The sequence below is a fragment of the Butyricicoccus pullicaecorum genome (assembly GCF_002160355.1).
In the GTDB taxonomy this organism is placed as follows: Bacteria; Bacillota; Clostridia; order Oscillospirales; family Butyricicoccaceae; genus Butyricicoccus; species Butyricicoccus pullicaecorum.
On sequence record NZ_NFKK01000006.1, the window covers coordinates 1 to 57,671 of the forward strand.

At 55.4% G+C, this 57,671-nt stretch carries 47 protein-coding genes; 26 read left to right on the top strand and 21 right to left on the bottom strand.

The genetic code is table 11. From position 1 onward, the window contains the following. Positions 1 to 148: 148 nt before the first annotated feature. The 5 genes from B5F17_RS14680 to B5F17_RS06635 all read left to right on the top strand — a co-directional run bounded on the left by B5F17_RS14680 (position 149) and on the right by B5F17_RS06635 (position 3,616). The gene (locus B5F17_RS14680; RefSeq protein WP_143287698.1) at positions 149 to 382 is read left to right on the top strand and encodes a hypothetical protein; all 234 of its coding nucleotides are present in this window, start codon (positions 149 to 151) and stop codon (positions 380 to 382) included. Between the two features lie 286 nt (positions 383 to 668). Then, on the top strand, positions 669 to 1,811 hold the full coding sequence (locus B5F17_RS06620) for a phage/plasmid replication protein (protein ID WP_087372162.1): 1,143 nt from the start codon (positions 669 to 671) through the stop codon (positions 1,809 to 1,811). 145 nt (positions 1,812 to 1,956) lie between these two features. After that, positions 1,957 to 2,205, top strand: a complete 249-nt coding sequence (locus B5F17_RS06625) for a hypothetical protein (protein WP_087372165.1) — start codon at positions 1,957 to 1,959, stop codon at positions 2,203 to 2,205. Next, positions 2,202 to 2,369 (top strand): helix-turn-helix domain-containing protein, encoded by a 168-nt coding sequence (locus tag B5F17_RS06630; RefSeq protein WP_087372168.1) that lies wholly within the window; start codon positions 2,202 to 2,204, stop codon positions 2,367 to 2,369. Before B5F17_RS06625 ends, B5F17_RS06630 begins: the two co-directional genes overlap by 4 nt. A gap of 77 nt (positions 2,370 to 2,446) precedes the next feature. Further along, positions 2,447 to 3,616, top strand: coding sequence for a Fic family protein (locus B5F17_RS06635; RefSeq protein WP_087372171.1), 1,170 nt, complete (start codon positions 2,447 to 2,449; stop codon positions 3,614 to 3,616). A 331-nt stretch (positions 3,617 to 3,947) separates the two neighbouring features. On the opposite strand, the gene B5F17_RS06640 is transcribed toward B5F17_RS06635, so the two are convergent. Together B5F17_RS06640 and B5F17_RS06645 are read right to left on the bottom strand one after the other, a co-directional pair. Next, positions 3,948 to 5,132: a M20 family metallopeptidase gene (locus B5F17_RS06640; protein WP_242968717.1), complete on the bottom strand. Its 1,185-nt coding sequence runs from the start codon at positions 5,130 to 5,132 to the stop codon at positions 3,948 to 3,950. A 111-nt stretch (positions 5,133 to 5,243) separates the two neighbouring features. After that, on the bottom strand, positions 5,244 to 6,098 hold the full coding sequence (locus B5F17_RS06645; protein WP_087372177.1) for an AraC family transcriptional regulator: 855 nt from the start codon (positions 6,096 to 6,098) through the stop codon (positions 5,244 to 5,246). A gap of 138 nt (positions 6,099 to 6,236) precedes the next feature. On the opposite strand from B5F17_RS06645, the gene B5F17_RS06650 reads away from it, so the two are divergent. The 9 genes from B5F17_RS06650 to B5F17_RS06690 all read left to right on the top strand — a co-directional run bounded on the left by B5F17_RS06650 (position 6,237) and on the right by B5F17_RS06690 (position 17,434). Next, positions 6,237 to 7,598, top strand: a complete 1,362-nt coding sequence (locus tag B5F17_RS06650; protein WP_087372180.1) for a glycoside hydrolase family 32 protein — start codon at positions 6,237 to 6,239, stop codon at positions 7,596 to 7,598. A gap of 17 nt (positions 7,599 to 7,615) precedes the next feature. After that, positions 7,616 to 9,016 carry a sucrose-specific PTS transporter subunit IIBC gene (locus B5F17_RS06655; protein ID WP_087372183.1) on the top strand — a complete coding sequence of 467 codons (1,401 nt, stop codon included), beginning with the start codon at positions 7,616 to 7,618 and terminating at the stop codon, positions 9,014 to 9,016. Continuing rightward, positions 9,013 to 11,193, top strand: a complete 2,181-nt coding sequence (locus tag B5F17_RS06660) for an alpha-galactosidase (RefSeq protein ID WP_087372186.1) — start codon at positions 9,013 to 9,015, stop codon at positions 11,191 to 11,193. Before B5F17_RS06655 ends, B5F17_RS06660 begins: the two co-directional genes overlap by 4 nt. Positions 11,194 to 11,203: 10 nt before the next feature. Beyond that, positions 11,204 to 11,968: a Cof-type HAD-IIB family hydrolase gene (locus B5F17_RS06665; protein WP_087372189.1), complete on the top strand. Its 765-nt coding sequence runs from the start codon at positions 11,204 to 11,206 to the stop codon at positions 11,966 to 11,968. A gap of 427 nt (positions 11,969 to 12,395) precedes the next feature. Further along, positions 12,396 to 13,391: a LacI family DNA-binding transcriptional regulator gene (locus tag B5F17_RS06670; RefSeq protein WP_087372191.1), complete on the top strand. Its 996-nt coding sequence runs from the start codon at positions 12,396 to 12,398 to the stop codon at positions 13,389 to 13,391. Between the two features lie 22 nt (positions 13,392 to 13,413). Beyond that, a complete protein-coding gene (locus tag B5F17_RS06675; RefSeq protein ID WP_162608109.1) occupies positions 13,414 to 14,403 on the top strand; it encodes a ComEC/Rec2 family competence protein in 990 nt (329 codons plus the stop codon). A 5-nt stretch (positions 14,404 to 14,408) separates the two neighbouring features. Beyond that, positions 14,409 to 15,395 carry a Bug family tripartite tricarboxylate transporter substrate binding protein gene (locus B5F17_RS06680; RefSeq protein WP_242968718.1) on the top strand — a complete coding sequence of 329 codons (987 nt, stop codon included), beginning with the start codon at positions 14,409 to 14,411 and terminating at the stop codon, positions 15,393 to 15,395. Positions 15,396 to 15,460: 65 nt separating this feature from the next. After that, on the top strand, positions 15,461 to 15,925 hold the full coding sequence (locus B5F17_RS06685; RefSeq protein ID WP_016149085.1) for a tripartite tricarboxylate transporter TctB family protein: 465 nt from the start codon (positions 15,461 to 15,463) through the stop codon (positions 15,923 to 15,925). Between the two features lie 21 nt (positions 15,926 to 15,946). Continuing rightward, positions 15,947 to 17,434, top strand: a complete 1,488-nt coding sequence (locus B5F17_RS06690) for a tripartite tricarboxylate transporter permease (protein WP_016149084.1) — start codon at positions 15,947 to 15,949, stop codon at positions 17,432 to 17,434. 171 nt (positions 17,435 to 17,605) lie between these two features. Here B5F17_RS06690 and B5F17_RS06695 read toward each other — a convergent pair whose 3' ends face one another. The 4 genes from B5F17_RS06695 to B5F17_RS06710 form a co-directional block, all read right to left on the bottom strand. Further along, entirely contained in the window at positions 17,606 to 19,018 is a 1,413-nt protein-coding gene (locus B5F17_RS06695; RefSeq protein ID WP_087372197.1) for a glycosyl hydrolase family 28 protein, read from the bottom strand. A 173-nt stretch (positions 19,019 to 19,191) separates the two neighbouring features. Then, the gene (locus tag B5F17_RS06700) at positions 19,192 to 20,490 is read right to left on the bottom strand and encodes a TRAP transporter large permease (protein WP_087372201.1); all 1,299 of its coding nucleotides are present in this window, start codon (positions 20,488 to 20,490) and stop codon (positions 19,192 to 19,194) included. A gap of 17 nt (positions 20,491 to 20,507) precedes the next feature. Beyond that, positions 20,508 to 20,996 (bottom strand): TRAP transporter small permease, encoded by a 489-nt coding sequence (locus tag B5F17_RS06705; RefSeq protein WP_016149081.1) that lies wholly within the window; start codon positions 20,994 to 20,996, stop codon positions 20,508 to 20,510. Positions 20,997 to 21,009: 13 nt separating this feature from the next. Further along, positions 21,010 to 22,011: a TRAP transporter substrate-binding protein gene (locus tag B5F17_RS06710; RefSeq protein ID WP_087372204.1), complete on the bottom strand. Its 1,002-nt coding sequence runs from the start codon at positions 22,009 to 22,011 to the stop codon at positions 21,010 to 21,012. A gap of 294 nt (positions 22,012 to 22,305) precedes the next feature. Between B5F17_RS06710 and B5F17_RS06715 the strand changes: the two genes are divergently transcribed. Continuing rightward, positions 22,306 to 23,202 carry a helix-turn-helix transcriptional regulator gene (locus tag B5F17_RS06715; protein WP_087372206.1) on the top strand — a complete coding sequence of 299 codons (897 nt, stop codon included), beginning with the start codon at positions 22,306 to 22,308 and terminating at the stop codon, positions 23,200 to 23,202. Here the strand turns inward: B5F17_RS06715 and B5F17_RS06720 are convergent. Genes B5F17_RS06720 through B5F17_RS06730 form a run of 3 tightly spaced genes read right to left on the bottom strand, consistent with a single transcriptional unit; the run spans position 23,194 to position 27,263 of the window. Continuing rightward, entirely contained in the window at positions 23,194 to 25,140 is a 1,947-nt protein-coding gene (locus B5F17_RS06720; RefSeq protein ID WP_087372209.1) for an FAD-dependent oxidoreductase, read from the bottom strand. The genes B5F17_RS06715 and B5F17_RS06720 overlap by 9 nt on opposite strands. Before the next feature lie 12 nt (positions 25,141 to 25,152). Next, positions 25,153 to 25,920 (bottom strand): 3-ketoacyl-ACP reductase, encoded by a 768-nt coding sequence (locus tag B5F17_RS06725; RefSeq protein WP_016149077.1) that lies wholly within the window; start codon positions 25,918 to 25,920, stop codon positions 25,153 to 25,155. Positions 25,921 to 25,934: 14 nt separating this feature from the next. Then, a complete protein-coding gene (locus B5F17_RS06730) occupies positions 25,935 to 27,263 on the bottom strand; it encodes an oxidoreductase (RefSeq protein WP_087372212.1) in 1,329 nt (442 codons plus the stop codon). Between the two features lie 180 nt (positions 27,264 to 27,443). Between B5F17_RS06730 and B5F17_RS06735 the strand changes: the two genes are divergently transcribed. From B5F17_RS06735 to B5F17_RS06745, 3 genes are all read left to right on the top strand, one after another. Then, a complete protein-coding gene (locus B5F17_RS06735) occupies positions 27,444 to 28,253 on the top strand; it encodes an AraC family transcriptional regulator (RefSeq protein WP_087372215.1) in 810 nt (269 codons plus the stop codon). Positions 28,254 to 28,378: 125 nt separating this feature from the next. After that, positions 28,379 to 29,620 (top strand): Gfo/Idh/MocA family protein, encoded by a 1,242-nt coding sequence (locus B5F17_RS06740; RefSeq protein WP_087372218.1) that lies wholly within the window; start codon positions 28,379 to 28,381, stop codon positions 29,618 to 29,620. Next, complete coding sequence (locus B5F17_RS06745) at positions 29,617 to 30,609, top strand: Gfo/Idh/MocA family protein (RefSeq protein ID WP_087372220.1); 993 nt, start codon at positions 29,617 to 29,619, stop codon at positions 30,607 to 30,609. Before B5F17_RS06740 ends, B5F17_RS06745 begins: the two co-directional genes overlap by 4 nt. Before the next feature lie 4 nt (positions 30,610 to 30,613). On the opposite strand, the gene B5F17_RS06750 is transcribed toward B5F17_RS06745, so the two are convergent. Further along, on the bottom strand, positions 30,614 to 30,955 hold the full coding sequence (locus B5F17_RS06750; protein WP_143287700.1) for a hypothetical protein: 342 nt from the start codon (positions 30,953 to 30,955) through the stop codon (positions 30,614 to 30,616). Positions 30,956 to 31,842: 887 nt separating this feature from the next. Between B5F17_RS06750 and B5F17_RS14830 the strand changes: the two genes are divergently transcribed. From B5F17_RS14830 to B5F17_RS06765, 3 genes are read left to right on the top strand one after another with little or no spacing between them, the layout of a single operon-like run. Further along, positions 31,843 to 32,295, top strand: a complete 453-nt coding sequence (locus tag B5F17_RS14830; RefSeq protein ID WP_016149072.1) for a tripartite tricarboxylate transporter TctB family protein — start codon at positions 31,843 to 31,845, stop codon at positions 32,293 to 32,295. Positions 32,296 to 32,307: 12 nt separating this feature from the next. Beyond that, a complete protein-coding gene (locus tag B5F17_RS06760) occupies positions 32,308 to 33,840 on the top strand; it encodes a tripartite tricarboxylate transporter permease (protein ID WP_087372229.1) in 1,533 nt (510 codons plus the stop codon). A 56-nt stretch (positions 33,841 to 33,896) separates the two neighbouring features. Further along, positions 33,897 to 34,931 (top strand): tripartite tricarboxylate transporter substrate-binding protein, encoded by a 1,035-nt coding sequence (locus tag B5F17_RS06765; protein ID WP_242968719.1) that lies wholly within the window; start codon positions 33,897 to 33,899, stop codon positions 34,929 to 34,931. Between the two features lie 305 nt (positions 34,932 to 35,236). Here the strand turns inward: B5F17_RS06765 and B5F17_RS06770 are convergent, their stop codons facing one another. The 4 genes from B5F17_RS06770 to B5F17_RS06785 form a co-directional block, all read right to left on the bottom strand. Then, positions 35,237 to 36,589 carry a GntP family permease gene (locus tag B5F17_RS06770; RefSeq protein ID WP_242968720.1) on the bottom strand — a complete coding sequence of 451 codons (1,353 nt, stop codon included), beginning with the start codon at positions 36,587 to 36,589 and terminating at the stop codon, positions 35,237 to 35,239. Between the two features lie 457 nt (positions 36,590 to 37,046). Then, positions 37,047 to 38,084, bottom strand: a complete 1,038-nt coding sequence (locus B5F17_RS06775; protein ID WP_016149068.1) for a 4-hydroxythreonine-4-phosphate dehydrogenase PdxA — start codon at positions 38,082 to 38,084, stop codon at positions 37,047 to 37,049. Positions 38,085 to 38,167: 83 nt separating this feature from the next. Further along, on the bottom strand, positions 38,168 to 39,385 hold the full coding sequence (locus B5F17_RS06780; protein ID WP_087372236.1) for an amidohydrolase family protein: 1,218 nt from the start codon (positions 39,383 to 39,385) through the stop codon (positions 38,168 to 38,170). A gap of 43 nt (positions 39,386 to 39,428) precedes the next feature. Next, positions 39,429 to 40,424, bottom strand: coding sequence for a 2-keto-3-deoxygluconate permease (locus B5F17_RS06785; RefSeq protein ID WP_087372238.1), 996 nt, complete (start codon positions 40,422 to 40,424; stop codon positions 39,429 to 39,431). Between the two features lie 715 nt (positions 40,425 to 41,139). Here B5F17_RS06785 and B5F17_RS06790 point away from each other — a divergent pair. Beyond that, on the top strand, positions 41,140 to 41,904 hold the full coding sequence (locus B5F17_RS06790) for an IclR family transcriptional regulator (protein WP_016149065.1): 765 nt from the start codon (positions 41,140 to 41,142) through the stop codon (positions 41,902 to 41,904). Between the two features lie 203 nt (positions 41,905 to 42,107). Here the strand turns inward: B5F17_RS06790 and B5F17_RS06795 are convergent, their stop codons facing one another. Next, positions 42,108 to 42,746 carry a YczE/YyaS/YitT family protein gene (locus B5F17_RS06795; protein ID WP_087372240.1) on the bottom strand — a complete coding sequence of 213 codons (639 nt, stop codon included), beginning with the start codon at positions 42,744 to 42,746 and terminating at the stop codon, positions 42,108 to 42,110. A 158-nt stretch (positions 42,747 to 42,904) separates the two neighbouring features. Between B5F17_RS06795 and B5F17_RS06800 the strand changes: the two genes are divergently transcribed. The 4 genes from B5F17_RS06800 (at position 42,905) to B5F17_RS06815 (ending at position 47,285) form a co-directional block, all read left to right on the top strand. Next, the gene (locus tag B5F17_RS06800) at positions 42,905 to 43,780 is read left to right on the top strand and encodes a helix-turn-helix transcriptional regulator (protein WP_087372242.1); all 876 of its coding nucleotides are present in this window, start codon (positions 42,905 to 42,907) and stop codon (positions 43,778 to 43,780) included. 200 nt (positions 43,781 to 43,980) lie between these two features. Beyond that, a complete protein-coding gene (locus tag B5F17_RS06805) occupies positions 43,981 to 45,171 on the top strand; it encodes an iron-containing alcohol dehydrogenase (protein WP_087372245.1) in 1,191 nt (396 codons plus the stop codon). Positions 45,172 to 45,301: 130 nt separating this feature from the next. Next, on the top strand, positions 45,302 to 45,844 hold the full coding sequence (locus tag B5F17_RS06810; protein WP_087372248.1) for a PadR family transcriptional regulator: 543 nt from the start codon (positions 45,302 to 45,304) through the stop codon (positions 45,842 to 45,844). A gap of 130 nt (positions 45,845 to 45,974) precedes the next feature. Next, on the top strand, positions 45,975 to 47,285 hold the full coding sequence (locus B5F17_RS06815; RefSeq protein WP_087372250.1) for a cytidylate kinase family protein: 1,311 nt from the start codon (positions 45,975 to 45,977) through the stop codon (positions 47,283 to 47,285). Between the two features lie 45 nt (positions 47,286 to 47,330). On the opposite strand, the gene B5F17_RS06820 is transcribed toward B5F17_RS06815, so the two are convergent. From B5F17_RS06820 to B5F17_RS06845, 6 genes are all read right to left on the bottom strand, one after another. Continuing rightward, positions 47,331 to 50,975 carry an S-layer homology domain-containing protein gene (locus B5F17_RS06820; RefSeq protein WP_162608110.1) on the bottom strand — a complete coding sequence of 1,215 codons (3,645 nt, stop codon included), beginning with the start codon at positions 50,973 to 50,975 and terminating at the stop codon, positions 47,331 to 47,333. A 287-nt stretch (positions 50,976 to 51,262) separates the two neighbouring features. After that, a complete protein-coding gene (locus B5F17_RS06825) occupies positions 51,263 to 52,030 on the bottom strand; it encodes an alpha/beta hydrolase (protein ID WP_087372256.1) in 768 nt (255 codons plus the stop codon). 135 nt (positions 52,031 to 52,165) lie between these two features. Further along, on the bottom strand, positions 52,166 to 53,125 hold the full coding sequence (locus B5F17_RS06830) for a tRNA dihydrouridine synthase (RefSeq protein ID WP_087372259.1): 960 nt from the start codon (positions 53,123 to 53,125) through the stop codon (positions 52,166 to 52,168). 363 nt (positions 53,126 to 53,488) lie between these two features. After that, on the bottom strand, positions 53,489 to 55,000 hold the full coding sequence (locus tag B5F17_RS06835) for an ATP-binding protein (RefSeq protein WP_087372261.1): 1,512 nt from the start codon (positions 54,998 to 55,000) through the stop codon (positions 53,489 to 53,491). Next, a complete protein-coding gene (locus B5F17_RS06840; RefSeq protein ID WP_087372263.1) occupies positions 54,997 to 56,289 on the bottom strand; it encodes a vWA domain-containing protein in 1,293 nt (430 codons plus the stop codon). The genes B5F17_RS06835 and B5F17_RS06840 overlap by 4 nt, the downstream gene beginning before the upstream one ends. A 14-nt stretch (positions 56,290 to 56,303) precedes the next feature. Then, entirely contained in the window at positions 56,304 to 57,296 is a 993-nt protein-coding gene (locus tag B5F17_RS06845; RefSeq protein ID WP_087372265.1) for a leucine-rich repeat protein, read from the bottom strand. Positions 57,297 to 57,671 lie beyond the last annotated feature (375 nt).

The following is a 57,671-nucleotide window of genomic DNA, read 5'->3' on the forward strand; positions in this document are numbered from 1 at the left end:
TTCCAGTGTACAGGATTTAGAAGAGCGTCGGTAGTGGCTTTATCTTTTCCGACTAAATTTGGTTGCGAACGCCCGACACTTGAAGGTTAGTTTCGCCCGACCCGAATAGTGTTATGGACCCTCACCTGAAAAGGGGGAGAGAGCAGGCGTGCTGTCATGCCCTAAAAGAATAATTGAAATTTTAAATGATGCTCCAAATCACACGATGACACGTGATGAATTGAGGAGGCAGCTGCTGCAATATGATATTAAAATTGGTACTATCTGCAAAAACTTAAACAAGATGAGTTTGGATGGAAGAATTCTATTGGATGGCAGCAGTTATTCACGCTATCAGAAAGTGATGCTACCCGACGCTTATGAATCTTTGGATAAAGCATAACAATACATGTTGGAGGCTGTACTGAAAGCGTTTCCTAAAGTAGACGACTCATGCGGTTCAAGTCTATTTTATTCTATTGCCTGTAACAATACAGCACAACTTTCTCCATAAACGACCTAGCATTAACTCCCTATTGTATTCCCAACAAATCCACACATAAAAGTACATAAAAATCCTCATATACCTTCTTATTCCTATGTTATAGCACAGAAATAAGGGGGTATTTTTTTACACACAGATCAGACAGTTCAATAAACAATATTTTAGCAGAAAAGGACTGCTTGAAATGAGTAAGATTGTGACAAGAAAAGCACGTTTTGAGTTAGAAGCAGACGGATTTTCCATCCATACCTTTGAGATTTCCAGAAGACTGACAAAGAGTGAATGGAATTACTGTAAAGGAAAACTGTACGATCAAAGCAAGGTTTTTTCCAAGGGCTGTGTTTACAAAGAGTCGAAAGGCGTACATCGGGTATCACGGTATGAAGCAAATGGTCTGCGTATCACATTGGAGCACGCACACGATCAAGAGGACAGCCGCGGTTACTATGTTCGCATGGTAGTCAATCCGCGCAAAGTCATCGATCCGGGCGCGTCTTATATTGGTATTTTCCCATCTGAAAAGTCCAGTATCATCGAGCTGCAAGCGGCGTTTCATACACTTCTGAAGCGATCAGCATTCAATGATCAGTTAGATGACTACTATCTCAGTCGGGTGGATTTATGCGTCAATATCCGCTGTGACCATAAGAAGATATTTCGCGAGGTTGTTCGTGTATTGCGAAAACTACCCACGCCGCCAAAGTACAAGCGCGTGTCCCGCAAAGAAAAGGACAAGAAGAAGGCGAACAAGTACAACAAGCATTACATCAAGTTTCAATGCGGTACCCATAGCTTGGTCATTTACGATAAGACCTATCAGGTAACCGAGCAAGGCTTACAGGTCGATTATGAGGATTTACCCGAGGGTGTGCTGCGATTCGAGGTACAGTATCAGCGTTCTGTGCTGCGTGGGTTGGAAAAGAAGCTGGCTACCGATAATCCGAGTGAATTATTATGGCACTTGATGCAGAAAAGCGAAAAACGTATCTGTAAGCACTTCGAGCAGTGCTTTGCTGATGTTCAGTTCTGTCAGATCGAGGAGATTGAGAAGCGGATTACAGGCTCGAAATATGAGGATGCGATCAAGCAGGCAATGTTGGAGCTTACCCATAGAATGCAGCGCAAGCAGTCGGTCGATCAGGTATTGGAAGAAATGGCATCCGAAGGCTTTACGGTAGACGATCTGCTCCGAAGGGTACATAGACTGGGTTTCAGCCCGATTCCGTTATGGAAGAACTTCTGCGCTCAGCAGATTCCCGGACCGGTATCTTTGCTTCGGATGATTTCTGACGGTGAGGTTGTGATTCCGTACCAGAAAATGAAATAATCGTGCAATCACACTAGGATTTTTGCAGAAATCGCAACAAATTATAAATTCAAATAGATAACAGTGATATAAAGCGACTGCAAATAGCGTGTACTGAGAACACCGCTTTGCAGGATCACAAATCATCTTATCAGGAGGTTTCCTTATGTCAGTACCATACATCAACTACAAACAGTTGGAAGAGTTTTATACCATCAAAGGCACTTGTGAACTCTTTGAGATGAGCAAAAGTGAGCTGAAAGCTGCATGTGAAAAGTACAATGTACAACCCCGTCAAAATGAGATTGGTGCATACGGATTTGTAAAATACGATATCTGCCGCTTGCACAATCTGTTATACCACGAGGGGCGCAATCAGACTGCGAATGCATGGGAGGACGATCCGTGGGCATGAATCGCTTACTCAGCGTCAAGGAAGTTGCCACGCTGCTCCAGACCAGTCGGGTACAGGTGCGGCGTATGATCCAGAGCGGTGAGCTGGCTGCGCTCAAGGTCGGGCGGGAATATCGCATCCCGCTCGCCGCGCTCGAAGCATTCATTCGGGCGGCGCTGGAATAATCATCCCCCTTGCCTATTTCCCCGCTTTGGGATATACTGATATAAACTGATACTGTTTTACATCAGAGGTGATTTGGATGGATGCCGCACTGTTTGCAAAAATGCTTTCCGACCCGATGCTGGTTCATCTGAAAAAGTTAAAATACAAGTATCCGCAAGCCAATCTTTCGGAATTCATTGCGCTCTTGCAAGACGGTTTCTATCGACCGCTGCCGCTGCATGATTTCCACGGTAATCCGGTCGTTTATTTGGAAAATGCTGCACAGTTACGATTATCTGCCGCAAAAATCTTACTCACACCGCAAAACAGTGCACAGCTGTACGGCACACAGGCGATGGAACGTGAAATCTTATCGACCTTTACCATCGAGCAGATTGACACCTCTCGCAGCAGCGTGCGCAGGATTTTATCCGGATATGCGCCGACCAACGAACGGGAACAGCGCATTTATGGTATGAAGCGTGGCTTGGAGTTTATCGCCGATCCCAGCAACAAAATCAATGAAGAGACCATTTACCAGCTCTATCAGATGGTCATCGGTGCATTCTTGCCCAAAGAAGATCAGCTCTTACCCGGACAGCGATACCGTCACGATCATGTCTATATTGTCGGTGACAAGCTGGAACACACCGGCCTGCCTTGGAATAAGCTCGCCGGCTATATGGAGCAGCTGGTTGCGTTCATACAGCAGGACTCTTCGATCAATGACCTTTGGAAGGCCGCTTTGATCCACTTTTACCTCGCCTACCTGCATCCATATTTTGATGGCAACGGGCGCATGGCGCGTCTGCTTCATTTATGGTATCTGGTACAGCAGGGCTACTCCTCTGCCCTGTTTGTTCCGCTCTCCGAATATATCGAGCGCAGCCGCAAGAAATATTATGATGCTTTTTCACTGGTGGAACAAAATGCCCGGATCAGCGGTGTACTGGACGTGACCCCCTTCTTGCTCTACTTCACAGAGGAAGTCTATCACAAGCTCCGCAGCGAACAGCCTGACCGTATCACCACCGACACCTTCCGCCAAGCGCTGCAAAATGGTAAGATCACCGAAAAAGAGCACGCGCTCTGGCAGTTTGTCCTGACCGCCTATGCCGATCAGCCGTTTTCCACCAAGCAGCTGGAAAAGGATTTCGGCAATGCGGCCTATGCCACCATCCGCGGCTTTGTCCTCAAATTTACCGAATTCGGTCTATTACGTGCCACCAAATTTTCTACGCGAACCAAGTATCAAGTGGTCATGTAGGCATCGATTTTTCTTCTAACAGTTTTCTAACAAAGGACGAAAATTTGCTGTAAAAGTGCAGATCGACCGATTCCCCACTTAATTCACAAATGGAACATTTTTCCCAGAAAATCCTGATCAATTCCGGTTAATGGACTGTTTTTCACACATTGATCCGGTATCTTGCCGCAAGCACCAGATGCACCGCGAGAAACTTAAAATCCCTCGCTAGAAATAGTGTGCGGGTTCGATTTTCGCTGGCGGCACCACAAAGAAATCCCCGTATCTGATGATACGGGGATTTTTTTATCCTTTTGACAGGGTTTTCAATTTTAGCGCAACCCGCTTTCGGTCAGTTGCTGTCGTTTGCCAACGCATCCAGCCCTACGATGGCCGAATTTGCGAGCAAAGCCGCTGCCAACGGCAGTGCACTGTCGTCGGTTTCAAAGTGCTCATTGTGCCAGCAGGCATTCTTGCGGCCTTGAAATCCAGAACCCAGCCAGTAGAAGAACGAAGGGATATGCTGACCGAAAACAGCGAAATCTTCAGAGCCCATATCCGGTCTCGGGCTTACAATTTGATCGGCACCGACCAGCTCTTCGGCCGCCTTTCTCGCCAATTCGGTCATATACGCCGAGTTTACCGTGGCAGGGACACCCGGATGGAACTCCACCTCCGCGGTACAGCCGTATGCAGCTGCGACACCGCATGCAATCTCCCTTAACCGGCCTTGTGCGCATGCTTGCGCCGCATCACTGTGTGACCGAATGCTGCCCGTCATGGTCAAAACATCGGGTACAAAATTATCCGGTGTACCGGCATGAATGGAAAGAACAGAGCACACCAAGCTGTCCAGAGGATCAATATTTCTGCTCACGATCGTCTGTACCGCATTGACGATCGCGGCTCCGGTAACGATGACATCGGTACATTTATGCGGAGAACCACCGTGTCCCGAACGGCCATGCAGGGTGATTGTAAAATGGCATTTACCGGCCATAACCGGTCCTTCCATTACCGCAATGGTGCCTACCGGCAGTTCCGGGCGATTGTGCAGGCCAAATAAAAGCTGTGGCTGACTGGGCAGCTGATCGAACAGGCCATGGTCAATCATTGCTTGTGCGCCCTGCGTCACCTCTTCCGCCGGTTGGAACAGAAAGACCATGGTTCCTTTCAATATTTCCCGGTTCTGTGACAGCAATTTTGCCGCACCGTACAGTCCCACCGTGTGAAAATCATGTCCGCAGCCGTGCATTATGCCATCGATGCACGACACGACACCCTCATGCGCGGCTTCCTGCTGTGCAATCGCATCAATATCTGCGCGAAGCGCCACAGTTCCACCGGACAATCCGCCGCGAAACACAGCCACAACACCGGTTTCCATACCCAAATCTATGATTTCCAGTCCGAGGGCTGTGAGTTTTTCTTTCAAAATCGCAGTTGTGCGTCGCTCTTCAAAACTAAGTTCCGGGTGACGATGTATGTCGTCTTTCAGGCTCTTGAGCTCACGTTCTAACGCTTTTGCTTGCTCCATCAATGATTTCATGTTTTCTCACACTTTCCTTCCATATTTTTGCTTAATATAGATTATAAAATCAAATTTGGTATATAGCTGCAACCATGCTGTAAACCAAGTTCACAACCGTTACAACCTATCCAAATCACTTGACCTAGGTTCTTTTTCCTGCCGATAATCGGTTGGTGACACTGCAAAACACTTTTTAAACAGCTTGGAAAAGGCCAGCTGATCTTCAAACCCCATCGACCGCGCAATCACCGAGATGGGCAGATCGGTTGTGCGCAGCAGATAGCATGCCTTTTTGAGCTTCATGCCCTGCAAATACTGTTTTGGTGTCACATGATATTTCTCGTGAAATACGCGTGCAAGATAATTGGGATGCACGCCAAACGTGCGTGCAACCTCCTGCAATCGCAGTTTCTCCGAATAGTTTACATCCAGATAAAACTTGACTTCGTCCGCAATCGAGTTTTTTCCCCAACTGCGCTCGTCAAACTGCGCATCGTCAAACAGTTCGGCAAGCACTTCGAGCAGCAGGCTGTTGGCCTTAAAATAGCGCGTTGTCGCGGCTCCTTCCAACTCCAAAATACGTGCAATCAGCGCACGGTACTTGTCGACATCCAGTCCGTGCAGGATATAATGATCGGGTGCCGAGGCGATGAGCTGATATGTGTACATCTGCGCGTTGATGCCAAGGAAACTAATCCAGGTATAGCACCATGGATCGGTCACAGATGCCGCGTAGCGCGTGATCTTATCCGACGGAATAATGAACGCATCTCCCGCTCCCAGCTGAAACGTGTGTCCATCAATCTCCAGCTCCCCTTTCCCGGACAACACAAAATGAATGAGCTGATAGGAACGGCAGATCGGGCCGTAATGATGCCCCGGCACGCACTGTTCATATCCGGCGCTGTACAGCGAGAGATCGGAAACCGCCTTGCGCTGCAATGTGTGTTTGGTTTCTTTATACTCAATCATATTGACATGATATCACAAAAAGTTTGTTTTTTCCATATCCTTCTTTACTATTTCCATGGTGTGTCCGAGCGAAATATGATTTAATAGAATCATCAAATCACCGATCAAAATTGAACTTCAACAAGGAGGAATGGCATATTGATCCCCTCAAAAAAGCAATATTGGCACATAGAACCCGACCGCGGCCTGCTCAATGACCCGAATGGTCTGAGCTGGTTTCACGGGTTATACTACGCCTTCTTCCAGTGGAATCGGTTTGAAAAAAACCATTCCCACAAAGAGTGGGGATACTGCACCTCACCCGATCTGACGCACTGGACATTTCACGGCAGCGCCCTGCTTCCCGACCAGTCCTATGACGCGCAGGGTGTCTATTCGGGCAGTGCGCTGGTCATCGACGATGCGCTCCATCTGTTCTACACCGGCAACGTCAAGCAGGACGGTCAGCGCCGCAGCAGTCAATGTCTGGCCATCAGCACAGACGGACAGCATTTTCTCAAAACCGGCCCGATGTTCACGACCCCTGACGGCTACACCGAACATTTCCGCGATCCCAAAGTCTTTTATGCCGATGGTAGATACTGGATGGTCATTGGCGCGCAGCAGCGCACCGGCAAGGGTGCAATCGTGCTGTTCTCCTCCTCGGATGCGCAGCACTGGAACCTGGTCGGCCCGCTCGCACAGTCCGAAGCATGCCAGATGATCGAATGCCCCGACCTCTTTCTGATCGACGACACCGCCGTCCTGCTCTACTGTCCGCAATGGCGTGACAACGCGCACGATCTCGCACTGCACTCCTTTGCCGCGTACAAGCTCACTCACTTTGACACGGCTGCGGGAACGCTGGATGACCGAAATCTGGATGACAACCGACACTTGCTCGATCAGGGATTCGACTTTTACGCGCCTCAGACGCTGCAAACGCCGGACGGCCGCCGGGTGATTCTGGGTTGGATGTCTCGCATGGAGGATGCACAGGAAGCCGTATTCTGTCAGGATGAGCCGCGCATTCACTGCTTGACCATGCCGCGTGAACTTTTCATCAAAGACGGCAAACTGTGTCAGCGTCCCGTGCGTGAGCTTTCCGCATTGCTCGGTGCAGCCGTTGCCCCGGAACGTTCGGATTCCGGTCTGCGCTTTGCACCGTCTCACCGCTATTTCCGCCTCATGCTCGAAGCACCGACAGGCTGCTCTGACTTGGAACTCTCATTTGGCAATGGCGAATGGCGTTTTATATACGACGCACAGCAAAAAGTCGGTACCCTGACCCGCCGCAGCTGGGTAGAAGACGGAGAAGAAACCCGCTCGTTTGCTCTGGAAACATGCACGACGCTCGAGCTGTGGAGCGATCAGTCCAGCATCGAACTCTTTGTAAACGGTGGTGCACATGTGTTGTCTGCCCGCGTTTTCCCGACAGCCAGCCAACCCGATCTTCGCATTTCTGGCATCGACGCACGCGCCACGGTTCAAGTCAACGAACTTTGTATGAATGAAAACTGATAAGGAGGAAACCCATCATGTCTGAAAAAGAACTGGCTCAACACATCATCCGGCTTGTTGGCGGCAAGGAAAACATCGCCTCGGTGCAGCACTGTGCCACACGTCTGCGCATCGTCGTGCACGACAAAGACAAAATCAACGTCAAAGAAGTAGAAAACCTGGATAAAGTCAAGGGTTCTTTCTTCAATGCCGGACAGTACCAGATTATCCTCGGCACCGGTCTTGTCAATCGCGTATACGATGAAGCCATGACGCAGCTGAATCTCGCGGCCGAATCCCCTGTCCCCGAAGATACCACCTCCAAACCGGTATACGGCAATAAATTCCAGCGCGCCATCCGCATGTTCTCCGATGTATTCGTCCCCATCATCCCGGTTCTGGTTGCAACCGGTCTATTTATGGGTCTGCGCGGTCTGCTCACACAGGAAGCCGTTCTGGGTGTGTTCGGCATGACGCCCGACGACATTCCCAATCAGCTGCTGCTCTTTACCCAGATTCTGACCGACACCGCATTCGCATTCCTGCCCGCTCTGGTTTGCTGGTCGACCTTTAAGAACTTCGGCGGCAGCCCGGTCATCGGTATCGTCCTCGGCCTGATGCTGGTCAGCAACAGTCTGCCGAGTGCGTACGATGTCGGCTCAGGCGCAGCCGAACCGCTCGTCTTCTTTGGCTTTATCAAAGTGGCCGGATATCAGGGTTCGGTACTGCCTGCATTCGCAACCGGTGTTTTGACCGCCAAATTTGAAAAATGGCTGCGCAAGCGTGTCCCGGATGCCATCGATCTGATTGTCACCCCGTTCGTTACGCTGGTCGTCGGTATCGTTCTGGCGCTGTTCGTCCTTGGCCCCATCCTGCACACGGTAGAAAATGTTGTTCTGTACGCTGTTGAAGGCCTGCTCACGCTGCCCTTTGGCATCGGCGGTCTGCTCTACGGCAGTTTTGGTCAGCTGCTCGGCATCTTCGGCATCCATCACATCCTCAACTTCCTGGAAATCAGCATGCTGGCAAACGATGGCTGGAACTACCTCAACCCGATCGGCACCTGCGGCAACGTCGCACAGGCCGGTGCGGTTCTGGCAGTCGCCATCAAGGCACTCTCTGCCAAGACCAAGCAGGTTGCATACCCCTCCTGCCTGTCCGCTCTGCTCGGCATCACCGAACCCGCTGTCTTCGGTGTCAACCTGCGCTTTGTAAAGCCCTTCATTATGGCCATGATCGGCGGTGGCTGCGGTGGTTTTCTGGCCTCCCTGCTCGGTCTGCGCGCAACCGGTATGTCGATCACCGGTATTCCCGGCACGCTCCTCTATCTCAATGAGCAGCTTCCGTTCTACATTCTGGTCAATGTCGTGGCCTTCGCGGTTGCCTTCGTTCTAACCTATTTCTTTGGCTTCCACTCCAAAATGGAGAATCAGGCATGAGCATTACCTTCCATTCCGATGGCTCCATCGTCCATCTCACCAACGGAACCATCAGCTACGTGATCGAATTGCTCGACCACACCTATCTGCTGCACCGGTATTTCGGCCAGGCCATTCGCGCCTGGCACGGTACCGGGGTCACCATTCCCAGCAAGCGCAGCTATACCACCGAGTATGCCGACGGCACGCAAAACCTGTACTTCGACGCCCTGCCCTTTGAATATCCCACACCCGGCCGCGGCGACTACCGTCTGCCTGCGCTGACCGCAGAAGGACCTTCCGGGGCTGCGGTGGTCGATCTGAAGTTTTGCAGCTGGCAGGTACTGCCGCAAAAGCCCTGCATTCCCGGCTTGCCCATGACCTTCTCAGCACCAGACGAGAGTGAAACGCTGGAAATCGTCTGTTCCGACCCGGTCGCCGGCATCAAAGTATACCTGTATTACACCATTTTCCACGATCTGAACATCATTACCCGGCATCAGCGCATCGAAAATACCGGCAAGACCGCAATCCGGCTGCGCAGTGTACAAAGTCTGTCGCTCGAGCTTCCCGCAAGGGACTATGAACTGCTCACGCTCTACGGCTGCCACGCCAAAGAGGCCAACCAAAGCCGCCCCCTGCTGCATCAGGGTGTACAGCGCATCGGCAGCTGCTATGGTTCCAGCAGTCCGCGTCACCAGCCCTTCTTCGCCCTCTTGCAGCCCGGAACAACCGAGCAAACCGGCGAAGTCTACGGGTTTCAGCTGACTTACAGCGGTAACTTCTCGGCTGCCGTGGAAAAGGACACCTTCGGTCAGGTGCGCGCACAGATTGGACTCAATCCCGATACCTTCACTTGGACACTGGAACCCGGCGAAGCCTTCGACACACCCGAGGCCGTGCTCAATTACAGCGCAAATGGCCTGAACGGTATGCGGCAGGGCTTTCACAAGCTGATACGCAATCACATCATGCCGCCGCGCTGGCGGGACGCACAGCGTCCGGTTTTGCTCAACTCCTGGGAAGCCATGTACTACGATGTCAGCTTGGACAAGATCGAAACTCAGGCACAGCTGGCAAAGGAATTGGGTATCGAGCTGTTTGTTCTGGACGACGGCTGGTTCCGTGCGGGCAATGACAGCCGCTCTTCCATGGGTGACTGGACATGCAATCAAAACAAGCTGCCCGGCGGCATTGATCGGGTTGCCTCCATCGTCCATGCAAAGGGGTTAAAGTTCGGCTTGTGGTTTGAACCCGAAGCCGTCAGCCCAAACAGTCAGCTCTACCGCACCCATCCGGACTGGATTGTGCACGTTCCCGGATACGCGCCGGTTGAAGGTCGCCATGAGTATCTGCTTGACCTTGGACACGCTGAAGTGCGGAAATATCTGCTGGATATGCTGCACGGCTACCTTGCAGGCGGTCAGATCGACTATATCAAGTGGGACATGAACCGTCCCCTGACCGATGTTGCCTCTTCTGCTTTACCGCCCGAGCGGCAGGGCGAAGCTGCACACCGCTATATTTTGGGCTTGTATGCCGTGCTGGACGAGATCACCCGATGCTATCCTGATGTACTATTCGAGGGCTGCTCGAGTGGCGGCGCGCGCTTTGATGCGGGTATGCTGCATTATTTCCCGCAGAACTGGACGAGCGACAACACCGATGCCTGCGACCGCGTCACCATTCAGTCGGGATTCGATCTGCTCTACCCGCAGTCCACTATGGGCGCGCATGTCAGCATCACCCCCAACCATCAGACTGGCCGCTCCACCACGCTCGACACGCGGTATCAGGTATGCCGGCTGTACAATCTGGGTTACGAACTGGATTTGACCCTGTGTACCCCGGAAGAGCGCGACGAGATCGCACGGCAAATTGCAGCATATAAGGCGCAGCGGTCGTGGCTGATGGCGGGAACCTTATTCCACAGCCAAAGTTCCGACCAAAACTGCACGGCCTGGTCTGTGGTCAGTCCAGACCAAACCCAGTGCATGATGATCGTTTTCCAAAAGCTGTACAATCCCCTGTCATCCTGCGCACGCTTTGCACTGTGCGGTCTGGACCCTGCGTCGGACTATCGAGATACTGCCACCGGCAAGGTCTATGGCGGCGATGAACTGATGCAGATTGGTCTGACCGTACCGCTCGTTAAGCACGATTTCACTACATTCTGTTTCCACTTAGTTAAGATATAAGGAGAAAGGCATGGAGATTCAACTTTTTGTCAGCGATCTGGACGGCACGCTCTTAAACGAGCACAGCCAAGTCGCGCCCGAAACCGCACAGGCAATCCAGCGCGCGCAGCAAGCCGGCATTCGATGGCTGACAGCAACCGGACGTTCCTGGAACACCGCCGCACCCTTACTCCAGCAGGCCGGAATCTCCTGCGATTTCGTGCTGCTCAACGGAGCCGAGCTGCGCAATGCCAAGGGCGAGCTGCTGCTCGATGCATCGCTGTCAACTGCCACCGCGCGGCAGGCCGCTGACATTTTAAGCGAACACGGCATTGGATTGGAGATCAACACCGATCAGGGAGACTTTACGACCGATACCCAGTTCTGCAATGCCGCTCCCCTGCCCGAGGACTTCTGGTCTCGGACTTTGACTGTGCGCAAGCTCTTTGGTTTTTGCCGGGATGCAGCAAAACTGGATGCCGCCCGACAGGCATTGGGTACGCTGAACGATGTCTCGATTACATCATCAGCACCGTGGAACATCGAAATCACCGCGCACGAGGCGCGAAAAGCCCGTATGGTCGAACGCGCTGCGCAGCTCTACGGCATCGATCTGGACTACATTGTTGTCTTCGGCGACGGCAGCAATGACGAGAGTCTGTTCCGAACCTTTCCCCATTCCCGCGCGATGGAAAACGCTGTACCACTTCTGCACACATTGGCGGAAAAGGTGATCGAAAGCAACGTCGATTGCGGTGTCGCCAAAGAAGTTCAGCGAATTTTATCCGATATATGATACAAAGCTGCCGCCGCAAGGATTGTCCCACGGCGGCAGCTATTTTGCAATCTGTTTTATAATGGCAAAAGTCATCATCAGAAAATGACCATATCGAAAATCAGGATACATGGGACTTTTTCTGTGCAAATATCGCGGATTTTTTGTAGGAGATCGTTCTCTTTCGCATGATTGGCCGGAAATCCCTACCGCCTTCCGCTCTGCATTTTCCCCTCTCCGAGTTGCCTAAAAGCGTTCAGGCGTTTTTGTCAAAAATATTCAAAATTTCGTTTTTTCTGCAAAACCCTTTGACATTTTTAACAGATACGAGTAAGATAAAGACACGATCAATCCACGAAACGTTCCCCCGGCAGCATTCAAGTTGAATGCTGTCTGGTTTTATCCCAGAAATGAGAACGTTCTCAAAGCAAAGCAGAGGTCTTATACTATGGCAGTCACGATCTTAGATGTTGCAAAATTGTGCGGCTACTCCAAAGCCACGGTCTCCCGTGCCTTCGCAAGCCCGGAACAGGTCTCGGACAAGACCCGCGAAAAGGTCTATGCCGCCGCGCGTGCGCTCAACTACACTCCCGATGCAATTGCCCGGGCGATGGTACGCGGCCGAACCGACAACATCGGTTTTGTCATCTACGAAAAGCAGTATCCGGTCGTGCTCAATCCCTTCTACTCGCCCATCTTCGAGAGCGTCCTGCAAACCTGTGCACAGCACGAATACAGTCTGTTTATCTCCTCTGACCGCGATTTGCACCTGCCAAACGGTCAAACCTGTGTCAAAAAGCAGATGGACGGCGTGATTTTAGCCGGCCATTCGGACATGCAGACCGTGCTCGACCTCCAGCAGCAAAACATGCCGGTCGTACTGCTCAACAACGCCCTCGATCTCGACCACCTGCTGTGCGTCACCACCGACCAGTACGGCGGCGCGGTGCTTGCCATGCGTCATCTGGCCGAGCGCGGTCATCGCCGCATCGGTCTGATCGCGGGCAACTTCTCGCCGCACGTCTACATGGCACGCTACAACGGCTACTGCGATGTGCTGCGCGAGATCGGTCAGCCCATCGATTTCCGTCTGGTACAGTCCATCGAACCCACGGTCGAGGCTGCAATTGCCTGCACTTCGCTCATGTTATCGCTGAGTGACCGTCCCACCGCGCTGTTCTGCACCAACGATACCATCGCCATCGGTGCGATGAAGGCGGTGCTGCGCGCCGGACTGCGTATCCCGGAAGATATCGCCATCGTGGGCTTCGACGACAGCGAAAACAGCCGTCTGGTCGAACCCGAACTGACCACCGTACACATCGACAAGGTCGCTATGGGCCGCATCGCTGCCGAGCGTCTGATCGCGCAGATCGAGCAAGGCCCTGCGGAAAAACAAGTCATTCAGACCGACGTTCGTCTGATTGTTCGACAAACCACCTGACCGCCGGAAGGAGGCGCTGCGATTGCAAATTACGTTCATCAATGTGGGGTATGGCGATGCCATCCTGATCCAAAAGGGTGCGTTCACCCTGTTGGTTGACGGCGGAAGCACGCTGCCGCAGGAATTCGAGGGGTTCCCTGACCGTATTCCTGCCCGTGACTTTCTAGCCGCTCAGGGCATCAGCCGCATCGATCTTGCGGTGCTCTCGCACATCCACGAGGACCACACCTGCGGCCTTGCCGACATCGCGGCGCACTTCCCGATCGGTGCAATCGCTCTGCCCTGCCAGCCCGACGTTCTGCGCGGCGTGCAGCGGCTCAAGCCGAACGCGCAGGCAGCGCGCAGCGTCCCGCTGTTCACCAAAGCGCTGCATGACGCCGAACAGATTGTGAATTTAGCCGAAAATCGTGGCATTCCGGTACATACGCTGCGCTGCGGTGACGTGCTCACCCCGGTAAACGGTCTGCGCATCGAAGTGCTGGCGCCGCCTGAGCCGGTCACAAACGACTTTGAAGCGCAAATCGTCCAAGCCGGACGGCAGGACGATCCCACACCCGCACTCACCCAGCTCGACCGCACCTCAAACGACACCAGTCTGGTGCTCAAGGTGACCGACGGCAAGCTGTGCTGTCTGCTCCCGGGCGACAACTGCCCCCATAACTGGAATCACATTGATTTTTCTTTACTCGAAAATGTAAACGTTCTCAAATTGCCGCATCACGGTCAAATCGACAGTATTGACCCAAAAATCGTACAAAAAATGCCCTTACAGGCAATCATCACCACCGCATCCTCCGACCGCCGGTACAACAGCGCAAACCCGGAAGTTTACCGCGTCCTGCGCGACATACACCCCGACGCACAGCTGCTGTTCACCGACGAACGCGCCTATCCCCCGTACTTTTCCAACCCGCACGGCGCGCAAGCCGTCACCCTTCGTATGAATTGCGGTCTGATTCAGACCGAATGGATGAAAATGAACTCAACCGAGGAAAAGGAGAAAAAGCCATGAAAAAAATGACAAAACGCGTTCTTGGTATCCTGCTCGCAGCCGGCATGCTGTTATCCACGACCGCCTGCAACAGTCCGGGCGGCAGCACGGCGGGCGGTAAGGAGGAAAAATTTCCCTCCAAACAGGTCACCATCATCATGCCCTGGAGCCTGGGCGGCGGTCCCGACACCATCGCACGTCAGGTCGCATCCTACGGTGAAAAATATCTGGGTGTCCCGGTCATCGTCGAAAACAAGACCGGCGGCGCGGGCACGATCGCAATGACCGCAGCGCTGCAGGCGCCCGACGACGGCTACTCGATGGTTGTTGCAAACGGCCCGCTGTTCTCTCTGACCCCCAGCTTCCAGAACGTTGCTTATAAACTCGACGACATCACCCCGCTTATCGGCATGCGCATCACGGAGTTTGTCGTGCTGACCAACGCCAAGAGCGGCATCACCACCATCGACCAGCTCAAGGAATACGCGGCTTCGGGCAAGACCATCAAGTACGCGACCACCGGCGGCCCCGGCAATGACAGCTATACCATGATCTCGGTTCTGTTTAAGCTGCTCGACATCCCGGCAGAGGCCATTCCCTATGACGGCGGTCAGGATGCCATCAACGCACTGGTCGGCGGACATGTCGACGTTGCCATCGGTTCGCCCCCGGTTTACCGCGACTATGTAGTCAGCGGTGAGCTCAACTGCCTGGGCACCTTCATCCCCGAGGGCATCGACGTCGAGGGCATCGGTCATATCCCGTCCTTCAAGGAGCAGGGCATTGACGTAGAATTCACCGGCATGGATTACTTCGCCGTTCGCTCGTCGGTAGACGACAGCAAGAAGGCCGTCCTGACCAAGTTCATCCAGGACGTCTATGCCGATCCCGATTTCCAGAAGTTTATGAGCGAAATGGGTATGGAAGCCTGGGGCGCAACCGAGGACGAGATCCTGACCATGATCGAGGATCAGACCACCGCCATGAAGGACTACATCCCGCTCATCCAGTAAGTCACAACCGCGCCCGGTGACCGGTCAAACGGTCGCCGGGGGCTCCCCCTTTGAGGTGACCGACTATGAAAATCAAGTATAATTCTGAAATTATCTCCGGTCTGGTCTTTGTCATCGTCGCCGCCGTGCTCTGGCTGCTCATCCCCTCCCAGATTCAGACCCTCGAGAAAACCGCAATCAACGCCCAGACCATCCCGCGCATCGCCATCGGCGGACTGTTCCTGTGCTCGGCCGGTCTGCTCATTCAGGGACTGCTGTCCCACGACAAAAAAGAAATCGTCATCACGCGCGAGAGCTTCCACGCGGAAGGCTTCCGCCGGGAAATGCGCTCGCTGCTGTTCGCCGCCTTCCTCATCATCTACTGCTTCCTCGTCACCCTGCTCGGCTTCATCGTCTCGACCGTTCTGCTGGTCATCGCCATTCTGCTGTTCTACGGTGCGCGCAAGTGGTACTATTACGCAATCCCGCTCGTCATGGTCGGCGTGGTCTACTATGTATTCGCCGTCCTGCTGCGCATCTCGCTTCCGTGATCCTGAGAAGGGAGGATTTTTGTGGAACTGTTCTTTCAAGGACTGGATATCCTGCTGCAATGGCAGAACTTCATCGTCATCCCGATCGGCCTTGCCCTGGGCATCGTCGTCGGCGCAATTCCTGGTCTGACTTCTGACCTTGGCATCATCCTGTGCATCCCGCTGACCTACGGCATGGAGCCGACCATGGCCATCCTCATGCTGCTGGCCATCTACTGCGGCGGCACATACGGCGGCTCAATCACCGCTATCCTGATTAACACCCCCGGCACCTCGGCCAACGCCGCTACCCTGTTTGACGGCTACCCGCTGGCCAAAAAGGGTCAGGCTTACAAAGCCCTGTCCATGGCGCTCTTTGCCTCGACCATCGGCGGTCTGCTCAGCGCCTTGGCCCTGCTCTTCTTAGCACCCCAAATTGCCAAGATCACCCTGCTCTTTGGCCCCGCTGAATACCTCGCGCTCGCAGTCTTCGGCCTGTCGGTCATCGCAGGCGTGTCCAATAAGAGTATCTTTAAGGGCCTCATCGGTGCTTGTATCGGTATCTTTATGTCCACCATCGGTATGGACAACATCAGCGGCACCACCCGCTTTACCTTCGGCAACATTAACCTCATGAGCGGCATCGACCTGATCATCGCGCTCATCGGTCTGTTCGCGATCTCTGAAATTATGATGAAATCGCAGTACAATCCCAAGACCGATCGCCAGAACGTCAGCGCCGCCGCCATCACCAAAGACAAGATTACCCGCGACGAATATCGCCGCTGCCGCAAACCCATCGCGCTCGGCTCGCTCATCGGCATCATCATCGGTGCAACCCCCGGCACGGGCGGCGGTCTGGCGGCGTTCATCTCCTATAATCAGACCAAGCAGTCCTCCAAACACCCCGAAACCTTCGGTCAGGGCGAAATCGAGGGCATCGCGGCTTCCGAATCGGCCAACAATGGTGCGTGCGGCGCGACCATGATCCCCATGCTCACGCTGGGCGTTCCCGGTGACGGTGCAACCGCCATCCTCATGGGCGCGTTCATGATTCACGGCATGGTGCCCGGCCCGATGCTGTTTAAGGATCAGGGCAACATCCTGTATGCCATCATGATCGGTCTGATCATCGTCAACGTCTTCATGTACCTCATCGGCAGTGTATTCACCCGTTTTTACGCGCACATCACCCGCATCCCCTACGAAATGCTGGCCTGCATCGTACTCACCTTCTGCATCGCAGGCTCGTATTCCACCAACAACCGTCTGTATGATATCTACATCATCCTCATTTTCGGTATCATCTCCTACTTCCTGCGCCGCATGGATTTCCAGCTGGTTCCCATCCTGCTGGGCATCGTGCTCGGCCCGCTGGCAGAGGACAACTTCCGCCGCGCACTGCTGCTATCCGACGGCAGCCTGAGCATCTTTGTCACCCGCCCCATCAGTCTGGCATTCCTGCTCATCGCAGTCGGCTCGATCGCACTGTTCGCGTGGAAAAACCACAAGGCAAATGCTCGCACCTAATTCTCTCTTTTTTAGGGCAGGTGCTGCGTCCCTCACGTTCATCGCAGCACCTGTTCGCTCCTACACACCGATTCTCATTGCTGAGGATTTCTCTCCTCTTTTTTCTTCCCTCCTCACAAAAAAATCCCCGTATCAAAAGATACGGGGATTTTTTATCATGATACAAAGTGATTAGCCAATGACCTGATCGGCAAAGCCCGGACGGGCTGCCTTGCCGCGGAAATTCTCGACCGAGACCTCGGTGCAGCGCTCGGTGCGCAGTGCCTCACCGAAATCGGACATGTCATCTCCCTCAAAGCGTACGCGGCAGTCGCGCAGGGTCACGCCCTTGACGTCACGCAGGAAGAAGCCGGGCGAGGGCATTTTCTCAATACCGGCGCACAGACCCTCGGCCGCAGAGACCGTGGTCGAATCGCTGCCCGAACCGCCGCGGTTCAGACCCGGGCGCAGGTCGTACAGGCCGCGCTGCCACTTGGTCTTAGCGCGCATGGTGACCTGTACCTTTTCCATCCACACATCTTCAATCTCATTGCCGACGCTGCCCGAGAAGAAAACACCATTTTCACTGTCACAGGTGATGTTCGAGAAGCGGATATTGGAGATGTGACCGGATTTTGTGTGCTGATCGCGGTCGTGGGTAGAAATGGTGATGGGTTCGGCGCAACCCCACCAGCAATCGGCAAAACGGCGAGTCTCGATAATAATATTGGAGAAGGACACGTTCTTGACGTTTCCGCCGTCGCGAATCTGGATGGAGATACCACGGTTGGAACCCGAAATGATGCAGTTATCCACGATGACGTTCTCAAAATCGCCCGTGCCTTCGGTGCCGATCTTGAGTGCCGCCGAGGTAGAAATGAGCGTGCAGTTAGAAATGATGACGTTCTTGGTCGGACCGTACTCCATATTGCCCGCCGACGACTTGAGACAGATGCAGTCGTCCGCGCAGGTCACGTGGCAGCCCAGAATGCGCACATTGGTCGAGTGGTCGGGGTCGATGCCGTCCGAGTTTGCCACGTCCAGATCGTTCAGAATGCGGATCTGCGAGATCAGCACGTCGTCGCAGCCCGCCGGGTGCAGGGTCCAGAAGGGCGCGTTCTGCATGACCACATCGGTGAAGGAAATGTGGTTGCAGTGCTCGACATAGACCAGGGTCGGACGGGGATAAAAATCACCGGTGACGTAATAGGGGCTAACGCGCTTGACAAAGGCGTAAGCGTTGCCGTCGATGGTACCCGGGCCGGAAATCGCGATATTGTCCGCGTCCTTGGCGTAGATAAAGGCGTAGGACGGCTTGAGCGTGACCGGCGTACCGATGTGCTCGACGCCGTCATCCTGCTGACCCTCGTTGGGGTGGATGTATGTATCGATGTCGACATGCGCACGGAGCAGACTGCCGCGCTCGAGGTGCAGGTCAACGCCGGTCTTGAGGACAATCGAGCTTGCGTAATAGGTCTTTCCGCTTTCCAGCACGACCCGGCCGCCGCCTGCCGCCGAACAGGTGTCGATCGCTGCCTGAATGGCCGGTGCGTCATTGGTGACGCCGTCGGCCTTTGCGCCAAAATTCTGAACGTGATAAATCATCTGTGGATTCTTCCTTTGCTTTCAATTTTGTGCCGGTCATGCGCCCGGATGCGCAGACGCACAACCTGCAGAGTCACCAACGCGGAGCGAACAAAATTTGTCCGCTCCGCTCGTGTTGGGGGGAGTTATGGCCGGGCGGTTACCGGCCAAGAAAGGGTGGCTGTGTGTAGATGTTAGCCCATGACCAGGTTGGGGATGACCATGGAGAACCACGGTACATAGGCAACCAGCATCAGAGCGATGAAGATTGCTGCGTAGAACGGCAGCAAGGGTTTGATCATGTCTTCCATATCAATGCCCGATACCTGGCAGCCCGAGAACAGAGACGAGCCGACCGGCGGAGTGATATTACCGACACCCAGGTTCATGACCATCATGATACCGAAGTGGATGGGGTCCATGCCGAAGCTGGTAACGACCGGCAGGAAGATGGGTGCGAAGATCAGGACTGCCGGGGTGATATCCATGAACATACCGGCAACCAGAAGCAGCAGGTTGATGAGCAGCAGGATGACGTACTTGTTATCCGAAACGCTCAGCAGCGCCTCACCGATGGCGTTGGGCAGACCGGTGAAGGACAGAACGAAGCTCATAACCGCAGAAGCTGCGATCAGGAACATGATAACTGCGGTGGTCTCGCAGGCATCGCGCAGGATGCCCGGCAGGTCGGAGGGCTTAATGCTCTTATAGACGACCATGGCGAGGAACAGGGTGTATGCAACAGCGACAGCAGCCGACTCGGTCGCGGTGAAGATACCGGAGGAGATACCGCCGATGATGATGACGATGAGCAGGATGCTGGGGATGGCTTCCACGAAGTAGCGGAACAGTACCTTGACCGGAACACGCTCGCTGGTCGGATACTTGTTCTTCTTGGCAACGATGAATGCGACAACCATGCAGGCCAGGCACCACAGGATGCCGGGAATGTAACCGGACATGATCATGCCGACGACCGAGGAACCGGACAGAACGGCGTAGATGATGAGGATACCGGAGGGCGGGATAATCAGGCCGGTCGGTGCAGACGCAACGTTTGCAGCGGCAGCGAACTTCTTATCGTAACCTGCAGCTTCCTCCTCGGGCAGCATAACGCCGCCGACTGCGATGGATGCTGCAACAGCCGAGCCGGACAGCGCGCCGAACATGGTGTTGCCGACAATGTTGGTGTGTGCCAGACCGCCCGGGATACGGCCAACCAGGCACTTTGCAAGGTTAATCAGTCTTTGTGCGATACCGCCGGTGTTCATCAGCACGCCGGTCAGGATGAAGAAGGGAACGGCGAGCAGCGAGAAGCTGTCTACGCCTGCGACCATCTTCTGGCAGGCAACGAAGGTGCCAAGGTCGAGCGGCAGCGCGGTGGACACGGTAATCAGCGAGGACACGATCAGGCTGATCGAGACCGGGACGCTCAGCGCGAGCATCAGGAAAAAGCTAGCCAGCAGCAGCAGGCCGATTTGTACTACACTCATGTTATTCTTCTCCTCTCTTACTGCTTTGCGGTCTCAATCTCAGGATTGCGGAGGGCCTTCAGATCTTCCAGGATAAAGATAAGGGAATAGAATACGATCAGAATGCCGCCGACCAGAATGCTGGCGTAGACGTAGGGCATGGGCAGATGCAGGGCGGAGGAGATCTGGTTAGACGTGGTCTGTACCAGACGCAGGTCGCCAAGAATCATAACAATCACGCAGAACGCAATGACAATCGCCTGTACACCGATATCCAGAATCTTCTGACCACGGAACGACAGTTTCTTGGTCAGCATGGTAATAGACAGATGCTTGCGACGGCCATAAGCATACGCGCCGCCAATCATTGTAGTCCAGACCAGCAGATAGCGCAATACCTCTTCCGAGGTTGTGGACGGATTCTTGAGCACAAAACGCGCAATGACCATCCAGCAGACATCGAGCACCATGTAGCCCATGATCAGCGTACACAGGATCTCGATGATCTTATCGATCACTTTTCTCATGTTGGGATCCTCCTTACTTCAGATAGCTCTGGAAGTCTGCAAAGTAGCGGGCATTGTCCTCGCTCTGTGCGCAGAATGCTTCCTGCTGCGGCTTGCATGCCTCAATAAAGGGAGTCTTGTCGATCTCGTAGAACTGGACGCCCATGTCAAGCGCCTCCTGCTTGTTGCGCTCTACGATCTGAACCCATTCTTCCTCATGTGCCTGCCATGCGTCGTCCATTGCCTCGTAGACCTTCTGATGCTCTTCTTCGGTCATTGCATCCCAGGTCTCAACCGACATAATGACAATATCGGGCAGGTACTGGTGCTGGGTGTAGGTGTAGCTCTTGGCTACCTCACCATGTCCGTCGTCACCGAGAACGGTCTCGTTGTTCTCTGCGCCGTCGATGATGCCCTGCTGGAGCGAGGTGTAAACCTCACCGGACGACATCGGAGTCGCTGCCGCGCCCATGTTATTGATCATCTCAACCGAAGTCGGGCTGTTCATGGTACGGATCTTGAGACCCTTGAGTGCTGCCGGAGAATCGGCCGGGCCTTCCTTGGTGGTGTAGATCGAGCGAGAGCCCGAATCGAACCAGCCGATGGCGATGAAGCCGTCGTCACGAGTGGAGTTAAAGATCTCCTGTACCGCCTCCGAGTTGTTCATAACATCAAAGTAATGCTCGGTGGACTGGAAGACATAGGGAATGGAGAAAATCGAATATGCGGGGTTAAACTGCTCGAGTGCGCCTGCACTGACCTTGGCAACGTCTACAACGCCTGCCTTGACCAGCTGTACCATCGCGCTGTCGTCACCGAGCTGACCGTTGGGGTAGATGCTGAACGTGTAATCGGTCTCGGCTTCCATATCTTCCGCAAACTTTTCCAGTCCGATATTGACCGGGTGCCAGTCACCATGACCGTGCACGATCAACAGGTGATTGGGGTCCTGGCTTCCGCCGCTGCATCCCGTCAGACCGGTCAGCACCGCTGCCGCCAAAGCACCTGCAAACAGTCGTTTCATCATGCTCTTCATGAGGAAAATACCTCCGTCTTTCTGTTTTATCATGTTTCTTCTGCGTGTCCCCGTCGGGACTGCGTTTTCACACCGGTATGTTCCCGCACGTCCGGGCAAATTCTTTCCGCACAGACTTGCCTCTGCTCGTGCTTTCTGATACCATTATAAAAACAATCTTTTTCAAAATAAATTATTATTTTTGGTTTAAATATTGTGATTCTTGCTGACATTTGACGAGAAATAGGGGTTTTGCATAAACTGTGTCCATATTTCTTGTTCAATATATCCAAAGGGCAGAGGGGAGCCAAGACGATGACAAAAACCGATCGAGAACGCCAATCCTGGCTGTTCAAGCACTACATGACTGAGCTCGATTTCGAGGTCGAACACGCGGTGGACAACGACTATCACGACGTCGAACCGCACTATCACGAGTTCTACGAGATGTACTTTTTCGCGGGCGGTCACGTGGACTACATTGTCGACGATCAGCAGTTTCAGCTGCATCCGGGTGATCTGCTCATCATCCCGCCCAACGTGCTGCACAATCCGGTTTTTCACGATTTTGACATTCCCTACGAGCGCTATGTCGTGTGGATCTCGGCCAATGCCCTGAGCCGTCTGATTCGTCAGGACGCCGACTGCGGCTATTTCCTCCAACAGGACATTCAGGGTCGGTATCTGTTCCGCGGCGATGAGGCCTCGGTCATCTCGCTGCGCGGCAGCTTTATGACCCTGTTCCACTCCTACCACGAACGCGCGCTGTGCTATCGCACCGAGGGTATCTCGGTCATCATGCACATCCTGACCCTGTACAACCGTGCGCTCGCCGCCGAGACCAGCCAGGTGCAGGGCGGCACGCACGGGTCGCTCCTGACCGACATTCTGCACTACGTGCAGGGCAACCTCTGCGGCGACCTGTCACTGGACAAGCTGGCATCGGTTTTCTATACCAACAAGTACCATATTTCTCATCTGTTTAAGCAAAATATGCACATTTCCTATTACCAGTATGTCATCCAGATGCGTCTGATCACAGGAAAAAACAGCATTCTGGATGGGGTGCCGGTGGCCAAGGTCTGGGAGACCTGCGGCTTCAGTGACCATGCCGGGTTTTACCGTGCCTTCCGCAAATGGTACGGCATCAGCCCCAATCACTTCAAAAAACTGCACGCCGAACAGCTGGAACGCTCGGATGGGTCACTGTAACCCGGCCGTGTGCGTCCGATATTCCCGCCAGACGTTCTCGAACCAGCTGTCACGCGCCGGAATGGGACGAACGGGTGCAAAGGAAGAAGAAATCCCGTCCGAATTCCATTCGGTGACCACCTGCTGATCCATGCCAACCTCCTGCGGCAGACGATAGCGGTAATCACGCAGACCCTCACAGGCAACGCCTGCTGAATCGAGCACCAGTCCCGACCCACGGCTGCCCCACTGCTGTGCACACAGCGTCATGGACGATACCACGGCGCGCTGGGTCAGCAGGACATCGCGCGTGCGCAGCATTTGTGCAAAACCGCCGGGCGATACCAGACGATAATCGCGGAAAAAGTGCCGCAGCTGCGCATCCAGTGCGTCGCACAGCGCCTGCAAGGCCTCGGGCTGTCGGATGTGTGCAGCCTGTGCACTCATGCGCTTCTGCATCTCTCGGCGCATGGTGTACGATGTGCTGTGCACATCACAATGGTTCAGACTTTCCAGCGCATCGGCCAGCCAGCTGGTCAGCACACGTTCCACCTGTTCTTCCAGCTGCTCGGCTGCAAACAGCGCGGGTTTGGTTGTGCACGCGATGTGCTCGGCTGCACGCATGGAACCGACCTGGCAGGCGTTGAGCGCCGAGCCGCCCGGGCGATAGACACCGAATGTGCCTGCGCACTCACCGGCTGCATACAGACCCTGGATATTGGTCTGCCAGTTAAGGTCGACCGCAATGCCGCCATTGTTGTGCTGGGCACAGACGGCAACCCGCAGCGACTCAGTCGTCAGGTCAATGCCGTGCGCACGGTACAGCTCGATGGCATCCGGGTTCATGTGCGCCAGACGCGCAATCGGCGTGGGCATGAGTGCACCCGAGTTCTTGAGGTATCGGAAGGTCTCCTCCGACAGTGCGGAAAAGTCCAGACCAGTCGGGTCGGTGCGAAAATCCATGTACACCCGTCGGCCAAGGTCGATGGTCTCATGGTGCACGATCAGGTCGATGATAGACGAACCCTGCACCTTGCGCACGTCAAACGGCCACTGATACCCCTTGAGGAAAACCGCGTCCAGCGCCTGCGCCGGAGTATCGAAGTAATCGAGCAGGAATTCCCGCTCGACACCGTCGGCATCCACCGAAATGTAGCGCGGCAGCACCTGCTGATAGGTGCCCGACACGTTCCAGCGGAAGTCGATCGAGGCCAGACCATACTGCCATTCCTGCAAATTGACCAGCTTGGCACCGGCTTCCAGCGCCATACCGGTCATGCCTACATGACCGCAGGGATATACCGATGCGTCGTACACGCCCGCAGGGCCGCCGGTCGCCAGAATGATGTGCGGGCAGGCAAACAGCGTCAGACCGTCGGCACCCGGACGGGTGAGGTCGAGTGCAAGCAGGCCGAACACCTTGCCGTCCTCCACCAGCAGGCGCACTGCCTGCATCTGGTTGAAGATGCGGATGCCCTTCTTTTGCACGCTGCGTTCAAGCGCCTCGGTCATAAAGCGCGAGGTCAGCGGTCCGGCTGAGGTCGCACGCTGACGGGGATCGTGGTCGGTCTTATAGCCGACGTACTCGCCATATTCGCTGCACGGAAACGGCACGCCCAGATTGACCAGCTTCATAAAGCTGCGCACCGAGCCTGCCGCCTCGGCCAGCGCGGTGTCACCGTTGACACTGCCGCCCGAAAACAGCGTTTGCGCCATCTCCTGCACCGAATCGGCTTCATCCGATGCGAGCGACAGCTTGTAGTAGGTCTGCTTGTCGCTGCCCGTGTTGCGCGAGGTGCCCATCTTGATGCCCTCGGTCACGATGGCAACATCGGTTCGGCCAAGGTCGTACAGCCAGTCGGCGGCGTTGTATCCCGCGCAGCCCGTACCGACCACCAGCGCATCGAGTGCATAGACCGGAATGGTGCGTCCTGCGCAGCAAATCGAAGTCGTTTTCATACCCAACCTCTCTTACAGGCGGCGAATGTGGAAACCGCCGTCGGCGTTGAGCACCTGACCGGTCGCAAAGTCCAGCAGACCGCTGACCGCTGCGCACACACAGTTTGCCACGTCGGCAGGCTGACCAAAGCGCTTGATGGGCGTGATGCCGCCGTCAATGAGCTTTTGGTACTTCTCGGTCACACCGGCGGTCATGTCGGTCTGAATGATGCCCGGACGCACCTCAAAGACCGGAATGCCGTACTCTGCCAGACGATCGGCAAACAGCTGGGTGGTCATGGAGATACCCGCCTTGGACACACAGTATTCACCGCGGCTGGTGGACGAAGTATAAGCCGACATGGACGAAATATTGACCAGACGCGGGGTGTAGTCCTCCAGTCCCTTGCCCTGCATGTCGATCATCATGCGTGCTGCCAGCTGGCACATGAAGAACGTACCCTTGAGGTTAATCTGCATCAGGCGGTCGAAGCTGTCCTCGGTGGTCTCGAGCAGGTCCAGACGCACGGTCGGTGCGACACCGGCGTTATTGACCAGCACGTCCAGTCGTCCATACCGCGCGGCAATCTCCTCCAGAATGCGTACCCGGTCGGCCTGTACGGCAATGTTGCACGGAATATACGTGCAATCAATACCCTCGGCCTGCAAGGTCTCGATGACCGCATCGTCCTGTGCAGCGGTCGCGGAAACGACGACAAAGTATCCGGCCTTGCCCAGTGCGCGGGCGATGCCCAGACCGATGCCGCGGCGCGAACCGGTCACCAATGCAATTTTCTGCATAGATCCAGCCTCCTTTATTTCTTGCCCTGTACGTCGCGCTGGTAGATGGGCAGATATTCCGGGTCACGGATGACGCAGCCCGCCGTCGAACCGGCACGCATGAGCTCGGTGCACTTGCCGCAGGCGATGCAGCACTTGCGTGCGTCCATCTCGCCGGTGTGCAGCAGGTCGTTTGCAAACTGCGGGTAAGCAAAGGCTTCTCGGCCAAAGCCTGCCATGGTGCAGTAACCCTGCTCGATGGCGCCGGCTGCCAGATTGCCCGAGAACTGACGCAGATAGCTCAGACCGGACGAAATGACCTTGAGATCGGGGTATGCCTTCTGCACAGCGCCGACACAGTGATACATGCGAGCCACGCCCTCGAGCGGATGCTCGTCCGGCACGTACGGGCCATTGTCGTAGGGACGGTTGACGTGCGGATTGAAATAGGGGTTGCCGATGGTGATATCGAGCAGCTGCATGCCCAGCTCGTTGTGCAGGCGGCCGATCAGCTCGAGCGGCTCGGTCAGATCGACCTCAGTACCTGCGCCCGGACGCACGCCGAAGCCGTAGGGATGCGGGAATCCATCATAGACATTGAGGCGCGAAGTCACGATAAAGTCCTTGCCGGTTGCGTCCATGGCATTCTTCACACCGTGACGCAGCAGGCGGGTACGGTTTTCCAGACTGCCGCCAAATGCGCCCTCTCTGGTGTACGCCGACAGCAGTTCGCTGTTCAGGTAGCGGTGGCAGCACTTGATATCTACGCCGTCAAAGCCTGCTCGCTCGGCCAGTCTGGCTGCGTCGGCAAACTTTTCTTCCAGTACAAATAGGTACTCATCGGACAGGATACGGTCGGACGAGATCGGGGTATCGCCCTCGAAAATGGGATTGTTGTACGCGATGAGCGGTGCGGGTGTGCCCTGCGGCTTGGAGTAGCGGCCCGAATGGGTGGCCTGCATGATGACGATGGGCTCAAAACCGTTTTCACGGATGCAGGTTTCCTTGATGTCAGCGACAAACTTCTGGAAATCTGCCAAATTTTCCTCGTGAATCCACAACTGACGCGGATTGGCACGTCCCTCGGGAACAACCGCAACCGCTTCTGCCCAGATGAGTCCCGCACCGCTCTTTGCGAATCGGTCATATCTGCGCAGCGTCAGTGCGTCCGGACGTCCGTCCACCGTGCCGTCGCAGCCTTCCATCGGCTGAATGGCGATCGCGTTCGCCGCCGTCTTGCTGCCGATCTGTACCGGACGCTTCAGCACGTCCAGATTCTCGGACAGAGGCAGGGTCACTTTCAGCTCCTCTAACTTCGCTTTCAGTTCCTCTTTGGTCTTATAATGGAACTTTTCATGCTCCATACATGAATCCTCCTTCTACTTCTTCTTGCGCCGTCGTCTTTGACCACACAGAATTTTTTCGACTAAATTCAGGGTTTTCCGCGCAGCAACTGTACTGATATGATATAATAGCAAGCAAAGAGAAAGTCATATCAAGTTGTGTGATAATATGTAAATCTTGCGATAACAGGAGGGTGATCCATGGATCAGAACGCCGTGATACAGGAATGCTGCTTCAAAGACAGCGACACATCCATTCGCATCCACTTCCACAACGCCTACGAACTTTTATTCATCCGCACCGGTCACATCCGCATCCACATCGGCGATGCCGTCTATGACGGCGGCCCAGGTTCGGTGTTCGTCATCGGCCGATTCGAAGAGCACTTTCTCGAGCTGCGCACGCCCATTTACGAGCGCTATTATGTCATCCTGAACCCGGACATGACCGAGCGTCTGATCACCGACCGCCGTCTGCTCATGCCCCTGCGCAGCCGTCCCAAAGGGTTCTGTCACCGATATGACGTATCCGCGCACCTCGAGCGGTTTGAGCTGATTTTCCGCCGACTGATCGAGGAACAGAGCATACAGGACGGTCTTGCCGGTGTGATGCACATGAGCCTGATTTCCGAGCTGCTCATTTTGCTGTGCCGTCTGCGCCCCGAACTGCTCGAATCCACCTCTCAGGCGGGAAAATCGGCAGTTTTTGCCGTCCAGCGCTACATCGACACCCACTACGCCGAACCCATCCGGGTCAGCGATCTGGCCGAGCGCGTGTTCCTCACCCCCTGCTACCTGACCCATTGCTTTAAGAGCATGACCGGATACAGTCCCAAGCAGTATTTGGTGCAGGCACGGCTGGCTGCGGCCAAAGATTTGCTCATTCACAGCGATTTACCGGTCAGCGAAGTGGCCTTTCACGCGGGATTCTCCGACGTGAACAATTTCATCCGTGCCTTCCGCCGGGAAACCGGATGCACGCCCCTGCGCTACCGCGAGCGCGAGCAATAATAGCATATTTTACATATTATTGCGCAACTGCATCCCACCAGCTGCGCGGCACGAGATGATACAATAAAATGCAGATAAAGATCGTGCCCTTGGAGGCAGTATTCAGGAAAAGAGGATGAGGATGTATGAAACCCATTAAACTGGCAATCATCGGTGCAGGCGGATACGGCGACTACTGTCTGGGACTGCTCGAGCGCTTTGTCGATCCCGAAAGCTACCAGCTGGTCGCGGCCATCGACCCGTTTTACGAGAAAGTTCCGCGCTATGCACAGCTGACCGCACAGGGTGTACCCATGTACCGCACCCCCGAAGACTTTTTCGCCGTCGACCGCGCCGATCTGGTGCTTATCGCAAGCCCCATTCATCTGCACAAGCAGCAGTGCCTGCTCGCGCTCAAGCACGGTGCACATGTGCTTTGTGAAAAGCCGCTTGCACCCATTCTGCAGGACGCGCTCGACATTCGTGAGGCAGTCGCAGCTTCCGGCCGCAAGCTGGGTGTCGGTTTCCAGATGTCCTTCTGCGATCCCATCCAGAACCTCAAGCGCGATATTCAGTCCGGTCTGCTCGGCGCGCCCAAGTCGCTGCGCACCTACGTTTCCTGGCAGCGCTACGACAGCTATTACAACAGCCCCTGGCGCGGACACATCCGCGATGCGCAGGGCAACTGGGTTTTGGACTCGATTTTGACCAACGCGACTGCGCACTATCTGCACAACACCTGTTTTGTGCTGGGTGACCGCTTTGACGCGGCGGCCATGCCCGAGCATCTGACCGTCGAGCTGTACAACGGCAAGGGCATCGAGACCTTTGACACCGCCTTTGTATCGGGTAAGTTCGCCTCGGGCTGCGACTTCTTCCTGTCTGTGACCCACTCGGGCGACCGCGATGTCGACCCAATCCTGCAATACACCTTTGAAAACGCCGTCGTGACCGCTTCGGGCAACGACGATTCGGCGGAGATCATCGCCACCTTTGCCGACGGCTCGACCAAGAACTATGGTGCAGCACTGGGCGAGTACCACGTCGCACAGAAGCTGCGCACCATGATTGCAGTCGCAGCCGATCCCAGTCTGGACGTTCCCTGTACGCCCGACACCGTTCTGCCCCATCTGACCATGTGCAACGCCATCTTCGACCAGGCAAACGTACATCCGCTGCCCGCCGACCGCATGGAGCATGTGAGCGAGCCCGAGCCGGGTCTCTTTATGCGCGGTCTGGCCGACGATGCCTGGACTTGCTTCCAGACCGGAAAGCTGCCGTCCGAGCTGGGCTTTGACTGGGCAAAACAGCCCACCGTCATCAAACTGGACGGTTATACCACTTTTTCCGGTGCAAAATGCTGCTGTAAGGAGGACACTCACGCATGATTCGTGTCTGTATCGCCGGTAACTCCGGTCACGCTGCCACGGTGACCCGTGCCCTGCCCGGTCTGCCGCAGGTCGAGATCTGCGGCTGGTGCCGCGCCTGGCCGGGCGAGCCCATGACCGAAGTGCTGGAAGATTTCGAAAAGCTCGGTCTGACCCCGCCCGAATATCCCGATTATCTCACCATGATCGACACCCTTTCTCCCGATGTGCTGGTCGTAGACGGTCTGTTCTGCGATCACGAGGAGATGACCTGTCAGGCACTCGCACGCGGCATTCACGTCTACTGCGACAAGCCACTGGCGCTGACCTTGACCGGACTGGACCGCGTCCGCGAGGCGGCGCAGTCGTCCACCGCTCTGCTCTGGGCCATGCAGACCGCGCGCTTTGACCCCTGGTTCTACACCGCCAAGCAGCTCATCGATGCGGGCGAGATCGGAGAAATCCGTCTGCTCACCGCGCAGAAGTCCTATCGTCTGGGACAGCGTGCACCCTTCTTCCGCGACCGTGCCCAGCACGGCGGCCTGATTCCCTGGGTTGCCATCCACGGCATCGACTTCATCCGCTATCTCTATCCCCACGCGGCAAAGACCATCTTTGCCCATCACTCGACGATGGCAAATCAGGGCTATGGTGATCTGGAAGTCACCGCACAGCTGATGATGACGCTGGAAAACGGCGTGAGCGCACAGGTCAGCGCAGACTACCTGCGTCCGGCCAATGCTGCGACCCACGGCGATGACCGTGTGCGCGCGGCAGGCACGCACGGCGTGATTGAGGTGCGTGATGACACAGTCTACCTCATCAATGAACACAATGACGGCTCGACGCCGGTACCGCTCCAGTACCCTCCCGCAATCTTCGAGGACTTCATTGCCACGCTGGAAGGTCACGGCTCCGGTCTGCTCGATCTGGCCGAATCGCTGGAGGACAGCCGCCTCGCGCTGCTCGCCCGCGACGCAGCCGACTCTGGATGTGCAATTTCCGTATAACCAATCAACATAAACCGGCTGAACAAGCCAAAAAAATCCCCGTATCGAACGATACGGGGATTTTTTTATCCATTTGACCGGGATTATCACGATTTTTGCCCTGCATGTCTGAAAAAACGAAAAGCCGTTCGCTGGTTCCAGTTCTGGTCGTAGAGTCCCTCGACAAAACCCGCAATTTTCCATCCCATTCTGCGCAAATTGCTTTGTTCATTTTAGCAGAATTTATCTTCCATTTTTTGTAGACATTGCGCATCCATCGCACCCTCATTTTGCCCGATGAAACCTTTTGCCCACACTGTTCAGACGCCTCTTTTTGGTTACAAAATCTTCTCGCCAGCGGCGGCATTTGTCCATCTGTCCCGTCTGCTTTTTCGCGGAAACGTCAGTCGAAACAAAAGGCCGTTCTGTCTGTGCACACACCCATTTTTGCCAAAAATCCCCATAAAATATGCCGAACACCGTTCTTATTCCCGTCTGCGAGACAGGGTGCGCACCGTACCAGCCTGTGCAGTGTATATCAGCCTTCCCCATCTGTCCCCACTGGGTTTCCAGTGTATCTGACCCTTACCGCGTCCGGCCGTCACCGTCCTTTTTCTGCCTCCAGACATTTATGCAGAAGTTACGAAATCTGGCGTTTTATACTTATTAATATTAAACAGATTTTCAAGAGATTGTTGACCTTTTAACAAATACAAGTTATACTTAAATAAAGACGCGGTACTTAAATAAAAACCGAGTGGTCAGAAAAGGGCTTTTCTGTCGTGTGAAAAGCATGAAAAAATGAGAGTTCCGCACCGGTCAAATCCAACTTCGTTTGACCCGGCGTCGGCACTTTCCCGGTGGTTTTAGACCGATTCCGTATAGTATCTCCGCGATCGCTCAGGTCTCAGAGACACGATATGTTTCGATCCGAACGCCGTTCGAACGCACACGGGCAAAGTTGGCATCTACACAGAGAGGGGGAAAAACTGTTACACCAATTTGCCGTCTGTGACCGATTCTGTTGAACAGATCGATTGTATTTTTTCGGTTCTGGAAAACTGGATCACGTTTCCATGCTTTTTGGCCATACGACAAAATCTGGTTGTCTCTGCCCTGACTGCCGCGTACGTTTTTCCACTACCACCACTGATTTCTTTCCGTGGACGGTACGGGTCGTTTCGCAGGGTTTTCACCGCGTACGACAAGATCTGCGGATTTAAGAAACATAAGAAGATTGAAGGAGGAAACATTGTGGAGAAAAGAAAAGTAAACTCCCGCATCCTGGTCCCCATCATCACCGCCATCATTGCGATCGTGTTCATTGTGGTCGGTCTGCAGGACTTCGGTTTCTGGGAGGGTCAGCCGACGGCTGCGTTCTTCCCCATCATCATCGCTGTGGTACTGCTCGCAACCAGCCTCCTGTGCCTGGTTCAGATGCTGCGCAGCAATGAAGACGCTCCTGTGTACAACAGGAATGAGCTCATGGTCATCCTGGGCGGCGGCGGCATCATCATCGGCTGCTACATCATCGGTCTGATCGCCAGCTGCCTGCTGTATCTGCTTCTCTGGCTCAAGGTCATCGAGAAGGCTACCTGGAAGGCTACCATCATCATCGAAGTCTTTATGGCTGCGCTGATTCTGGGCGTATTCGTCTTCTGGATGCAGGTACAGTTCCCGGTTGGTCTGTTCGCCTATCTGATGTAAGGAGGTCCGGATATGTTAGAAAATTTTGCTTCCCTGTTGTCAGGTTTCCAGGTCGTTTTTGATCCCCAGAACATCGGCGTTTGTATGCTGGGTGCCATCCTCGGCCTGATCGTCGGCGCAATGCCCGGTCTGGGCTCGCTGGCCGGCGTCGCGCTGCTCCTGCCCCTGACTTACAAGTTTAACCCCACTACCGCAATCATCATGCTCGGTGCGCTGTACTACTCCAACATGTACGGCGGCGCATTCAGCGCAATTCTGCTGAACATCCCCGGTGACTCGCCGGCAATCACCACCGCACTCGACGGCTACCCGATGGCTAAGAAGGGTCGTCCCGGTCAGGCTCTGATGACCGCGAACTTCGCTTCCTTCATCGGCGGTACCATCGGTATCCTCATCCTGACCATCACCGCTTCCGGTCTGGCAAAGCTCGGTCTGAACTTCGGCTACGCTGAGATGACCCTGATTCTGCTGATCGCGATGACCTCCATCAGCTGGCTGATCGGTGAGAACCCCACCAAGGGCGTTGTCATCACCATGCTGGGTATTCTGGTCGCTTCCATCGGTATGGACACCCTGTCCGGCGTACCGCGCTACAACTTCGATAACATCTACCTCATGGGCGGCATCACCTTCACCCCCTTCATCATCGGTGCAGTTGGCTTCGCTCAGGTTATCAAGCTGGTCAACGAGCGCAAGGCTGACGAAGAAAAGCGTAAGAGTGGCACCTATCAGGCTGTTAAGCTGTCCATCCGTAGTTCGATGCTGACTCGACACGACTTCAAGCGCCTGCTGCCTCCCGTACTGCGTTCCTCTCTGCTTGGCACTTTCGTCGGCGTTCTGCCCGGTTCGGGTGCTACCACCGGCTCCATGGTCGGCTATGCAATGCAGAAGAAGTTCAAGAGCGAAGAGCCCATGGGTACCGGTGCAATCGAAGGTATCGCTGCATCCGAGTCCGGTAACAACTCCGCAGCTGCCGGCGCATTCGCTCCGCTGCTCGCTCTGGGTATCCCCGGTTCGGGTACCGGCGCCGTTCTGCTCGGCGGTCTGATGATGTGGGGTCTGAATCCTGGCCCGCTGCTCTTCGAGACCAACCCCGATTTCTGCTGGAGCCTGATTTCTTCCCTGTACATCGCTAACATCTTTACCTTGGCAGTTGCTGTCGCTGTCATCCCCTTCCTGATTAAGATCCTGAGCGTTCCGATCAAGTTCATGATCCCGATCATCACCTGTGTCTGCATCGTTGGTGCTTACTCTACCTCTTACTCCATGTACGGTGTTATCGTCATGTTCGTATCTGGTATCGTAGGCTACATTCTGGACAAGAATGGCTTCCCGACTGCTCCGATGCTGCTGGCATTCGTTCTGGCTCCGATGCTCGAAGAGAACATGCGTAAGGCATTCATCGCTTCTCAGGGCAGCCTGTCCGTATTCGCTGACTCTACCCTGAAGATCGTTCTGCTGGCTATCTTCCTCGTACTCGTTCTGACCCCCTCGTTCAAGGCACTCATGCGCAAGATCAAGTCCAAGAACAGCACTTCGGTCTAATTTAATGATTTCAATTTATTTGAAATAAACATTGGTAAGAAAAAAGGAGAATCGACATGAAAAAGATGAAGAAGCTGGCTGCTCTGGCAGTTGCAGCCCTGACTCTGACCGCGTCCCTGACCGCTTGCGGCGGTGGCGGTTCGGACACCAACGCAGACGGCACTTTCACCCCCACTAAAACCATTACTTGGGTATGTACCTCTGGTGCAGGCGGCGGCTCGGATATCTTCTCTCGTAAGATCGCTGACATCATGAATACCGAAAATCTGGTCAATGGTCAGACCATCGTTATCTCCAACGAGACCGACGGTGCTGGTGAGGTTGGCCGTAACAAGATCGCTACCACCACCATGAACGCAGACTACAACCTGCTGACCTTCAACTCCGGCGACCTGATGCCCATGGTTACCAACACTGCAAATCGTTCTTCTAACTTCCGCATCCTGGCAATCATGGCTGTCGACAAGCAGCTGCTCTTCTCCTGCGGCAGCGCTACCGGCAAGACCGCTTACGCAAAGACCGGCGCTGACATGACCGACTTTGCTGCTGCAATCGAGGCTGCTAAGAATGGCACCTACGTTGTAATCGGCGGCTCCAAGGGCGACGATATCGCTACCTATCAGGCTCTGATCGAAGAGCTCGGCCTGACCGAGGATCAGATGGGCTACATCACCTACGACTCTACCGGCGACGCAATCACCGCTGCTCTGGGCGGCAACCTGGACTTCGTTATCTCTAAGCCCGCTGCTGCTTCCCAGTACGTTGAGTCCGGCGACCTGACCCCGGCTCTGGCACTGTCCACCGAGCACTTCGGCGGCAACCTGGCTGATGCTCCCACCCTGTCTGAGGTTGGCGATTACGAGAACGTAGAAGTTCCGGTATGGCGCGGTGTTGCAGCTCCCAAGGCTATGAGCGACGCAGCTGTTGCATTCTGGTCTGACGCACTCAAGAAGGTTTCCGAGACCCAGGCTTGGAACGACGAGTACCTAGTTCCCAACCAGCTCATCAGCCAGTACATGAACTCTGCTGACGCTACCGCTTACGTTTCCGAGTTCGAGGCTGATTACATGGCTTCCAACGGCCTGAGCTAAGCAGCCAAAACAGTTCACAACACAAAGAGGACGGTACATTGTACCGCCCTCTTTTTTTGCCCAAATTCAGTCCAGAGACAGACCTTTCTCTTTCGCGCGCAGGCGCTCTCTGCCGCATGGACGCGTGCGTTATGTGTAAGTTCTCATACACTCTGTCCCACGCCGACACAGCGTATCTCAGAACAAAATACGGCATGCTGACCAGCATCTTTCATTGCACCTGTTGTCCCTCGATTTCAGGCCATAAAAAAGCGCTCCCTCGATTGTCCATCGAGGGAGCGCTCGCTTCATATAATCTAATCAGATCAAAGCGGGATCACAAGGGCACCTACAATCGCCAGCACGAAAATGCAGACCGAGGAAATAAAGGAACCCAGCGTATAGGTCTTGAGACCACCGGTGACGGTCAGGCCGGACATATTGGTCGCAACCCAGAAACCGGAGTCGTTGACGTGGCCGATCGAGTTACCGCCGGACAGGCATGCCAGCGCAATCCATACCGGATGGCAGCCAACCATCGGCGCAATGGTCGCCATAACGCCCATGGAGGTCATACCGGCAACCGTACCCGAACCCTGTGCGACACGGAAGATCAGACCGATGCCGTAAGCCAGGAACATGGCCGGAATCACCGAGGTGGTATCGGTACCCAGCAGGCCGACAATCGCATCACCAATGCCGGTTGCGGTGATAACCGATGCGAACGAGCCGCCTGCACCGGTGACCAGCAGAACGACGCCTGCGCTCTTGAGTGCTTCACCGGCAGACTTTTCCAGATTGCTGCGGCCGATATACGGCAGGCTGACCAGGTATGCGCCCAGCGTACCGAGCAGCATTGCGATCAGCTTGTCGCCCAGGAAGGTGCAGATGACCGGCGGTTCTTCGAACATCGCGCCGCCCAGCGTACCGAACAGGATGCAGACAACCGGGATGATGATGGGCAGCAGCGACATGAACATGCCCGGCTTGGGCTTGTTCGGGTCCTCTGCCTGACGGTTTGCAACCAGTTCAGCTGCAACCGTAGAGCTTTGGTTGATGTCCGTGGCATCGTTCCAGATACCGTGGTCGTGAATCTTGATGTAGATGAAGTTGGACACCATGACCGTGATGAAGCCGACGACCAAACCGACGATCAGCATGATACCCAGATCAAAGCCGAAAATGTCGGCAGCTGCCAGCGGGTTGGGCGTGGGCGGTACGACACAGTGTGCGGTCGTCGCACCGATGGTCAGGCAGCCGGTGACGTAGCACATCTTCATGTCGATCTTGGAAGCAATGGTAATGCCGATCGGGATGAGGATGATGAAGGTAACGTCAAAGAATACCGGAATGGACAGGATGAAGCCTGCAACGCTCAGACCCCAGATAGAACGCTTCTCCGGGAACGCCGAAACCAGCTTGTCGGCAATCACAGATGCCGCACCGCTGTCGCTCATCAACTGTCCGAGTATCGTACCAAAGCCGACGGGCAGACCGATACTGGTCATCATGTTGCCGAAGCCTGACGAAATGGTGGACGCGGTGGTGAGCAGATCCAGACCGCCCGCCAGACCCATGACCAGACAGGCGATAACCATGCTGATGGCAGCGTTGAGCTTGAGTACAATAATACAGAACAAAATAATCGCAATTGCAACAACCAGCGCCGCAATTAACATACCGGGACTTGTCATATTATTTCCCCTCTTTTCTTTCTTTTTGATTGGCTTGTTTACGCACAAATACCCAGCCGCAGCCGGGCAGCGGTTTTTCCCTTCTTGCCTCCTTTCCCCATTCTCATCTACGCCTGCACAGGTTGATCTCTGCACGATGACAATTGCCTGCAATCGGTCAGATTGCAGGCAATTTTTCCGTTCTTTTGCTTTTTTCGTGCGATTTCACCGGGCAATTCGTATTTAAGAACCCAGTTCTTATTGTTCTATATTATATCACGCCTTCCATAAGGTGTCAATCAATTTCCGTCAGATTGCACAATTTTCCCATTTTGTAACCTTTCCCTTTTTATCATTTGTTTCAGAAAGCCCAAGTGATAAAAAAACGGCTGCATCCGAAGATATCGGATACAGCCGTAAAACAGATTACATTGCGCAGAAAAGAATCGGTTTTATCAATTTTTTACTGCTTGCCGTAGGTACGGTCGGTAACAGCCATCTTTGCGCACAGCTTGTAAGCGGTCTCGAACGCCGAAGTCGTGCAGGTGCCGGTACCAGCGATGTCGTAAGCGGTGCCGTGTGCCGGGGTGGTGATGGCGTAGGGCTGGCCAGCTGCTACGGTAACACCGCGCTCGAAGCCCTTGAGCTTGAGTGCGATCTGACCCTGGTCATGGTACATGGTAACAACCGCGTCAAAGTCGCCCTTGAATGCGCGGATGAACAGGGTATCAGACGGGAACGGGCCGACGATGCTCTTGCCCTCAGCGTTTGCCTTAGCAACTGCGGGCTGCAGAACGTCGATCTCCTCACGGCCACAGGTGCCGCTGTCGCCGCCATGCGGGTTGATTGCTGCGATTGCAACCTTGGGATCTTCATAACCTGCACGCTTGAGGGTCTCGTAAGCCAGGTTGATGGCGTCGCCTACGGTCTTGGGGGTCAGGTGAGCGCTGACATCCTTGAGCGGGATGTGGCTGGTTGCGCGGGAAGTCCACAGGCCGTCGAGTACGTTCATCTCGCCGTGCGGCTTGTCCATAACGCCGAGCTCCTGAGCAAACAACTCGTGCTCGCTCTCGAAGTTGTAGCCGCCCTTCTTCATCGCTGCCTTGTTGAGCGGGCCGAAGCAGAAGCCTTCTACCAGGCCCTTCTTGCAGTAATCCATGATCATAACCAGGTTGTCTGCCTCTTCCTTACCGTTGACAGCCGAAACAACAGCGATCTCAACCTTGGAAGCGTCCAGGCTCTTGGTGTTGAGCAGAACCAGACCGGTCTCCTTCTTTGCCTCTTCAACAGCCTCTTCCATGGTCTCCTTGACCACGTAAGCGAAGTCCGAACCGGTATCCTTCATGCCGCGCTTGAGGACGCTCTCGTCACCGACGAGAATGGGCTTTGCGTGCTCCATCAGGAAGCCGTTTGCACACAGCTTTGCGATGATCTCGGGGCCGATACCGGCTGCATCACCGAGCGGAACTGCCAGGATGGGTTTTCCAGTGAACTGACTCATAATTCTTCCTCCAAATCTAATGAAAGTTCTGGGATATACACACAAAAGAGCGGTGTCTTTGTGCCCTGCCGCATCCAGTCGACTTACAGCGTCTTCTGGATGGAGCGGCAGCACGCGGTCGGAGCGCCGTTCTTTTTATAAACAACACCCTTCTTCATGACGAAGGATACATCTGCGAGCACTGCGGGGTCCTCCAGCGGATTGCCCTTGACCGCGATGATGTCGGCGTCCGCGCCGGCGGTCAGCTCGCCCTTCTTGCCCGACAGGCGGGAAATATAAGCCGCGTTGCTGGTAACACCCTTGAGGGCATCGCGCTTGCTTGCGCCCAGCTCGACGGTGTATACGACTTCCTTCCACAGCAGGCCGTGGTTTGCGTCGGTACCCAGTGCAAAGTGGATGCCTGCGCGTACCAGATTGCCCACGCACTCGCGCACGATCTCACGACCGGCACGCACGTTGCGCGCGTTGTTCTCGGACAGGTACTGCTCGCGGTCGGGATCGAGGTAGATACCGGTGGTCAGGTCTACCCAGCAGTCCGGGTGTGCCTTGAGCAGCTCGATATCTTCTTCGGATGCGCAGTATGCATGCTCGATGACGTCAACGCCCTGCTCGACACAGTCGCGCAGCGCCTGACCGCCGATGCAGTGTGCCGCAACCGGCAGATGCAGGCGGTGTGCCTCCTCGACAACCGTGCGAATCTCCTCAGCCGACAGGAAAGACGGAATAAAATCCTGTTCGGTCGAGAATACGCCCGGAGTGGTGAAGATCTTGAGCAGCTTTACGCCCTTGGCAACGTTGGAACGCGCCGTGCGGCGGAACTCCTCGACACCGGAGTGCGGTGCACCGATGTAGCCGCTGCCGTTCGAACCCTTCATGCCGACACCGGCAGGCAGGATGTCCGGACCAACCAGATTGCCTGCGTCGATTTCCTTCTTGAGCTTGAGATCGAGGTCGTGCTTCTCGCCCATGCAGCGCACGGTCGTGACACCGGACAGCAGATCGTCATACAGGCCTTCCTCGGCCAGCAGGGTCAGCTTGCACTCGGTAGCCGTACCCAGAATCTCCAGATGGTTGGACTTGCGGGCATCAATGCTCAGATGATTATGACCCTCGATCAGGCCGGGCAGAACGGTCTCGTCCTCGAACGCGATCCACTCAGCCTGTGCGCGATCTTCCTCGGTCAGCTGCTCGGCAGGTACAACCTTAACAACCTTGCCGTCTTCTACGACAACCGCACCGTTCTGAATCTCTTCCAGTTCCGAACCAGCCAGCACAGTGCGCGCGGTGATAATTTGCTTCATTGTACATTCCTCCCGTCTTTATTTGCAGGGTATTTTATGAGGTTTACTCCTCCAGATTTGCAAGCTCACGGCGCTTCTTGCCGCGCTTCTCAAACCACTTGTCGCTCCACTTCGCCAGGAACGATACCATCAGCGGGCACAGGATTGCAGTGATAACAACGCTCGCTGCGATCTGTGCGGTTGCTGTCTCAACCTGCGGTTCAAACGTCGGGTCGGAGGCCGCAATCGCCGCCGGGGTTGTCGCCGCAACACCTGCCGTTGTACCGATTGCCGCACCCATCGGGTCGGGACGGCGGCGCAGCAGGCTGTAGATGATGAAGGACAGCACGCCGGTAACCAGCAGAGTCATCAGACCGAGCACAACGCCCGAAGCACCAGCAGCTGCGATGTTGAACAGGTTCATGCCTGCGCCCAGAGTGAAGCCGTTGAAGGGCGGCAGCAGTACCATGCCGTGCGCCAGAATCTTGCGCCACTCGTGGTCGAGGTTACCAACGATGAAGCCGAGAATCATGGGAACCATGCAAGCGATCATGTCCTTAGCCGGGAAGGTGCCCATGCCAGCAGCACCCAGTGCGATCATGGTGAAGAACGGGCCGTCGTTGAGCGCCAGAATGGAGGTCGCACCGACGTCGCTCTCCTCACCGTACTCACCAGCCAGGGTTGCGTAGATAACGCCGTTGGAGTTGGTGACTGCACCGATGATTGCCAGCGAGCTCAGACCCAGCAGGCCTGCTTCGCCGAACAGAACGTTCAGCAGGATGCCCAGGCCAAAGCCCAGGAAGAACTTTAATGCAGTAAGGACAACACCGACATATACCGTGCGTCCTGCCATTTTCACATCAATCGTAGCACCGCTACAGAACAGGAACAGACCGATCAGCGTCTGGATACCGCCCTTAAACAGGCCGGTGGTAAAACCACCGATGGTCAGAATGTCCGGGAAAAAGGTGTTGATGATACAGCCAATCAGCAGCGGAATAACCATAACACCAGCGGGGAACTTCTTCATGGTTCCCAGAATCCGTACTTTACCTAACATCTTGAAAATCTCTCTCTTTCGTTGTCGTTTTTTGATATTTTGGGCAACGCAGAGTTTTGTCCGCATCCTCACGGACAGGAACTCCCCTTTTTTGTGTCAATACAGACGTCGCATGACCACCCACTCACGCGCTTTGATCGTTTGCGGGAACCTCCGGCCGCAAACCAGCCTTCTCACCTCCATACAGTCGGAAAATTTTGTCCCCCATCCATACCGAAAACCATGCCGGTTCCCTGCGCGAATGAGTAACCCAAACCGCAGCATCAAAATACCGCTGCGATTTTTTGCCAAATCGGCGCATTCGCTCTTACACCCGAAAAAAGCAACGTATATTCCCCTTAAAAAAGATAACACGCTGCTCGTTTCTTTGTTGGTGTGAGAAATCCGACTGCGCCGGACCCTCCGGTCCAAGCACAGCTGATTTTGAGAATTTTTGCGCCACAAGACCCCCTTTCTGCACAAACAAACTTGCTGTCAAAAAAAGGGGAATTCTTGTATTGGATTTATTATAACACAAAGCTGTTCGGTTTTCAAACCATAATTTGTGATGCAGAACCGTGCATATGAAAAATGAACAGAGACGCTGTGATATCCCGATATAAAATTTGTCATATGTTGGACAATTTCACATGATTGATTGCAAAAAGAAACAATGTTTGATAAAATATAAGACAGTAATGATACCATGTAATTTTTTGGAAGGGGAAATGTGATAATGGCGCAAGAGCTGCATCGTGCCACAGCTCGGGTATTGGATATTCTGGAGTGTTTATCCGCTTCATCTGACGGTATGACGCTGACCGAACTGGCGCAGGCACTGGGTGCACCCAAGAGCAGCCTGTTCCCGATCGTTCACACCTTGGAGGAACGACAGTATTTACAGCAGCATTTCGGAACCACCCGCTATACGATCGGCCCGAGCTCGATGGTTCTCGGAACGGCCTACGCCGCAAACAGCGGTATGGCCGCATTTATTGATGTCATCAAAAAGGTCGTTGCAACCTGCCAGGAGACCTGCCAGTTCGGCGTTCTCGATCAGGGCAACGTTCTATACATCGCCAAGGAGGACTCTCCCGAGGCGATCCGCATGATTTCCAAGGTCGGCAATCGTCTGCCCGCAAACGCAACCGCAATCGGCAAGGCGCTGCTGAGCGGACTGAGCAACAGTGAAGTCCGTGCACTGTACCCGGACGGTCTGCCCCGTCTGACCGACCACACCATCACCAATATGGACGTTCTGCTGGACGAACTGGATGCCATCCGCCGGGGCGACATCGCCACCGAGCGCGAGGAATCCACCCCGCAGCTGGCCTGCTGGGCACTCCCGCTGTGCCGCGGCGGCAAGGTCTTTGCCGCACTCAGCGTATCCGTCCCGCTCTTCCGCTGTGAGCCCAAGAAGATTTCGCTCATCTATCACAGCCTGCAAGAGGCGAAGACCAAGATGGAGCAGCTGGCGGAAATGCAAAACTTCGGCATCTAACCTTATATATAATAGGTATCCGCCAATTTTCGTGTCGTGCGTCAGCCTGCTTTCCTGTCACACACACTTTCCCTGCACCCTACATACCCTGTATCCTTCCAGATACAGGGTATTTTTTTGCGCAGAACGATAAACACCCCGCTTGAGAGAGTCAACAAGCAGGGTGTCCATCATATGTAGTAGAAATAGGATATGGGCAATATTTATTTGAGCGATACGGTCTGCATCTGCTGGGGCGTGAGCTTTTCGAGCACGCCGGATGCCGCCTGAATCGCAGGGCCGGTCAGCACAGCGGACAGCACCGTACCGATGCCGACCACGCCGCCGAGCGCCAGACCGATGGCCAGCTGTACCACGTCGTAGATGATGCGCACAGCGCGGTAGGGCAGTTTTTTCTGCCGGGTGAACAGCCAGACCGAAAGGATATCATTGGGCGCCATGCCCATGCTGGCAAGATTGACCATCGCAACGCCGGTGCCGACGATGATGGGTGCAAGCATGACGCACAGCACGCGCATGAGCAAACCGGCATGCGCCAGCTGCGGCTGCAAGAAAATTTCGCACAGGTTCATCACCATACCGATCAGGATCGTACCGCCAAAGGTACCGATGCCGATGAGCGGGCGGCTGACAAAAATCAGCAGCGCCAGGAATATAAACTGAATCAGGCTGCTCGTCGTACCGATCGCCAGCCCCAGCACGCCCGACACGCCCTGTACCATCAGGTTAAACGCGTCTGCGCCCAGTCCGCTGTACACATACAGCGCACTGCCGAAGGCTGAAATCATAAACCCTGCGCACATGAGCAAGGTTCTGTATAGATTGAGTTTTGTAAATTTCATCTGTCCTCACTCCTTTTTGCAGTGTCTATCTTACAAAAGCTGTGTTACAATGAACATACACTTTCTTGTGCGGAACAGAAAAACGCCATATTTCCACATGGATTTTCTTGCGGTTCCGTCGATCTGCTTTTTACCATGCAAAAAGGAGCTCTCACAACATGAAATCAACCCATTCCTCCAATCATCAGGTTATCTTTTTTCCTCAGGAGGTACAAACCTTATTCCCCGGTCAGCCCAGTCTTTACCGCATCAGCTACCAGGATTGGACCAACGGATACCAGCAAATCATGCACTGTCACGCCGATATCACCGAGATCTTGCTGCTGCTCGCAGGCTCTGGGCATTACTCGATCGGCGCCCAGCGCTACCCCATTCGCGCGGGTGACGTGATTCTGTGCAACGGCGGTGTGGTGCACGACGAGTTCCCCAAAACCCACGAAACCTACCAGACCATCTGCCTGGGCATCAAGGGTTTACAGCTGCCCGATCTGCCGCCCAACCACATCATCGCGCACAATAAAACCCCGATTTTCCACCATCCGGCACAGTTTGACGACCTCTCGGCCCTCTTACAGATTATTCTGCGGCAGGCCGACCAGCAAGCGCCTTTGTACCTGCACATCTGCCAGCAGCTCATGCTGTCGGTGCTCAAACTGACCGAACAGATGATCCGCGAATACGGTACCGAAAACAGCAGCCAGCAAAATGAACTGTGCGCACAGGTCGAAGCCTACATCTACACGCACTATCAGCAGGATCTGACCATCGAGCAGCTGGGAAAACTCTTTTTTGTCAGTCCCTACCACCTCGCGCACGTCTTCAAACAGCACACCGGTTACACGCTCAAGCAGTATATTCTGCGCCGCAGAATCGGAGAAGCGCAGGATCGTCTGTCTTGCTCCTCGGACAGCATTACCCAGATCGCCCGCGAAGTCGGCTTTGAAGATTCGGCTTACTTCTCCCGTATTTTCACCAAATACGTCGGCATGTCGCCCAAATTTTACCGCGAATACCGCACCAAGTCCGACGAGTGAGCAAGAATCTCTAACCGGAAACGGTCGCTTTCCGCGGCACACGCCTGAGAGCGCAAGATTGTCCAACCTTATCCGCGCCTTTCGTCCCGCACTGTGCAACGTGCAAAAAAGCATTGCATTCGCGGGCACCTTATACTATAATAGGCTCGTAGCATAAACGCACAAAAGTGCGATCAATTTGAGCAGGAGTGTTGTGACTTATGTCCAGATTTACATTACCCAGAGACCTTTATCACGGAGAAAATGCGCTGGAAGCGCTCAAAACCCTGACCGGTAAGCGCGCTGTCGTTGTTGTTGGCGGCGGTTCCATGAAGCGCTTCGGCTTCCTCGACAAGGTAGAAGCTTACCTCAAGGAAGCAGGCATGGAAGTCAAGCTGTTCGAAGGCGTTGAGCCCGATCCCTCGGTTGAGACCGTTATGAAGGGTGCAGCTGTCATGCGCGAGTTCCAGCCCGACTGGATCGTTTCCATCGGCGGCGGTTCTCCGATCGATGCTGCAAAGGCAATGTGGGCATTCTATGAATACCCCGATGTGACCTTCGAGGATCTGTGCATCCCCTTCAACTTCCCCACCCTGCGCACCAAGGCAAAGTTCTGCGCAATTCCGTCCACCTCGGGCACCGCGACCGAAGTCACCGCATTCTCGGTTATCACCGACTACGAGAAGGGCATCAAGTATCCCCTCGCTGACTTCAACATCACCCCCGATGTTGCAATCGTCGATCCCTCGCTGGCTGAGACCATGCCCAAGAAGCTGACCGCACACACCGGTATGGATGCAATGACCCACGCAATCGAGGCTTATGTATCCACCCTGCACTGCGATTACACCGATCCGCTGGCTCTGCACGCCATCGAGATGATCAGCGCTGACCTGATTCCGTCCTACAACGGCGATATGGCAGCGCGCGCTCGCATGCACAACGCACAGTGCCTGGCTGGTATGGCATTCTCCAACGCGCTGCTCGGTATCGTGCACTCTATGGCACACAAGACCGGCGCAGCTTACACCGGCGGCCACATCGTTCACGGCTGTGCAAACGCAATGTACCTGCCCAAGGTCATTCGCTTCAACGCCAAGGAGCCCGCTGCGGCTGAGCGCTATGCAAAGATCGCAAAGTTCCTGGGTCTGGCCGGCACCACCACCGACGAGCTGGTTGACGCACTGATCGCACACATCCAGGAGATGAACCGCGCACTGGACATCCCGACCTGCATCAAGGACTACGAGGGCGGCATCATCGACGAGCAGGAGTTCCTCGACAAGCTGCCGTCGGTTGCTGAGCTGGCTGTCGGCGACGCCTGCACCGGTTCCAACCCGCGCTCGATCAACCCGGAACAGATGGCAAAGCTGCTCAAGTGCTGCTTCTACGACACCGAGGTCGATTTCTAAGAGTTCTTTTGACCGACAAAAGTCCCGTATCACACGATGCGGGACTTTTCTTCTGTCCGTCTGGGGCTTGCGTTTGCGCGCAAATATGCTACACTGTATTCATCAAGATTTGTTTTAGAAAGGCATTGGCATGGGAGTTTTGAAATACGCAATCCTTGGATTGCTCAACCGCAAAAAAATGACCGGATATGACATCAGCCGCGCGTGCGACACCAGTCTCTTCGAGTTCTGGAACGCCAAGCACAGCCAGATCTACCCCGAGCTCAAAAGTCTGACCGAAGCCGGTCTGGTCGAGTACGAGATCGAGATCGCGGGCAATGTGCTGCAAAAAAAGCTCTATTCCATCACCCCGACCGGTCGAGAGGCGTTCCACACCTGGGAGCTGACCCGCCACAAGCCGCGCGGTGTGCCCAAGGATGAATTCCGCTTGCAGCTGTTTTTCTCGGACAGCATCCCCTCCGAGCAGCGGCTTGCGCTGCTGGACGCCGAACTCGAGGCGCACACCGAGCGGCTGGCCCAGCTGCACGACGATCTGAACAAGTTCGACGGCATCCCGCCTTCCGACGACTGCGCATTCTGCGATTATATGGTGCTGCTCGGCGCGATCAAGCGCGAAGAGGCCAGCTGCGACTGGCTGGAAACCTGCATTGACCTGTGCCGCGCCCGCGCGTGACCTTTTTTCCCCTGACCGCATGTCGGTCAGGGGATTTTTTGCGTTCACGGGTGATGGCTTAAACATGTAATAATTGACATGTTGTTTTTAGGGTGATATCATAGAGATGGTAAAATAGGAGGTTATGTGCATGAAGGAAAATGTTGTGCAAAATAAGGTCAAACGCTATCTCGTCTTTCTGCTCGGACTGTTCGTAAACTCGCTGGGCGTGGCGCTCATCACCAAGGCCGACCTTGGTACGTCGCCGATCTCATCCATCCCTTACGTACTCAGTCTGAGCTTTCCCTTCTCTCTGGGTCAGTTCACCATCTTTTTCAGCATCCTGCTCATCGTGCTCCAGCTCGTCATCCTCGGGCACAATTTTAAGGCCGAACACCTGCTGCAGATTCCGGTCTCGCTGGTTTTCGGCTATTTTATCGATCTGTGCATGCTGCTCCTGTTCTTCGTTCAGCCTGCAGCCTATGTACTCAAGATTCTCTATCTGCTCGTCGGCTGTATCGTGCTGGGCATCGGCGTGTACATGGAGGTACTCGCCAACGTCATCATGCTGCCCGGTGAATCCTTCGTCCGCGCGGTGGTTTTCCGCTGGAAGACCGAATTTGGTGTGACCAAGGTTGCGTTCGATGTGTCCATGGCGGTCATCGCGGGCGTTCTCGGCATCGTCCTGACCGGTCACCTCAACGGTGTGCGTGAAGGCACAGTCATCGCCGCCCTGCTCGTCGGCTTCATCGCCCGTCTGATCGGCAAAAAGCTGTCCTTCCTGCCCGAAATGCTGTTCGGTGCAGCACCGACTGAGGCCAAGCAGGCACCCCAGCCCACCGCAGAGGAACCGATCTGCATCGCGGTTGGCCGTCAGTTCGGCAGCGGCGGTCACGACATCGCCAAAAAGCTGGCCGACCGTCTGGGTTTTGCCTTCTATGATGAGGAACTCATCCAGATGGCTGCCGGCACAACCGGTTATCAGCCCGAATTCATCGCAAAAACCGAGGAAAAGATGTCTCACAGCCTGCTTTACGATCTGGTGAGCGAGATGTACAGCTATTCCGACCAGTACCAGCCGCCCAAGGACAACATCTTTGAGGCCGAGGTCAAGAGCATCCGCGAGGCCGCGCAGAAAAACAGCGTCATCGTCGGCCGCTGTGCCGACTGGGTGCTGCGGAACAATCCGCGCTGTGTCCGCGTCTTTCTGCACGCGCCGCTCGATTACCGCATCCGCACGGTCATGCAGCGCGAACATCTGACCGACGAAAAGGCGGCCAGACACCACATCCAGCAAACCGACAAGCAGCGCGCCGACAACTATCGCTACTACACCCGCACCATCTGGGGTGCGTCGGCGAACTATCACCTGTGCATTGACACCTCGCTGAGTGAGGATTACGTCGAAAACCTGATTCTCGGTCTGGTTGACCGCATCAAGGCCGATCCCGCAAAAAAGTAATTTATGCATCAAAAAAAGCGTCCCAAACGGGACGCTTTTCTTGTTTTATGCTGCCTGTGCAGGCTCGCCGACCGTGATTGCCTCGTACAGCAGGCTGAATGCCTCTGCGCGGGTGATCTGATCGTTGGGCTGGAGGGTGCCGTCGGTGTAGCCGCTCAGGCTGCCCTGTGCAGCCATGCCTGCCAGCGCGCTGACTGCCCAATCGGGAATGTCTGCTGCGTCGGTGAAACCGTCCAGTACCGAATGATCGTCAGACGATACCTTGCAGGCTCGTGCGATCATGGTGATGATCTCGGCGCGGGTCGCGTAGTCGCTGCCGCACAGATAACCGAACTCATCGCCCTGCAGGATGCCTGCATCCTTAGCCGCTGCCAGTGCGCCATACGCCCACTCGGACGAGCGGTCGGCAGCATCCAGCTTTGTGTCTGCCTTGGGCTTGATACCCAGCATGGTGTTCATCACCCAGATCATTTCCTCGCGGGTGATCTTGTCATCCGGGCGGATACGGCCGTCGGCATCGCCTTCGAGCACGCCCTCGGCCATCATCGCACGGATGGTCTTGGCTGCCCAGTGGCTGTCGTCCACATCCCAGCCCGCTTCCTTGGGCTGCTCGGGCTTGGTCTCGGTGGTGGTCTCAGTCGTGGCTGCGGTGCCGGTCTGGGTGGTCTCGGAAGAAGCTGCGGTCTGCTCGACCGGCTTGCCCTCGTCCACTTCGCCTGCGTAGTTGTCAAAATCCTCGCTCAGTGCACGGTATGCATCCGAAGACTGATGGCCTGCGCCGTCGGCAAAGGTACCCTTTGCCCAGTCTGCGTAGGTGTTCCATGCTGCGGTGCTCTCACCTGCCTTGAGGGTGTAGGTGTACAGAACCGGAATGTCGGTCTGCTCGGTGCCCAGATTCGAGGTGAACTTGGTGACGATGCGCACATACTTGCCCTCGCCTGCGCCGGTCAGGTCGATGGTGTTCTCTCCGGTCTTGAGGTCGAATGCCTTGGAGCCCGAAACGGTCTTGCCGTCCTTCGAGAACTCAACGGTCGCCTGGATCGCCGACTTGCCCGGGATCTCTGCCTTGTATGCCAGGGATGCCGGTGCACCGGAAATCTCTGCCCACTCGGTCGTGTGCGTACCGGTCTGGACAATGTTCTTGGGGTCAAAGTTCAGCCACAGCACCAGATCGTCGCTCTTCGGGCCTGCTGCGCTCGGTGCATCGGCTACCGCTGCAACCTCTGCCTCGGTCAGCTTGCTCTGGTACATGCGTGCCTGCGATACCTCACCGGCCAGCATGGTGCGGTCAACACCGCGGCCGCGGTTGGTCAGCAGAGCGCCAGTGTACGAAAAGCCGATATAGGTGGATGCGCCCGGCCAGTTCTTGATCTCGGAATCGAATGCCGGTGCATCAATATGGCCGCTGTTGTACTTGTTCTGGTAGGAATCGCCGCCGGTCGTGCGGTCGAAACCGCCGACGTACTGCACCCACTCGCCCTTCTTGATGCCAGCGTTCGGGTCTGCGTCGTCATCGTTCCAGAAGAATTCGCCGTTGTCGTTGTTAAAGCCGATGCCGACCGTGACCTTACCGGTTGCACGGACTGCCATGCGGTACAGATAGTTGGTGCCCCAGCCGATGGACACGCCCTTGGTCATGAGCGGGTTATGATCGCGGCCGTTCGGGGTCAGGTTGTTGATACCGGTACCCTCGCTGACCGGCAGCTTGGCCCATACCATACCGGTGATGCCGTTGTCGATGGTGAAATTCTGATTGTCGGGAATCTCGACGTAATCCTTGTCGCCGTCGAGGATAATGGTGCCGTTGCCCTTGTCATCGGTGCCGATGGTCGGTGCACCGTGCAGGTAACCGTTATTGCCCTTGCCCGACTGGTCGACGACCATGGGCATGCCCTGAATGGAACCCTCGATATAAACGGTCTCGGGTGCGGAATCGCCAATGCGGACAGCGAACTCGCCAGCCTGCTCGAACTGATAGGTGAACTCGCAGGTCTTGACCTCGCCGGCCTTGAGCGTATACTGCTTGCTCAGGGTGGCCTCGTCGCCAACGTACAGAGTTGCCGTTGCGGTGCCGTCCTCGTTGCCGATGTTGGTGATATCGGCCTTGATGTTGAGGATATCGCTGCCAATGTCGCTGACCTCACCACCCCCCAGCTTGGTGCGGACGTTGGTATAGGAGAAGGTTGCCGGACGGAACTGGACTTCGATGTCCTTGGACACGTCAGCGACCTTGACCGTGTGCTTGCCGATCTCGGTCAGGGTGACCGTGCCGCTCAGCTCGATGGACTCACCGGGCTCGAGGGTCTTAACGCCGTTGGACGATACGCGCACCGGCTCGCCCGAAGTGGACAGACCGCTGTCGCTCTCGAGATCGCCATAGATGTACTTAATCGTGCCGTTGTCATCGACCGGGATGACAGCCGCTGCCATGCCCTTGCCGGTGTTGGTGATGGTCGCGGAGATCTCGATCTCGCTGTTGCACGGAACCGGGCCGGACTGAATGGAAACGTTGCTGTATGCAAGCTGCTGCTTGTCCACAGCGGTGACGGTCGTGCCAACCACGCCGCCGTTTGCCATGTTCTGGGTGGTCAAAACGCCGTCCTTGATGGTGTGGGTCATGTAGCTGCCCTTGGCGCTGACCGCACGGGAATCCTGATGGGTCAGGTAAATGGTACCTGCGCCGACGGTCGGCTGATCGGATACCGCACGGGCGTAGCTATGGGTATGACCGGCCAGCATCATATCGACGTGACCTGCCTCCGCAACCGGTGCAATGTGCATCTTGGTGTAGGGGTCGGAAATCGGATGGTGCATAACCAGAATGCGGAACGCCTTGTCCTGATTCTTGCCCAGGTCATCCTTCAGCCACTGGACAGACTTTTCGATCTTGTCCGCAGTCGCAGCGTCCATCTTGCCGCCCGAAGTCTCGGCGTTCATCTGGAACAGTGCCCACGGGTTGCTGTCCATGAGGTCAAAGTGTACGTTGCCGTAGTCAAAGGAAATGTTGCCCGCGACCGCAGAGCCGTACTCCTCGGTCTGGGTATCGATGACGTACATGTCAAAGTAATCGCTGAAATCGTGGTTGCCGCAGGCGTAAACCACCGGGTAATTGTGGATAAATTCGCCGCTGTTGAACCAGAATGCGTACTGCTCCTTCTGGGTACCGGTACCCTCGACCATATCACCGCCGTGGATGATGAAGGCCGGATCATAGTCGGCAACCGCAGCGTCAAACGTCGCCTTGGTGTCGAACTTATGGGTGTCGGTGATCGAGATATAGCGAATCTCGGTCGGGTTCTCCTCCAGCGTGCGGAAGGTTCCGCGACTTACTTCGCCGTTTGCCAGCGCTACCTCGTAGTAATAGCGCGTGCCCGGGGTCAGTTCGGAGAACTTATACCGGTAGATATTGGTCTGTACACCGCCGTAGGCCGGTGCTTCCGGGTCACGCTCGACCGTGACCGCGTCGCCCAGCGCGTTGGCATCGGTGCCAAACCGAATGGTCGTCGGCTCGCTGCCGCTGGTCTCCCAGACGGCTACCATGCTGGTCGTCTTGGGCGCCAGCAGGTACGGCCCGATCACAAAACCGGAAGCCGTGTCCGCTGCGAATGCCGCGGGAATCATGGCCAGTACCATAACCACGGTCAGCAGCAGGCTGAGCAGGCGTTTGAGATGCTGATTTCTTGCTCTCATGCGTTTTTTCATCCCTTCTCTGAATAACTATGAGCCCATGCGGCTCATGATTGGTATAGTATAACAGAGGGCTTTCCTTGTCGCAACCTATTTTTTGTTCAAATTTCTCTATTTTTATTTATTTTGCAATAAAATTGTGCACTTTTTTGTACCAAAAGTTGATTTTTATTTGTTTCATCTCCAGAGTTACATCCTGTATTTCTTGCAATTTTCACACTTTGGTCTATACCTCTAGCAAAATAGACAAAAATTTACCCCCGCGGTTTTTGTACCGCGAGGGCAGCATTTTACAGGGAAAATCGCTCGATTGTGCGCCGCAGCGCCTCATTAAAGTACGGGAAATCGTGTACGCCGTCCCAATTCTCGAACGTCGCATTGATTCCCAGCCCGGCAAGCGACTGCAAGAAGCGCTCGTGATCGGGATAGAATCCGTCCTGCCGTCCGCAGGTCAGATAGAGCGTCGGCAGCGGGCTGCCCGACGCCTTGGCACGCTCGGCCAGCGCCAGCAGGTCGTTTTCCGGCGTCCATGTCAGGTCATCCCCAAAGATGGCGGCAAAATCGCGCGGCATCTGCACACCCCAGCCGTCCATACCGTGCTCGCGCGCGTCATCCAAGCCTTCGCGCAGCAGCAGACAACACGAGGAAAACGCGCCGCACAGCCCATACTGTTCGGGACGGGACAGTGCACATTTGAGCGCACCATAACCGCCCATTGATCCGCCCAAAATCACCGTGTGATCGCGGTCGGCCGACACGCGAAAGACATTGCGCACGATAACGGGCAGCTCGTCCGCGATATAGGTAAAATACCGCTGGCCGTACTGCATATCAGCGTAAAAACTGCGCCCGACTTCGGGCAAAACGTAGATCGATCGTCCGTGCTCGGCATAGAACGGGAGCATGGTGTAGTCAAGCCAGGTTTTATTGTTGCCGCACAGCCCATGCAGCAGATATACCACCTGATAGGGTTCGTCTTTCAGGTCGTTCGGCGTGATGATGGTAATATCGGTGTCCATTTCCAGGACATTTGAATATACTGTACCGCTGAGTCTCATAAAATTCTCTCCTTTTTTCGCTGGAATAGCTCGTTTTTATGATCGTTTTGGCCTCTTAAGCCATTCCAGCTGATACAATGCACAGCCTCATAGTCTCATCTCCTAGTTATGTCTTTGTGCCACACCTGAGCATGCTCACTTGACCGGCCGATATCCGGCATCTACAATCAGTGCATGATCAAACATTTCATTCATGGCGCATTCGTAATCGCGCAGGCGCTTGGCCTTGCGAATCTTTTTGAGCACTTTTTCACTGTCTTCAAACAGACAATGCAGGTAAAACCACAGTTCTTTCATCTTAAACAGCACCGGTGTCTCGCCCGACAGCGTCTCACGGTACGCGGTGTACAGTTCGTCGTGGAAACCGCGCAGACGGGTCTTGTCCAGCATTCCCTTGCCGCGAATCTGGTTGCCAAGATCGGGGTTTGCAATCCAGCCGCGTCCCAGCATGACGCGCTCGACGGTCGGGAAGGTCTGGCAGAATCGCTCGTAATCAGAGACGGTGAACAGATCGCCGTTATAACAGACCGGATGGCGGCAGGCTGAGAGCGCCGCAGAAAAGGCTTCTAAGTCCGGGGTGCCGGTGTAGAAATCCTTCTGTACCCGGGCGTGAATGATGACCTCGGACAGCGGATAGCGGTTGTAAATGTCTAAAATTCGGGGAAATTCGTCGGATGACTGCAATCCCAAACGAGTTTTGACCGAAATCTTGCCCGAAAATCCGTTGCAGACCGCGTCCAGAAAACGGTCGAGCTCCTCGAGATCGGTCAGCATGCCCGCGCCCTTGCGCTTGACAATCACCGTGCCTGACGGACAGCCGAAATTCAAATTGACTTCGTCATAGCCCTGCTTTTGGAGCACATCGAGTGCCCACAGACAGTGTTCGGCATTGTTGGTCAATAGCTGGGGGATGATGGTCAGACCGGTGTTATTTTCGGGGAGAACGTCGTTTTTCTCGCGGGATGTGAATTTATAGGTCTGATTCGGGGTCAAAAACGGGGTGAAATAGCGATCGGCCGCACCGAACCAACGCGCATGCGCATTGCGGAAGCGATAGCCGGTAATGCCCTCGAGAGGGGCAAAGGAAAGCTGCATAAAAGGACTCCTTTTCGGGTTAGAATGGTCGGACTTCCCGCCCGCAGGCGAAATCGGGGTCCAGGGGACGAGTTCCCTGGCGCGATCCAGCCGCGCAGGCTGGCCGCTGTCCGCAGACAGCGGAATCCCCTCTTGAAACCCGGTGTCCGACCCGGGTTTCAACAAAAACGTACTTTTTGAAATCGCCGTCCGAGGACGGCGATTTTTTATTTGGCTTATTTTAGTTGATTTTCCCTTGCGGGGGACGGGAAAATCAAAAAGAGATTCCGCGCTCTGCGGAGCGCGTCTCAGGGCTCTGCCCTGAGAACCCGCAGCCTTTGAAAAGGCTGGCGAAACTTTCCGTGAGGGGTGCGGCGAACACGATTAAGTGTTCGTTTTCGCCTTCTGAATCTCGTCCAAAATCTTACTCCGTGTATCATCAAACAGCAATGCCTGATTATGTCTGAAATACGCCTCGCAGCCGCAATTCTGAATATACCACGCGGTGTAGGGATTGGCGGTCAACTCGGTTGCAAACAGCACCATTTCCTGACTCTCGCCGGTCGCCTGCTCCAAAAATGCAAATGCATTGTCCAGACTCTGGCCTGCCGTCGTGACACTCTCGGCTCTTTTGGCGGTCTGTGCGCCGAACTGGGTACGCAGTACATCAAATGCCTTGTCATTATCGCTCTCGTTTTCGCGCTCGACCGCGTGCAGGTACTGTTCCAGCTGGGCAATTTCCAGCTGCAAGCGGCGCTTGCGCTCGGTATCCAGTGTACCCGACGTGCGGCCGCTCTCGAGTTCCTTCGAGCGGTCTTCGATGATAGCTGCGAGCGCCTTTGCGACCGGTGCGGTGGTCAGTGCACCCTTCACGCGGGTCAGATCGGCGTACAGGGCATCGGTCAGTGCGTCCATGCGCTGTGCCGCGTGAGCATGCTCAGACAGTCGGGACAAAATGAGGCCGATGACGCTGAGTTTTTCGTCAAACGGTGCGGCGGCGAACTCGGATGCGCGTACCGCTTCCCACTGTCCGGCGACGATCTCATCGATGCGATAAACGCGCTGGTATTTGCGGTACAGCTCGAGATAGTTTGCGAAATCCTTGGCAATGCGCGGCAGCTGGATATACTGTCCAACGACCTCACGGTCGACCGGTAAGTCGAGGGCTTCGTAGGTGGTGAGCAGTGCGGACAAGTCCTCCCAGCCGCGTGCGGTGGCAAACTGCAAGCCGTCGGCTGCCGCCTCGATCTTATAAAAGTTGTCCGGTCGGATGTCCAGATAGGAAATCACCGCGCTGTGCAGGCCGCGCTGGTATGCGTACTCCTTCCAGACCTGATAGTCCTCCTGCACGTCGATACGCTTGACGCGGTCGAGTGTGACCACGTCGAACTCACGCACCGATTTATTGTACTCGGGCGGGTTGCCCGCCGCGACGATCACCCAGCCCTCAGGCAATTTCTGGTTGCCGAAGGTCTTGCACTGCAAAAATTGCAGCATCATCGGGGTCAGTGTCTCAGAAATGCAGTTGATCTCATCCAAAAACAGGATGCCCTCGCGCACGCCCGTGCGCTCCATGAGGTCGTACACCGAAGCCAGAATCTCGCTCATGGTGTAGGACGTGACCGCGTATTCCTGTCCGTCGTAAGTGTGGTGGTCGATATAGGGCAGGCCGAGCGCGCTCTGACGGGTGTGGTGGGTAATCGTGTAGGCAATCAGACCCACACCGGTTTCGGCTGCAATCTGCTCCATAATCTGGGTCTTACCGATGCCCGGAGGGCCCATCAGCAGGATGGGACGCTGGCGCACGGGCGGGATCTGGTACTCGCCGAACGCGTCGCGGGCAAGGTAGGCTTTGATGGTATTGGTGATCTCCTGTTTGGCTCGTTTGATGTTCATGGGTTCCCTCCGGTTTCCAGTGTGTCGGGGTCGAGTACCACGCGGATGCCCCAGGGCGGGACGCGCTCGGGGTACCCCTGACCGGCCAGCATGACAAAGGCTGCGTCATACGGCGGTCTTTTGCTCGGGTAAATTCCCAGACCGTCGGTAAAGTACAGAATGCCGCGCAGGCGATGGAATGCACCCGCCTTTTGCAGCTCGGTGACGCGGTCAAAGACTGGCCGGAAGTCGGTCGCACTCTGGCCGATCAGCGTAAAATGCTCCATATAGTCGGCAAGCTCGCGTGCACTGCGGATGTGCTGCTCGGCGCGAATCTGGTCGTCACACTGGATGATATACAGGTTGATTTGACGGAAAAAGCTCTCGGTATCCTTCAAAATACCGTAGGTATAGGACAAAAACTGTCGGACAAGGTCGCCCGAAGTCGACATCGAGGTGTCAATCGCGACGACAAAGTCGGAAATGCGCTTGACTTCCCGCGTTTCCAGCGGCTCGATGAGCGGCATGTTGCCATAGCGCCGCAGGCCGTAGGCGTAGTAGCCATAGTCGAAGCTGTCCGCGTCCACGCCCATTTCCTCGCCGACCACGGCGAAGCGGTGCAGAAAGGCTCGGTAATTGTCGGTCGGCTGGGTCTCGACACGTAATTGCTCGGTGATGGCCTGGCCTCCCGTTGCGGACTCGCTCATGACCGTCTGCATGCCGGTCTGCACGCGCTCGGCGACACGCGGCCACGGGTCGTCCTGCTCCTGCTCGTTCTCGACCTTCTCCCACAGGCTGTGGTCGTCCTGCGCAAACTCCCGTGCGTAGGTCGCGCGGTCGTACTCGGACAGCGGTTCCCGCCGGAACTGGCGATAGATCGCACCCGCGGTCAGCACCGGCATGTGCGATTTGAGCGTGCGGTAGAGATGGCTGCGGCGCACGCTGGGCGTGGATGGCGACAGGCAGGCATAGTCCAGCTCATCGAGAATGCTCTCGACTGCAATGTCACAGCACAAATCCCACAGCTCGCCATCCCGACCCTTGCGGCCAGCTGGATGACGGAGCAGGCAGTGCAAAATGACGTGCAGAAAGGCGCGGCAGGTCAGACTGCGCGCCCGCTCGTAGCGTGAGGCCAGCCACGCGCCGTTATAATAGAGCACCTTGGTGTCGGTCGCGAGCGTCGGCGTATCGAACCCCTCTGCAAAGGGCAGCGCACACAGTGCCGCGTCCAAAAACGGTAGATTGAGGTATAATTCATTGCGGGCAGCGGTCAAAATTTCGCGCCCGATGGTCTGCCAGTCGGCACCCATCCGCTTCCCCTCCTTTACAGATCATAGGTCTTTTGCATGAGCGGCGCAGCGCGCCCCGCCGAGCGGTCAAGCGCGGCCAGCAGCAGCGCGAGTGCTTCGGTCTGCCCCATCTGCCGCGCAAGGTCGCAGGCGGCAGACAGGCCGGAACGGTCGAGCACGCCGAACGACAGCAGCGCCGACAGACCGGGCACGTCCCGACTGTCTAAGAGCGTGCGCACGGCATCGGTCGGATGCTCGCGCAGACAGGTCAAATAGACCTCGCGCGCCTGCGCGGACAGTCCCACCGGCCACCGCAGACGCAAAAGCGCAACCCGGCAGGCCGTGTCATAGTCCTGAATGCGCAAAAGCCGCTCGAACGCGCCGTCGTACTGCAAAAATGACAGCACGCCGTTTTGAATGCACTGGCGATAGGCATAGCCTGCACCCTCAATGCGCCGCTGGAAGATGTGCGCCGGGCCGAGGTCTTCCAGTTCCTCGTTGAACGGCGGGAAGATCAGACGCGCTTCGGCGTATTTCTGGTGCAGATCGACCGCAATCTCGCCGCTGGTCTGGCCTAAAAGGTCGGACAGGCAGGTCTTTTCGCCCTCCTCGGCGTATAAATCGATGGTCTGAAAGGCGGTGCAGTTCATCAGGGCACCATGTCCGACCGCACGCACACCGGAATGCACGGTCAGCGCGCGCAGACTGTAACAGTTGTAAAAGGCATAACTGCCGATGCTGTGCACAGAAGACGGAATCACCACCCGCTCGATGGCGCGGGCATTGTGCACCGGAGCGGACGAAATCCGTTCGCCGGTGGTCAGACGCACCTCAAATACGTCGTATTTGGATACGTCGGGTTCACGCTCGGCACACAGATAATCACCGAGTGCAATGACCGGCAGATCATGTATGGTTTCGGGCAGGATAACGACCGGGTCAGATGTGCGGCAGCGCAGAATACAGACACCGGTATCCTGTTTGGTACAGAGTAATATGGCCTCATTTTCGCAAATGATCTGGTTCATAGGCCCTCCTTTGTTACGTTCCACTCTATCTTAACGCAAAGCGGGGATTGCGTCAATCGGAAGGCAAACAGACAAATACTGAAAGTTTCGCCAGCCTTTTCAAAGGCTGCGGAGTCTTGAGGCAGAGCCTCAAGTCGCCCGTCGCAACGGGCGAAACTCCCCTTTTGATTTTCGCTCTCGCGAAAATCAACTAAAATAAAAAAGAAAAGCGCGTCCCGCAGGACGCGCAATTCTCTGGAAAGACCAACCTTTCGGTTGGTCTTTCCTTCTTGTTTGTTTTGATTGATTCCCGGGTCGTACACCGGGAATCAAAGGGGGATTCCGCTCGCTGCGGCGAGCGGCTCAGGGCTCTGCCCTGAGAACCCGCAGCCTTTC

Excerpts from the sequence above, each read along its gene's own strand:
- B5F17_RS06620 (WP_087372162.1), top strand. The coding sequence starts at position 669 with ATGAGTAAGATTGTGACAAGAAAAGCACGTTTTGAGTTAGAAGCAGAC.
- B5F17_RS06625 (WP_087372165.1), top strand. The coding sequence starts at position 1,957 with ATGTCAGTACCATACATCAACTACAAACAGTTGGAAGAGTTTTATACC.
- B5F17_RS06630 (WP_087372168.1), top strand. The coding sequence starts at position 2,202 with ATGAATCGCTTACTCAGCGTCAAGGAAGTTGCCACGCTGCTCCAGACC.
- B5F17_RS06635 (WP_087372171.1), top strand. The coding sequence starts at position 2,447 with ATGGATGCCGCACTGTTTGCAAAAATGCTTTCCGACCCGATGCTGGTT.
- B5F17_RS06640 (WP_242968717.1), bottom strand. The coding sequence starts at position 5,132 with ATGGAGCAAGCAAAAGCGTTAGAACGTGAGCTCAAGAGCCTGAAAGAC.
- B5F17_RS06645 (WP_087372177.1), bottom strand. The coding sequence starts at position 6,098 with ATGATTGAGTATAAAGAAACCAAACACACATTGCAGCGCAAGGCGGTT.
- B5F17_RS06655 (WP_087372183.1), top strand. The coding sequence starts at position 7,616 with ATGTCTGAAAAAGAACTGGCTCAACACATCATCCGGCTTGTTGGCGGC.
- B5F17_RS06660 (WP_087372186.1), top strand. The coding sequence starts at position 9,013 with ATGAGCATTACCTTCCATTCCGATGGCTCCATCGTCCATCTCACCAAC.
- B5F17_RS06665 (WP_087372189.1), top strand. The coding sequence starts at position 11,204 with ATGGAGATTCAACTTTTTGTCAGCGATCTGGACGGCACGCTCTTAAAC.
- B5F17_RS06670 (WP_087372191.1), top strand. The coding sequence starts at position 12,396 with ATGGCAGTCACGATCTTAGATGTTGCAAAATTGTGCGGCTACTCCAAA.
- B5F17_RS06680 (WP_242968718.1), top strand. The coding sequence starts at position 14,409 with ATGACAAAACGCGTTCTTGGTATCCTGCTCGCAGCCGGCATGCTGTTA.
- B5F17_RS06685 (WP_016149085.1), top strand. The coding sequence starts at position 15,461 with ATGAAAATCAAGTATAATTCTGAAATTATCTCCGGTCTGGTCTTTGTC.
- B5F17_RS06695 (WP_087372197.1), bottom strand. The coding sequence starts at position 19,018 with ATGATTTATCACGTTCAGAATTTTGGCGCAAAGGCCGACGGCGTCACC.
- B5F17_RS06700 (WP_087372201.1), bottom strand. The coding sequence starts at position 20,490 with ATGAGTGTAGTACAAATCGGCCTGCTGCTGCTGGCTAGCTTTTTCCTG.
- B5F17_RS06705 (WP_016149081.1), bottom strand. The coding sequence starts at position 20,996 with ATGAGAAAAGTGATCGATAAGATCATCGAGATCCTGTGTACGCTGATC.
- B5F17_RS06710 (WP_087372204.1), bottom strand. The coding sequence starts at position 22,011 with ATGAAGAGCATGATGAAACGACTGTTTGCAGGTGCTTTGGCGGCAGCG.
- B5F17_RS06715 (WP_087372206.1), top strand. The coding sequence starts at position 22,306 with ATGACAAAAACCGATCGAGAACGCCAATCCTGGCTGTTCAAGCACTAC.
- B5F17_RS06720 (WP_087372209.1), bottom strand. The coding sequence starts at position 25,140 with ATGAAAACGACTTCGATTTGCTGCGCAGGACGCACCATTCCGGTCTAT.
- B5F17_RS06725 (WP_016149077.1), bottom strand. The coding sequence starts at position 25,920 with ATGCAGAAAATTGCATTGGTGACCGGTTCGCGCCGCGGCATCGGTCTG.
- B5F17_RS06730 (WP_087372212.1), bottom strand. The coding sequence starts at position 27,263 with ATGGAGCATGAAAAGTTCCATTATAAGACCAAAGAGGAACTGAAAGCG.
- B5F17_RS06735 (WP_087372215.1), top strand. The coding sequence starts at position 27,444 with ATGGATCAGAACGCCGTGATACAGGAATGCTGCTTCAAAGACAGCGAC.
- B5F17_RS06740 (WP_087372218.1), top strand. The coding sequence starts at position 28,379 with ATGAAACCCATTAAACTGGCAATCATCGGTGCAGGCGGATACGGCGAC.
- B5F17_RS06745 (WP_087372220.1), top strand. The coding sequence starts at position 29,617 with ATGATTCGTGTCTGTATCGCCGGTAACTCCGGTCACGCTGCCACGGTG.
- B5F17_RS06750 (WP_143287700.1), bottom strand. The coding sequence starts at position 30,955 with ATGCCGCCGCTGGCGAGAAGATTTTGTAACCAAAAAGAGGCGTCTGAA.
- B5F17_RS06760 (WP_087372229.1), top strand. The coding sequence starts at position 32,308 with ATGTTAGAAAATTTTGCTTCCCTGTTGTCAGGTTTCCAGGTCGTTTTT.
- B5F17_RS06765 (WP_242968719.1), top strand. The coding sequence starts at position 33,897 with ATGAAAAAGATGAAGAAGCTGGCTGCTCTGGCAGTTGCAGCCCTGACT.
- B5F17_RS06770 (WP_242968720.1), bottom strand. The coding sequence starts at position 36,589 with ATGTTAATTGCGGCGCTGGTTGTTGCAATTGCGATTATTTTGTTCTGT.
- B5F17_RS06775 (WP_016149068.1), bottom strand. The coding sequence starts at position 38,084 with ATGAGTCAGTTCACTGGAAAACCCATCCTGGCAGTTCCGCTCGGTGAT.
- B5F17_RS06780 (WP_087372236.1), bottom strand. The coding sequence starts at position 39,385 with ATGAAGCAAATTATCACCGCGCGCACTGTGCTGGCTGGTTCGGAACTG.
- B5F17_RS06785 (WP_087372238.1), bottom strand. The coding sequence starts at position 40,424 with ATGTTAGGTAAAGTACGGATTCTGGGAACCATGAAGAAGTTCCCCGCT.
- B5F17_RS06790 (WP_016149065.1), top strand. The coding sequence starts at position 41,140 with ATGGCGCAAGAGCTGCATCGTGCCACAGCTCGGGTATTGGATATTCTG.
- B5F17_RS06795 (WP_087372240.1), bottom strand. The coding sequence starts at position 42,746 with ATGAAATTTACAAAACTCAATCTATACAGAACCTTGCTCATGTGCGCA.
- B5F17_RS06800 (WP_087372242.1), top strand. The coding sequence starts at position 42,905 with ATGAAATCAACCCATTCCTCCAATCATCAGGTTATCTTTTTTCCTCAG.
- B5F17_RS06805 (WP_087372245.1), top strand. The coding sequence starts at position 43,981 with ATGTCCAGATTTACATTACCCAGAGACCTTTATCACGGAGAAAATGCG.
- B5F17_RS06810 (WP_087372248.1), top strand. The coding sequence starts at position 45,302 with ATGGGAGTTTTGAAATACGCAATCCTTGGATTGCTCAACCGCAAAAAA.
- B5F17_RS06815 (WP_087372250.1), top strand. The coding sequence starts at position 45,975 with ATGAAGGAAAATGTTGTGCAAAATAAGGTCAAACGCTATCTCGTCTTT.
- B5F17_RS06820 (WP_162608110.1), bottom strand. The coding sequence starts at position 50,975 with ATGAGAGCAAGAAATCAGCATCTCAAACGCCTGCTCAGCCTGCTGCTG.
- B5F17_RS06825 (WP_087372256.1), bottom strand. The coding sequence starts at position 52,030 with ATGAGACTCAGCGGTACAGTATATTCAAATGTCCTGGAAATGGACACC.
- B5F17_RS06830 (WP_087372259.1), bottom strand. The coding sequence starts at position 53,125 with ATGCAGCTTTCCTTTGCCCCTCTCGAGGGCATTACCGGCTATCGCTTC.
- B5F17_RS06835 (WP_087372261.1), bottom strand. The coding sequence starts at position 55,000 with ATGAACATCAAACGAGCCAAACAGGAGATCACCAATACCATCAAAGCC.
- B5F17_RS06840 (WP_087372263.1), bottom strand. The coding sequence starts at position 56,289 with ATGGGTGCCGACTGGCAGACCATCGGGCGCGAAATTTTGACCGCTGCC.
- B5F17_RS06845 (WP_087372265.1), bottom strand. The coding sequence starts at position 57,296 with ATGAACCAGATCATTTGCGAAAATGAGGCCATATTACTCTGTACCAAA.